The sequence below is a fragment of the Sciscionella marina DSM 45152 genome, from assembly GCF_000379465.1.
Taxonomy (GTDB): domain Bacteria; phylum Actinomycetota; class Actinomycetes; order Mycobacteriales; family Pseudonocardiaceae; genus Sciscionella; species Sciscionella marina.
This window is the reverse complement of sequence record NZ_KB905380.1, coordinates 1,075,925-1,131,186: the sequence shown is the minus strand read 5'-3', so window position 1 is coordinate 1,131,186 and position 55,262 is coordinate 1,075,925. Positions and strand designations below refer to the sequence as shown.

Below are 55,262 nucleotides of genomic sequence, written 5' to 3'. Positions count from 1 at the left end.
TTATCGCAGGAAGCTGATCGAACGCGGGATCTTCGAGCTGCCGTTGAATCTCAAGCGCAGCCACGTTTCCTACGCGCACACCGACGCCGATGTGGACGAGCTGCTCAGCGCGACCCGGGACGCGGTGCGGGCGAGCCTCGGCTCGGATCGCTCGGCGGACCTGACGGGCACCTCGACGATGGGTGGTGCGCGCTGACATGCTGACGGTGAATCGGACCAGGACCGCGGGAGCGGCCGGGCGGATCAGCAAGGTCGAGACCCTGAGCCTGGGGACGGCATGGCGGGACTTCTCCTATGTCCGGGTGCACACCGATGCGGGGCTTTGCGGGGTCGGCGAGATCACCCACCCGTTCCGTGGCAGGGAAACCTGCGCGCTCGCGGAGTCCATGGGACAGCGGCACCTGCTCGGCGCGGATCCCTTCGACGTGGAGGAGATCTGGCTGCGCATGTATCAGGGCGACTATCTGCGCGGCGGGGATGTCGGCGGGATCGTCGTGTCCGGAGTGGACCAGGCGCTCTACGACCTGATGGGCAAGGCACTCGGGGTTCCCGCCTACCGGCTCACCGGTGGCGCCTGCCGGGACACGGTTCCCGTGTACGCGAACGGTTGGTACACCGGGGACCGGACCCCGGAAGGGTTCGCCGCCAAGGCACGGGAGACGGTGGACCGCGGTTACCGGGCGCTGAAATTCGACCCCTTCGGTGCCGGACTCGGATCGCTGTCCCGCGCCGAGCGGATCACCGCGCTCGACCTGGTGGCCGCGGTCCGCGAGGCGGTCGGACCCGAGGTGGAACTGTTCGTGGAAGGGCACGCCCGGTTCGACTTTCCGACCGCGGCGCGGCTGACCGCTGAGCTGGCCGAGTTCGACCCCGGCTGGTTCGAGGAACCATTGCCGTGGACGCACATCGAGCGTTACGCCGAACTGCGCGCGCGGGCCGCGATGCCGATCTCGGGCGGCGAACACTTCCACAACCGCAACGAATACAAGCAGCTGTTCGCGAGCAACGCGGTGGACATCGTGCAACCGGACCTCTCGATGGCAGGCGGGCCGACCGAGGTGCGCAAGATCGCCGCACTGGCCGAGATGCATGCCATGCAGGTGGCCCCGCACAATTCGAATTCCCCGCTGTGCACGACCGTTTCGGTGCATGCGGTGCTCGGTATCCCGAATTTCAAGATCCTGGAAACCTTCGACGGGCTGGTGGAGGACTACGTTTTCGACGCCGTCTCGGGTGTATTGCCCGTACGGGACGGGTTCGTCGGCCTGCCGGTCGCGCCCGGTCTCGGGGTGGAACTGGTGGACGAGGTGTTCGCCGAACATCCGCCGAGCCACCGGTTCTGGAACATGTTCGCCGAGGGATGGGAGAGGCGGGACCGCTCGTGATCGTGGACGTGCATTCGCACCTGTTCGGCTGTCCCGATCATGTGGGCGATCCGTTCCGCGCCGAGTCGGCACGGGCACATCAGGGCGAGGTCGACCTCACGGTGCGGTACGCGGAGTACGCCGCGAGCGCCCCGGAGGGAACCCGGACGATCGTGTTCGGCGGTAAGGCGCGGCGCAGCGGACTGTGGGTGGATGACACGGCGGTAGCCGAGTACGTCCGGGCGCATCCGCGGACGTTGATCGGTTACCTGTCGATCGACCCCACCCAAGCCGGCTGGTCCGATGAACTCCGGTACGGACACCGGGAACTCGGGTTGCGCGGGATCAAGCTCATGCCCATGTACGCCGGATTCGATCCCGCCGACCCGGCCTACGACGAGCTGTTCGGCTATGCCGAGCGACATGGCCTGCCGGTACTGGTGCACACCGGAACCACCTTCGTCTCGACCGCCCCGCTGGAGTGGGCGCGGCCGGTGCACCTGGACGCGGTCGCGATCCGGCACCCGGAGCTGCGGATGGTGCTCGCTCACCTCGGCCATCCCTACGAGGGCGAGTGCATCGCGGTGATCCGCAAGCACCGGCATGTGTACGCCGATATCTCGGCCCTGCACTACCGGCCCTTCCAACTGTGGCACTCGCTGCGGCTCGTCCAGGAGTACGGAGTGTGGGACAAGCTGCTGTTCGGTTCGGACTACCCGTTCACCACGGTGCACGACTCGATCGAGGGCTTGCGGCGGATCGCCGCGGTACCGGGCCTTCCCGGACTCGACCCGCTCGAAGCCGCCCGCGTCGAAGACGTGATCGGCCGGGATTCCCTTACCCTGCTGGGGTTGTCATGACTGTGCCTGCCCGATGCGGCCTTTCCGGTCCTCGGGCCGCAGGCGGCTCAACGATACCCGGAAAGGACCACCTCTCATGACCGAGGCGTTCTCCATGGAAGGCAGGACCGTACTGCTGACCGGTGCGGCCCGGGGGATCGGTGCCGCGCTCGCCGTCGGGCTGGCCAGGGCGGGCGCGCGGCTCTGCCTGGTGGACTCCGCCCCGCTGGAGGAAACCCGCGAGGCCGTCGGCGAACCGTGCCGCACCTATCGATTCGACCTCGCCGACACCGGGAGGATCGCCGGGTTCGTCGACCGGGTGCGCGCCGAAGCCGGGCCATTGCACGTGCTGGTCAACAATGCGGGCATCGCCAGGATGCAGCGATTCAACGAAATTACCCCGGAAAGCTGGCGCGCGGTGTTCGCGGTGAACACCGATGCCGCGTTCTTCACCGCGCAACGCGTGGCCGAGCACATGATCGCGGACGGAATCGAAGGCCGGATCGTGCAGATCTCCTCGAAGAACGCCGCGGTCGCCGAGGCCGGGCTCGCGCACTACAACGCCTCCAAGGCCGCGGTCGAACTGATCACGAAATCACTCGCCTGCGAGCTCGGCGTACACGGGATCACCTGTAACGCCGTGGCGCCCGGCATGATCGAGACCGGAATCGCCGAGGCTTTCCCCGGGGACCTCGAAGGGCTCTTCGCGGCCTGGCGGGAGCGGATCCCGCTGCGCCAGGAGTTCGGTACTCCGGAGGATCTGCTCGGCGCAGTACTGTTTCTCTCCGGTGCGGCCAGCCGCTACGTCACCGGAACCACCATCACCGTGGACGGCGGGGCACTCGCCGACCAGCTGCCCCGCTTGCGGTATCTGCCGCCCTATCGAGCCGGCCTGCCCGAGAAACCGCGAGGTGACCGATGAAATTCCTGCGCATCGGCCCACCAGGAGCCGAACGTCCCGTCGTGGCCATACGGGGCCGGTACTTCGACCTGCGGCCGATCACCGCCGAGGTGGACGCGAGGTTTCTGGCCGCGCTCGATGTCACCCGGATCGCCGAGACGGAGCTGCCCGAGATCGACATCCGCGGTGCACGGATCGGCGCGCCGATCGCCCGCCCGGGCGCGGTGGTCTGCATCGGCATGAACTACGCCGCGCACGCCGCCGAATCGGGTGCCACTCCGCCGAGCGAACCGGTCGTGTTCTACAAGGCGCCCAACACCGTCGTCGGCCCGGACGACGAAGTGCTGCTGCCGCGCGGATCGGCCAAGACCGACTGGGAAGTCGAACTCGGCGTGATCATCGGCCGCCGGGCCCGGTACCTGGAATCCCCGGAGCAGGCACTCGAACACGTCGCGGGATACGCCGTCTCCAATGATGTCTCCGAGCGCGCGTTTCAGCTCGAGATCAGCGGCGGACAGTGGTCCAAGGGCAAGAGCTGCGAGACCTTCAACCCGCTCGGGCCCTGGCTGGTGAGCGCCGACGAGATACCCGATCCACAGGCCCTGCGGCTGCGCTCGGCGGTGAACGGCCAGCCCAGGCAGGACTCCGGTACAGCCGACATGATCTTCTCCGTGGCCACCCTGATCCATCGGCTCAGCCAGGTCATGGTGCTCGAGCCCGGCGACCTGCTCAACACCGGAACCCCCGAAGGTGTCGCACTGTCCGGGCGGTTCCCGTACCTGACCGAAGGGGACGTGATGTCTTGCACCGTCGAGGGCCTCGGCACCCAGCAGCAGCGGTTGCGGTCGGCCTGACCGCGCTGTTGCTCTGGATGGGCCGTCGGGGGCGGCCGGTTCCCCGTGGTGGGCATGCGGCGCCGGTGCTCCGCGATCGCGAGCTCACCGGCACGGTCGATGTGGTCGGCACAGGCCCCGCGCGGCCACGGGATCGCGCCGGTTCGCGGCGTTCTCGGCGATGCGGCGCGGGCCGGCGGATGAGGGCGCTCGTGGCGGCACCTTCGGTCAGCCGGAGTGCCACATCGCCTACGAGGTCAGCAAAGTCGGCCTCATCGCGCTGAGCAGAACCCTCGGCGTCGAATGGGCAGCACGCGGCATCCGGGTGCACGCCGTCGCACCCGGATACACCGGCACGCAGCTCCTGCGTGCCGTCGGCTCGACGAATCCCGAGGTCCTCGACCAGTGGTGGAGAGCCCCCCGACAGCGCCTGCTCGCCCCGGGAGAGATCGCCTCCGTGGCGAGCTACCCGCCTCTCCGGAAGCATCCGCGATCACCGGCCGGGTCGTCCTCGCCGACCGGGGATACACCGCCTCCGCCTGAAACCGTCCGTCAGCGGCGGGTTTCGATCTTCAGTCCGCCTGCGGTCGCCGCGCGGAGGTGCTCGCCGGCGAGCACGTCGTGCGGGTAGCCGAGGTCGATCGCGCTGACCTCGTCGAGGCGGGTCAGCTGATCGGCGGTGAAGTCGACCTCGAGCGCGCCCAGGTTGCCCTGGAGTTGTCCGAGGGTGCGGGCGCCGATGATCGGTGCCGTCACGCCCGGGTTCTGCAGGGTCCAGGCGAGCCCCACCTGTGCGGGGGTGTGGCCCAGCTCGGCGGCGATTTCGCTGACGGTATCGGCGATGGCGAGGGTGCGTTCGGTGACCATGCCGAGGGCGGCGTTGAAGCTCTTCCGGTTGCTCTGCCCGGAATCGGTGTTCGGCGTGGTGAGATCGGCGCGGCTGTACTTGCCGGAAAGCACCCCGCCGCCCAGTGGTGAAAACGGGGTCACACCAAGGCCCATCGTCTGCGCCATCGGGATCAGGTCCCGTTCGCCACCCCGGTTGATGAGGCTGTACTCGATCTGCAGTGCGACCAGTGGTGACCAGCCGCGCAATTCGGCGATCGCCTGCATGCGCGAGATCTCCCAGGCGGGAACGTTGGACATCGCCACGTACAGGACCTTGCCCTGGCGGACCAGATCGTCCAGTCCGCGCAGGATCTCCTCGACCGGTGTCGTGAAGTCCCACACGTGCAGGTAGAGCAGGTCGAGGTAGTCGGTGTTCAGCTGCCGCAGGCTGGCTTCCACCGAGGCGAACAGGTTCTTGCGGTGTGCGCCACCGGAATTGGGATCACCCGGACGGCGTTGCGTGGTGTATTTCGTTGCCAGCACGAGACTTTCGCGGTTGTCCCGGGCGAATTCGCCCAGCAGGCGCTCGGCGCTGCCCTCGGTGTAGGTGCCGGCGGTGTCGATGAAGTTACCGCCGCCTTCGACGTAGGTGTCGAACAGCGTGCGCGCCTCGTCCCGCTCGGCGCCCCAGCCCCACTCGGTGCCGAAGGTCGCCGTGCCCAGTGCCAGCGGCGAGACCCGTAGTCCGGAGCGGCCCAGCAGCCGGTAGCTGTCGAGGGTGAGTGACATGGGATTCCTCCTGTTGCCCGTGACCATTGCCGACAGCGAGTCTGCGCTCATGACGAGGTGTCGGTCAGGGAGAGCATTTCCTGGGAACACCGGTCCTACCCGGACTGTTGCACCGGTCATGACGACCGCCACGGTGGACAAGACCCAGGAGCTCGCCGCGTTCCTGCGGACCCGGCGCGAGCGCCTCGATCCGCGGGAGCTGGGGCTGCCGACCCGCAGACAGACAAGGCGAACCCCGGGACTGCGCCGCGAGGAGGTCGCCGAACTGGCCGGGATCAGCATCGACTACGTCGTCCGGCTGGAACAGGCGCGCGGGCTGCGTCCCTCGGCGGAGGTCGTGGAGGCGCTGGCCGGGGCACTGCGCCTGACCCCGGATGAACGAGCCTATCTTTTCGGCCTGGCCCAGCAGCGTCCCCGCGACGCCGAGAAGCTCGTCACCACCGCGACACCGGCGCTGGCTCAGCTGGTCGCCGACCTGTCACCGCTCCCGGCCATGCTGCTGAACCACCGCTACGACATCCTGGCCTGGAACACCGAAACGTCGCGACTGCTGGTGGACCTGGAGACCTTGGCGCCATCCCAGCGCAATTCGATGTGGCTGTGTCTGATGCACCCGCAGGTACGCGAGTTCTACCTCGATCGCGAACGTGTGGTGCGGGAGGGGATCGCCCACCTGCGCGCCGCCTGGGCCGCGCATCCCGGCGATCAGGCGCTCAGCGACCTGATCGCGGAGTTCACCGCGGGCAACGAGGATTTCGCGCGCCTGTGGGCCGAGCGAGACGTCAAGGTCAAGGGCCGCGGGCGCAAGACGATGCGCCATCCCGAGGTCGGTGTGCTCACCGTGCAGTTCGAAACACTGCGGCCACTGCAGGATCCGGACCAGCTACTGGTGCTCTACCGCGCCGCGGACCGGGAGAGCCAGGCGGCACTGGACCGGTTGCGCGCCGGTTGAGAGCCGGTTCAGGTCCCTGGGCTCAGTCCGGCCACGGTCAGCCGGAACAGCCGGTCCGCCGCGGCGGCGGGCTCGGGGTGGTGTTCGGTGGCCAGTGCGATGCCGACGACCAGGGTGATCAGGTCGGCGAGGGTGACCCCGGTGGCCACCGCGCCGTCCCGCACGGCGCGGCGCAGCAAGGGGCTTCCCGCTTCTTCCAGTGCCGCCGCGCAACTGTTCCCGTGCACCGGATCGGTCCCGGTGTCGTCGTAGGCCAGCGCCGCCGCCAGTCCGCGGGCGGAGACCGAGTAGGCGACGACGTCCCCCAGCCATTCCAGGAGCGCGTCGCGGCTGTCGCCCTCGCCGGTCAGTTCATGGGCGCGGGTGCACAGTGCCTCGATCCGGTTCTCGGAGACCGCCTCCAGCAGCGCGCGGCGGGTGGGGAAGTGCCTGCGCACGGTCGCCGAGCCCACTCGCGCGGTGCGGGCGATCTGCTCCAGGGAGGCGCCGGCGCCTTGGGCGGCGACCTCTTCCTCGGCCACGGCCAGGATGTGCGCGTAGTTGCGCCGGGCATCGGCGCGCTGGCATTCGGGCACGGCGGCACCTCCGAGGTTGCTAAGTGGCGGGGCCCGCCATATTATAGCGGAGCAGAAACGGCGGGNCCCGCCGTTTAAGTGGAGGACCCGAGGAGTGCTGCTATGCCCGAAGATTCCGCACCCGTCCTGGTCACCGGTGCCACCGGCAAACAGGGCGGCGCCACCGCCCGTGCCTTGCTCGCGGCGGGCATTCCCGTCCGCGCCCTGGTGCGCGATCCGGGCACTGAACGGGCCAAGGCCGTCGAAGCGCTCGGCGCCGGACTGGTCACCGGCGATCTGCAGGACCGCGATTCGGTGCGCCGGGCCGCCGAGGGCGTTCGTGCCGTGTTCTCCGTGCAGATGCCCGAGATGAGCGCCGAGGGCATCGATTTCGACGGGGAGGTGACCCAGGGCGTCAACCTCATCGAGGCCGCGAGAGCCGCGCGCGTACCGCAGTTCGTGCACACCTCTGTCAGCGGCGCCGGTCAGCACACCGAAACGCCCGGCTGGGCCGAAGGGCGCTGGGCTTCGATGGAGCCCACCATGGGTGCCAAGACCGCGATCCAGGACCGGGTCCGCGCGGCCGGTTTCCCGCACTGGACACTGCTCAAACCGGGTTTCTTCATGGAGAACTTCCTCCCGTCCATGGCGTATCTGTTCCCACGCGGCCTGGCGGGCGGTCTGGTGAGCCTGCTGCGCCCGGAAACCCGGTTGTCCTTGGTCGCGGTGGACGACATCGGCCGGGCGGCCGCCGCGGCCGTTGCCGCGCCGGAGCGGTTCGATCGGGTCGAACTGGAACTGGCGAGCGACTATCTGTCGATGACCGAGATCGCCGAAGTTCTCTCGATCGCTCTGGGTACGCGGCTGTCCGCGCCGGACATGACCGAACCGGAAGCCGTCGCCGCCGGGATGCCGCCGATGGGCGCTTCACACGAGTGGCTGAACGTGGCCGGTCAGCCCGGCCGCCCGCAGTACGCCAGGGATTTGGGTATCCCGCTCACCAGCTTCGCGGACTGGGCGGGGAAGTCCCTGCGGCGCACCGCCTGAGATCCCGGGATTCGCCCTTTCTAGCCCTGTCCGCCGTCGAACCTCTCGCGTGCCGCCTCGATCGCGGGCAGCTGTGTCTCGGCCCATTCCAGCAGGACGTCGACGGGATGGCGCAACGTCTTGCCCAGCTTGGTGATCCGGTATTCGACGGCGACCGGCCGGGTGCTGACGACCATTCGCTCGATGATGCCGTTGCGCTCCAGCCTGCGCAGGGTTGCGGTGAGCGATTTCTGTGTCACCGCAGGGATGGCGCGTCGCAGATCGTTGAATCGGCACGGCCGTTCGCAGAGCGCGTTGAGCACCTGCAGGGACCACTTGTCGAGCACCTGGTCGAGCAGTTCGCGGTGCGGCGCGCTGATCGTGAGCTCGCTGGGTTCGGTTTCCACGGGGACACCTGGTCTCGTTGAAGTTCCCTGAGACTACCAGGTATCACTGAGATACCTGAATTTCCGCACCGAGGAGGGCTTCCGTGACCGTTCACCGCTTCACTCCCGAAGGCATGCTCGCGTCCACGCCGTACCACCACGTGGCCGTCGCGACCGGCAGTCGACAGGTGCACGTCAGCGGCCAGATCGCCCGGCTCGCCGACGGTTCCCCCGTCGCGCCAGGGGACCTGGCCGGACAGGTCGGCCAGGCGTTGCGCAACACCGCGCGCGGACTCGAGGGTGCTGGTGCCGGCTTCGATGACGTGGTGCGGCTGACGTTCTATGTCACGAAGTGGGCGCCGGAGAAGATCACCGAGTTCCTGACAGGCGTGGAACGGGTCGCCGCGGAGACCGGCCTGCCGCAGCCGATGCCACCGGCCTCGCTGATCGGGGTCGAGTACCTGTTCGAGCCCGATGTGCTGGTGGAGGTCGAAGCGACGGCGGTGCTCGAGTGACGGTCCGGCCGCGCCCCGGCAGGCCACGCATGAGTGCGGGGCCACTGATCGTGGCCCCGCACCGGATCCTGTGTGCCTGGTGTCAGGCCATGCCGAGGAACGGCACCTCGTCCAGCTTCTTCTTGGCCTCCGGGGAGAGCACGGTGCCGAGCCGGTCGCGCAACTGCTGGATCGCGGCCTGGCCCTGGGTTCCCGGGATCTTGCCGTTGAACAGCTCCCACGGGGTGGGGATCCGTACCGGCAGGGGCGGGCCGTACTGGATCACCGGTGCCTGCGCTCGCACGGTGTCGAAGTTGCCGCGGTCGGCGACTGGGTCGGGCTGCGGGTAGTTGTGCGCGCCCGCGGCGACCGCGCCCTGGACGCCGTTCGCGAACTGCAGGAAGTTGGTGAACGGATTGGCGGAAAGGCAGGCGCCGTCGTTCTGGTTGCAGATCTCGTGGACCGGGATTCCGGCGAATCCGCGCGGGCCGTTCATCGTGATGCCGTTGATCGGTGTCGGGATATTGCCTTCGATTCCACCGGGTGTTCCGTTCGGGCCGACCCGTCGCGGATCGGCGTAGAGCACGCCGTCGACCTGATTCTTCGGGATTTTGTTCTCCACGCCGATGTCGTGCAGCGTGTCCCCGGCGACCCGGGCACCCATCGAGTACCCGGTGATCAGGATGTGCGAACCGCCGCAGCGCCCGTGGAAGTCGTGCACGTCCCGGCTGAGGTTCCCGATTCCCCCGGCGATCGAGTCGTCATAGCTCTTGAGTCCGGTGACCGGAAAGAACTCCGCCGAATAGTGCACCCGGTGCAGCGCGAATCCGGCGGGCAGCGGGATGTCCTTGTAGAAAGCGGCATCCGGATCCGCGCGGCCGCCGACCCCGAAGACCATGGTTCCCGGACACCCGTCGGCGATACGGGTTTCGGCGTTCGCCGTCATCACCACGGTACCGGCCGAGACGACGGCCACGGCGGCCGCGATGGCCGCTTTGATCCGAATTCTCATCGACTACGCACCTTTCATTGGCAGAGAGGAACAATTCGTGGTGGAATTGCGGCGCGGGACGCGATACGACGACAAGCTACGTCCGGGGGTACGTTCCGCAAAGGCTCTGCCACATTTGTGTCAAACACGGACGAACCGGTGCGTGGTCAGATCCATCCGCGGCGCGCGGCCTGCTGTCCGGCCTGGAAGCGGGTGCTCGCCCCGAGGCGGCGCATCAGTGCCCCGATCCCGCCGGGCGATGGTGCTGCGCGAGACCCCGAGCCGGTCGGCGATGACGCCATCGGTCGCCCCCGCGGACATCAGGGTGAGGATGCGGTGGTCGGCCTCGTCGAGCTCGGTGGCACAGCCCTGCCCGGACACCGGGACGCTCAGCGACCAGAACGCCTCGAAGGTGGCGCTCAGCATGGCGAGAAACGGTGAGGGCTCGACGTACAGGGCGACCGTCAGACCCTTGTCCTGGACGAGCAGCGGCATGATCGCACAGTTCTCGTCGCTGAGCAGCAGCATCATCGGCGGGGTGTCGAGGATCCTGCCGAGCTCACCGAGTTCGGCGGTCTCCAGGAGGTGTTTGCCGACGAACGGGTCCGCGTACACCGAGCTGTGGTAGATCGTCCGGTAGCGCACCCCGGCGAGCAGTCTGGCGGTCTTCGTCTTGTGCTGGCGCAGCCGATAGCCCCGGTCCCCGATATAGGGCGGCCGGTTGACCGCCCGGACCTGCTCGGCCGCCCGGTGCTGGGCCCACTGGATCCGTTCGAGCAGCACCGGCAGCGAATCGATGATCCGGATCCCGGCGGTGTCCCTGGCGAGCCCCGGCAGTGTCCCGTCCGTGGGGGCACCGCGCGAACAACGTGTCTCCACAGGCGGAGCGTATTGCCCCGTGGACCGGAGAACGCGTGGAAAAGGGCGCGGGATTGCCGGAACCTGCAAGCGCTATACCGGCAGCGGGCGGGGCGGAACCGGGCTGGACACCACGATCGAGGTGGTGGTCTGCCCGTGCACCAGGAAGCCGTCCAGCACCTCCTCGAGCAGTTCCACCGTCGCGGCGTGCACCTTGAGCAGGAAGCAGTCCTCGCCGGTGATCCGGTGGCATTCGCTGACCTGTGGCGAGTCGGTGGCGAGCGCGGCGACCTTGGCCAATTGCCCGGCCGCGGGCCGTACCCGGACGAAGGCGGTGACGGGCAGGCCGAGCGCGGCGGGATCGACCGCCATCCGGTAGCCGTCGATGACCCCGGCCCGTTCCAGGCGCTGCACGCGTTCGGTGACCGCGGGCGCGCTCATCCCGACCCGGCGGGCCAGCGCGGACATGCCGATGCGCGGATCGCCGTGCAGCTCGGTCAGCAGCCGCACGTTGACCTCGTCGAGATGCTCACTTCGAGGTCCATAGGTGAACTGGCGTTTCTGCCTTTGTTTAGCAACCAAGTTGATCCCGTTACCTTCGACTGTCTCTTTCTTGAACCCGTTGTACCTTGAACGATAGCGGTATGACAAAACGGTTCGGTATTTTCGCCCCGCAGGGCTGGCGGCTCGACCTCACCGAGATCGCCGATCCGGTCGAGCAGTACGAGGCCATGACCGCGGTCGCGCAGGCCGCCGACCGCGGTCCCTGGGACTCGGTCTGGCTCTTCGACCACATGCACACCGTGCCCGAGGTGACCCGCGAATCCACCTTCGAAGCCTGGATCAGCACCGCGGGCCTGCTGCGCGACACCCGGCGGGTTCGGGTGGGGCAGATGGTGACCTGCAACGGATACCGGGCTCCGGCCTTGCTGGCGAAGATGGCCTCCACCGCGCACGTCGCCGGTGGTGGCCGGCTCTATACCGGGCTGGGCGCGGGCTGGTACGAGCAGGAGTGGACCGCCTACGGCTATCCCTGGCGGGAAACTCGGGAACGGATGGCGGCCTTCGCCGAGTCCGTGGAACTGGTGCACCGCCTCTTCCGGGAGGACAAGGTGGCCTTCCGCGGTGCGCACTACCAGGTCGAAAACCCGGTCAACGAACCGAAAAGCGCCGATGGAAGCCCGGTTCCGCTGTGGATCGGCGGCGCGGGCGAACAGGTCACGCTGCGCCTGGTCGCCCGCTACGCCGACGCGTGCAATCTGGGCCGCGGCAAGCCCGAGGTGATCCGGCAGAAGCTCGAGGTCCTCCGGCGCCACTGTGACCGGATCGGCCGCGACTTCGGCACGATCACCAAATCCACCTCGATCAGCGCGTTCCCGATCGCCGGGGGCGCCGATCCGGAGCGCGCCACGCGCAAGGCTCGCGGACGCTGGGATGTCGATGAGTTCCACACCAATGCCATCGCGGGCAGTCCGCCGGACACCCCGTTCCTGATCGGTTCGAGCGCGGAGATCACCGAGTGGATCGGCGCCCTGTTCGAGGCCGGGATCGACTATCTCGTGGTCTACATCCCGGGCGTGGCCTACGATCACGAGCCGCTGCACCGGTTCGCCGAGGAGATCATTCCGCAAGCCTGGTGACCACGGTACGCACCTGCTCAGGCCGTTCCCACGGGGTCGACGGTCCCGCTGCGCGTCTATCGCCCCGGCGGCGGCGTCGTCACCTACGGATCCCCGAGGCCGCGCAGGAGCGTTCGCTGCGGTACGCCACGGACGCGGAGACCGTTGTCGTCTCCGTCGGCTACCGCTTCGCACCCGGTCACCTTTCCGTCCGCGGCCGACGACGCCTACAACGCCCTGGTCTGGATCGCCGACAGTGCCGTGCAACTCGGTGCCGCCACCGTGCTGCGCGCCCGCGATCTCGGTGGCCCGAAGGTGCTCTTCGAATCGCCGAGCTGTCCCGGCGTGGACACCAGCGTCCCGAGCGCCTCGGCGCGGGAGAGGACCGGTCCTCGACCGGGGTGCGCCGGAGCCGGCCATGCACTACTACGCCGAAGGGAAGCACGGCGAGCCGTACGCCGTACCGATCCGCGCGGCCGATCTCGGCGGGCTGCCGCCCACCTGTGTCGCGGTGGCCGAGGCCGACCCGCTGCGTGACGAAGGCCGGGACTACGCCGAGCGGCTCAGTGCGGCCCGGAGCAGCACCGAGCTGGTCCAGGTCGCGGGTGCGGTGCACGGCTTCGCCCTGCTGTTCCGAAGGCCCGGATCAGCGAGCGCAACCTGGCGGACCAGATGCGGGCCCTGCGCGAGGCCCTGCACCCGTAGCGGGCGGTCAGCGGGAGCGGCGCCCCACCGCCCGGCCGATGAAATAGCCGATGATCACCCCGGCCACCAGGCCGATCAGGATCAGGATGACCACGAGCCAGGCGGCGATCTTGCCGATCGTGCCGACGACACCCTTGGCCTCGAGATCGGCGGCGACCAGCACGGCACGGTTGGCGAGCAGGAGCGTGTTCATGGCTGCCAGCATGCCATGCCGCTGTCCTTCGCGCGGTCAGGTTCGCTCCGGGACCGATTCGAGCATGGGGACCAGGAATCGCCGCGCCAGATCGGCGAGCTGGGCTTCGTCGTCGAGGTCGACGGTGTGACTGGGGGTGGACAGGAACGAGGTGGCGATCCGGACCATCATCTCCGCGATGAGATCGACATCCAGCTCGGCGCGGATGTGCCCGGCCTGTTGCTCCCGGCGCAGCTGTCCGGCGGTGAACTGACTGACCGCAGCGAGGGTCCGCCCACTGTCGTTGATCATCGAGGGCATGATCCGGTCCGGTTCCGTGGCGATCAGCCCGCCGATCAACGGGTTCCGCCGGAAAGCGCGCAGTGAGCTGACGAAGCCGAGTACCACGCGGTCGGCCACGGTGGCCGCTTCCCGGATGTCGAGCAGGAACTGGTCGAAGTATCGGCGGAACTCCCGGCGCACCACCTGTTCGACGAGGGTCTGTTTGGTGGCGAACCGCCGGTAGGCGGTGATCCGGGACAGGCCCGCCTGCCTGGCCACGTCCTCCATCGTGCACCGCCGGATGCCCAGGCGAGAGAACAGCGTGCGGGCCGCGTCCAGCAGCCGGATGCTGACCTCGTCCGCATCGGCGGCCTGGCCAAGGGCTTCGGTATAGGCGCGATCGAGTATCGACTCCGAGTCCGCGGAATTCAGCAACGCGGACAACGCGGAATGCACGGTTTCCCTCCCGGTGTGGACGTTTCCGAAGCTTCCCGGTTATGGGTGATACACAGAAGCATATTGCGTTTCATAGTATCAGGATCTGCCGCCATGGTGAAGGGAACGGATTCATGGACGAATTCAGCAGACGGAACATGCTGCGGGTCGGCGGAGCTTTCGGGGCGATGGGCGCACTGGCCGCGGCGTCCCCGGCGCGGGCCCGGACGGTGTGGGACCGGTCGCCGCAGGGCTCGGCCGCGGCAGCCGATCCGGAAGGGGTCTGGGATCCTGAGGCCGACCCGCTGCTGGCCGATCTGCTCGAGCACGGCGAGGTGCCCAGGGTGAACGAGCTGATTCGCACCTGGACGAGAAACGGCCAGCCGCTGCCGAAGGGATTGCCCGCGCAGCTACGGGATTTCCTCGAACGGGCGCGGGAACTCCCATCGTGGGCCGATCGGCGCAAACTGTCCGCCGCCGCGGAGTTCAACCGGAAACAGGGTGACCTGCTCGGCGTCGTCTACGGGTTCGCCAGCGGCATGATCAGCACGGTGATTCCGCACGAGGCGCGCGCGGTCTACTATTCCAAGGGTGGCGCGGAACTCGAGGTGCGCATCGCCAAGACCGCGCGGCTCGGCTACGACGTCAGTCAGGGCAACGCTTTCGAGCCCGAAGGCGGGCTGATCGTCAGCTGCGTGAAGACCCGGCTGGTGCATGCGGCGGTCCGTCATCTGCTGCCGCGGTCCCCGCACTGGAAACAACACAGCGATCAGCGAATCCCGATCAGCCAACGGGATCTGCTGGTCACCTGGCACAGCCTGCCGACGACCATCATGCGGAAACTGACCGAATGGAAAGTGTCCATTCCGGGCACCGAATCGCAGGGGTACCTGCATTCCTGGCAGCTGACCGGGCATCTGCTCGGCATCCTGGACGAACACCTCCCGACAAGCTGGGACCAGGCCGACGCCCAGGCGAAGCGGATACTCGACCCGTTGCTCGCGCCCACCTCGGAGGGCACCGATCTGGCGCACCGCCTGCTCCGGCTCGGCGCCGATATCGACGGTGGCGTGCTCACCGAACCGGTCCTCGGATCGCTGACCCGGTACGTGCTTGGCGAACGGATCGCGGACTGGCTGCGGATCGACCGGCAACCGTTCTGGGACGGGGTGTTCGACACTTTCTGGGAACCGTTCGTCGCGTTCCAGCAAGGTGTCGAACAATTCCCCGGCGCTGCCTGGCTCACCGAATTCTTCACCGAACTGATCCGCAAGGCGGCCCTGTTCTATCTCGGTGAGGGAAAGCCGATCGTCATCGACATCCCGCAGCACAACCGGCCCGGATGAGTCGCGCTACACCACGGGGTTTTCGCCCTGGCCGGGGCCGAGGATCCCGCGACCCCGCCGGAGATGCTGCGCGAGATCGCGGGCACGGTGCCGGACGGGCGGCTGATCGTCGTGCCGGGGACCGCGCATCTGCTCAACGCCGAGGATCCGGATTCGGTGAACGCCGCACTGGGCAAGCACCTCGAGAACTGTGCGGTGCCGCGTGGATAAGGCGTTCGCGAGCGCGGCCGAGGTGGTCGCCGACATCCCGGACGGGGCGAGCATGGCGGTCGGCGGGTTCGGTATGTGCGGGGTGCCGGGCGTGTTGATCGCCGCGCTGCTCGACCAGGGCGCCCGGGAACTGGAGACGATCAGCAACAACCTCGGCGTCGACGGTTTCGGGCTCGGCACCCTGCTGGCCGCCGGGCGGATCCGGCGCACCATCGGCTCCTACATCGGCAACAACAAGGAGTTCACCCGCCAGTATCTGGCCGGGGAACTCGAGGTCGAGCTGACCCCGCAGGGCACGCTCGCCGAGCGGTTGCGCGCCGGGGGAGTCGGCATCCCCGCCTTCTACACCCCGGCCGGGGTGGGCACCCTGGTCGCCGAGGGCGGACTGCCGTGGCGCTACGCCGCCGACGGATCGGTCGCCCTTGCCTCACCGGCGCGCGAGGTCCGCGAGTTCGACGGCACCCAGTACCTGCTGGAGCGGGCGCTGCGCCCGGACTACGCCCTGGTGCACGCCTGGAAAGCCGACCGGCACGGCAACCTCGTCTACCGGCACGCCGCGCGCAACTTCAACCCCGACTGCGCCGCCGCGGCCCGGATCACCATCGCCGAGGTGGAACACCTTGTCGCACCGGGGGAGCTCGATCCGGACTCGATCCACACCCCAGGCATCCACGTGCAGCGCCTCGTGCACGTCCCCGATGTGGAGAAACCGATCGAATTCCGCACTACACGGGAGGAATCGTGACTTTGACGCGCGATCAGCTCGCCGCCCGGGTTGCCGCGGAACTCCCGGACGGGAGCTATGTCAACCTCGGTATCGGCCTGCCGACCCGGGTTCCCGCGCACATTCCGGCCGGGCGCACCGTGATCATCCACTCGGAGAACGGGATTCTCGGTGTCGGCGGATATCCGGGCGAGGACGCGGTGGACCCCGACCTGATCAACGCGGGCAAGGAGACGGTGACCGTGCGTCCCGGCGCCGCCTACTTCGCCTCCTCGGTCAGCTTCGGCATGATCCGCGGTGGCCACGTGGATGTGGCGGTCCTCGGCGCCATGCAGGTCAGCGCGGGTGGAGACCTGGCCAACTGGGCCGTTCCGGGCAGGATGGTCAAGGGCGTCGGCGGTGCCATGGACCTCGCGCACGGTGCCCGGTGGGTGATCGCCATGACCGAACACCGCACCAAGGACGGGGCGCCGAAAATCGTGCAGCGCTGCGATCTTCCGCTCACCGGGCGGGGCTGTGTGGACCGCATCATCACCGATCTCGCCGTGCTGGATGTGACCGCGCACGGGCTCGAGGTGATTGAATGCGCACCGGGGGTTGACCGGGCCCAGCTCGAGGCGGCAACGGCGGCCCCCGTGCGGTTCCGCACGAACGGGGACTGACTGCGCGACCGAGGACTGACAAGGAGAACCGATGCCCGATGCCGTGATCTGCGAGCCACTGCGTACCCCGGTCGGGGCGTTCGGCGGCGGCCTGCGCGAGGTACCCGTCCAGGAGCTGGGCGCGACCGTGCTGCGCGAACTCGTCGCCCGCACCGGAATCGCGGCCGAACACATCGACGACGTGATCTTCGGGCATTGCTATCCGAGCATGGACGCCCCGGCCATCGGGCGGGTGGCCGCGCTGGATGCGGGACTGGCGGTCACCGTGCCCGGTGTGCAGGTGGACCGCCGCTGCGGTTCCGGTCTGCAGGCCGTGCTCTACGCGGCCATGGCGGTGCAGACCGGCGGTGCCTCGCTGGTGCTCGCCGGGGGCGCGGAAAGCATGTCCCGTGCCGCGCACTACTCGCACCAGATCCGCTGGGGAGTCAAGGGCGGGGGAGTGCAGTTCGCGGACGCGCTCGCCGAGGGCCGGGTCACCGCAGGCGGACAGCATCACCCGGTTCCCGGCGGGATGCTCGAGACCGCGGAGAATCTGCGCCGCGAGTACGGGATCGACAGGGAGGCACAGGACCGCCTCGCCGTGCGCTCGCACACCCTGGCCGCCGAAGCACAGCAGCAGGGCCGGTTCGCCGGGGAAATCGTGCCCGTCACCGTGCGGACCAGGAAAAGCGAGACCATCGTGGACGCCGATGAACACATTCGCCCCGGCACCACCCTCGACACCCTGTCCGCGCTGCGTCCCGTCCTCGGCCGCCAGGACCCGGAGGCCACCGTCACCGCGGGCAATGCCAGCGGACAGAACGACGGGGCCGCCGCCTGCATCGTGACGAGCCCGGAACAGGCCGAGCGGCTGGGACTGCGGCCGCTGGCCCGGCTCGTCTCCTGGGGCCTTGCCGGGGTACCGCCGAAGACCATGGGAATCGGACCGGTCCCCGCGACCGAGGCCGCGCTGCAGCGCGCCGGGCTGCGGCTCGGGGACATCGACATCCTCGAACTCAACGAGGCCTTCGCCGCCCAGGCGCTCGCCGTCACCCGGGAATGGCGCATCGACCCGGAAACCGATCCACGGTTCAACCCCAACGGTTCCGGGATCTCGCTCGGGCACCCCGTCGGGGCCACCGGGGGCCGCATCCTCGCCACTCTCGTGCACGAACTGCACCGCAGGGAAGCGCGCTATGGCCTGGAAACCATGTGCATCGGCGGGGGCCAGGGACTCGCCGCCGTCTTCGAACGGCTCGCCTGAACCGGCCCACCGGAAGCCGCTCACCGCACCGGGCGCACCCGCGCCATGGCCACGGTCGGTCCTCGCGCCTGATCCGCGGGGAAGGAGTTCCGCCCCGCCGCGCGAAATCCGCCCTACTGCTGCCCGGCGAACCGGGCGGGTTCCAGCTTCGGGTGGTCGGTGCGGCCGATGAGGCGCTGCGGGCGGAATTCGGCCAGCTGTTCGCTCGGGTTCCCGGTGCACAGTTCCTCGGCGGCGAGCCTGCCCAGCAGCGGCCCGAGGGTGATCCCGCTGTGTGTGGCGATGCTGTAGAGGCGCGCGTCCTCGTCGAGGAATCCGGCGACGGTGAGGCCATCGGCGGGCATCGGGCGCTGGCCGACCCGCAGCGAGGCCAGCCGCGCGCCCTCGGTTCCGGCGAGGAGTTCGCCGAGGCGCCTGCACAGTTCGCGGGCATGCGGGCCATCGGGCGCGGGCGGATCGGCGGGATCGGCCTCGGCGTCCAGATCGAGGCCCTGCACGATCAGCCGTCCGCCACCGTCCGGGCGGGCGTTGAGCCGTGGGGTGGTCAGAATCCGGTCCAAGCGGGCCGGCACGGGTTCGGTGTAGCCGAGCAGGCCGACGGTGACACTGCCCGGGGCGTCCGGATCGGCCAGCGGAACCCGGTAGCCCGCCGCGGCGGTCAGGTCCTCGGTCCACCGGCCCACGGTGAGCACCGCGGCGTCGAACTCGGTGCGCTCCCCGGCGAGTTCGACCCGCGCCCCGCTGCTGGTCGCGGACAGCCCGGTCACGGTGGCCGGGCAGCGCAGCACCGCCCCGTTTTCCCGTGCCTCGCCCCAGAGCCGGGCCATGAGCAGCGCCGGGTAGAGGTGCCCTTCGGTCGGGTAGTACGCGATCTCGCCGACCTGAGCAGGAATCCGCAGATCGGGCACGAGTTCGCGGGCCTGCTCGCGGCCGATCCAGTGCACCGGGTAGTCGCGCTCGATCAGTTCGGCGGTGGCCCCGGCGAGCCGTTCGGCGCCCGCGGAATCCTCGGCCCACTCCAGGTTTCCGCCCCGCACCAGCCAGGGCGGTGCCACGCCCGCCCGTTGTTCGAGTGCGGCGTGCTCGGCCATCCCGGCGACGTTGAGGTCGTGGTACGGGCGCGGATTCTTGCTGTGCGCGTTGAACCAGGCGAACGAGGTGCCCGTGGTTCCCGCCAGCGGCGCGGTGCGCTCGAAGACGGTCACCTCCGCACCGGCCAGCGCCAGCGAACGAGCCACGCTCGCGCCGAGTACACCGAGGCCGATCACTGCGATCTTCATGCGTTCCTCACTTTTTCGTTCGTGTTGGTGTGCACCCGTTTCTCGGCCGTCGCCGCGACCAGTACCAGCAGTACCACGGTGGAAACCGCGATGCCGTACACCGCGTAGGGCACGGTGGTGTCGAGCAGCTGGGCGATACCGCAGCCGAGGATCCCGGCGAGCATGCTGGCGATCGCCGCGATGGGTTTGAGCCGTAGCCGGCGGTGGAACAGATAACCGAGGAAGATCGGCGCGGCGAGCGCGGCCGCCGAATACGCGTAGGTGGCCACCAGCCAGGAAAGCGCGGTGGGGAAGGCGATGGCCAGGATCCCGGCCACCACCGAGACCAGGACCGTGATCACCCGGGACAGCGTGATCGTCCGGCGTTCCCCCGAGGTCTTGCCCGCGATGTTCTGGTACACATCGCGCACCAGGTTGGCGGTGACCGACTGCAACGCCGCGCCGCCGGTGGAGACGATCGTGGACACCAGGAACGCCGCGAACAGCATCAGCATCCAGGACGGCAAACGGGTCAGCAGCCAGCCCGCGGCGTCTTCCTGGTTGGCCAGGTTCGGGGCCATCGAACGCACCGCGATCCCGATGCAGCCCGCGTAGATCCCGCTGATGAGCATGGTCACGCCGGACCAGTTCAGCCCGCGCCGCGCGTCGGCGATGTGCTTGGTGGCGAAAATCCGTTGGAAATAAAGCTGATTGGTCAGTGTCCCGGGAATGATCGCGGCGATCCAGAGCCAGATCTGCTGCCCGCCGACCGCGGTGAACCCGCTCCAGTCCCACAGGCGCCGGGGCACCGTCTCGGTGATGTGCGTCCAGCCACCGGCCAGCTGGATCGCGTAGAACGCCACCACGATCGACATGGTGATCTTGAAGAGGCCGAAGATGAAATCCGTCCACGCCACCGAGGTCATGCCGCCGGGTAACACGAAACTGAGCGAGGCGATGACGATCACCACGACCAGGATCGGCAGCGGAATCCCGGTCAACTGACCGAAAAGCCGCGCGAAGGCGACGAACTGGGTGGCGATCCAGCCGAACGGGACCGCCAGCGCGGCCAGCGCGGCGATGGCCGTGATCACCTTGTTCTTCCCGAACAACCGGGTGATCACATCGGGCACGGTGGTGAACCGCTGCTCGCGCAGCCACCGGGCGATCCAGGACAGGATCAGGAAACCGGCCAGCGTGCATCCCTCGTAGATGAACACCGACCAGCCGGCCTGGTAGCCGATCCCGACGTGCGCGATGAGCACCCCGCCGCCGGTGGCGGCGGCGAACTGGGTGATGACGACGACGAACAGCGGCAGTGATTCGTTGGCGGCGAGCCAGTCCTGCGAGGTGCTGGCGCGGCGTCCGAAGTAGACGGACAGCACCGCGCCCGCCCCGATCACCACTACGGTGGTCAGGATCAGTCCGATCAGCTGGGTAGGCGAACCTGTGGGCATCATTGCCTCCAAACAGGGTTAGGAGCACATCTGAGAACTCTGTGTCCTGCTGCGCGAGGCCATATCGGCGCCTTGCGGCGTTGTCGTCGATCACCACAGCTGCCGCTATGGCTCAATCCTCCGCCTTGCAATGCATCCGATCTGCCTCCCGCTCGCGACGGACGAGAATTCTCAGACGCACTCTTATCCGAATCGGTCGGGGTCCAGCCGGGAAATGTCGTATGCGGGCTCGGTGCCGAGGACGAGATCGGCGGCGATCTCGCCGAAGACCGGCGCGAGTTTGAAGCCGTGCCCGGAGAATCCGGTCAGCACCGTGGCATGGCGCGCACCGGGCAGCGGCCCGAGCAGCGCGTGCTCGTCCGGGGTGAATCCCTCGGCGAAGGTGCCGATCCGGATCGGGTGCGGCACCACACCGGGCAGCAGCCGGGCGGCGGCATCCGCGGCGCCGCGGGCGAACTCGGGGGTGACGCTGCGCGGTAGATCCCCGGGGCGCTCCAGCACCGGCCAGCCGAGGTGATGCGGGACGATCTTGATCGCGACCCCGTCCAGCACGGGGAAACAGGAGAACCCCGCTTCCGGGTGCCTGCGGATCGCGATGGGCAACCGGTCCGGGCGGTGCAGCGCGACATCCCGTGCGGCGAACCAGCATGCGGCGATCGTCCGGATCTCGACCGGCAGCGCGCGCAGCGGTTCCAGCGCGCGTGCCCAGGGTCCGGGGGCGAACACGATGTGGTCGGCATCGAATTCCCGGCCCGCGCTGGTGATCCGCCATCCGCCCGCGGTCTCGGCGAGTCCGGTGACCGGGTGGTGGGACAGCACCCGCGCGCCCGCTTCTCCAGCACACCGCAGTGCCGCCTGCACCGCGGGCTCGGGACGGAGCACACCCGCTTCCGGGTCGAGCACCATCACCTCCTCGTCCTCGATGCGGTGTTGCGGGAACCGCTTGCGGGCCGCATCGGCGGCCAGCACCTCGTGGTCGAGCCCGTGTTCCTCGGCGCTGCGCCGCACCGCCACGACATCCGGGTGTTCGCTGCCGCCGATGGTCAGCCCGCCGCACCGGGTCAGCAGCCGGGTTCCCGAGGCCTGTTCGAGTTCGCGCCACAGCTGCCCGGAGCGCCGCAGCAGCGGGACGTACTCCGCGCCCTCTTTGTAGGCGGTGCGGAAGATGCGGGATTCCCCCGCGGAGGCGCCGCGATCGTGACCGGGGGAGTGGCTGTCGAAGGCCAGCACCTCGAGGCCACGGCGGGCCAGTTGCCATGCGGTCATCGCGCCGATCACCCCGGTTCCGATGACGGCGACACGGGCTCGGTTCATGGGCGCACACTCCTTCGGACGTACGGTGCCGGGCGTGCGGCCGATTCGTGCGAGCCGTACGCGGGCAGGATGGATCGCCGGCCGGGACCGCGGCCGGGGCTGGGTTCGGTTCGTCAGGAGGGGAGGGTTTGCTCGAGGAAGAACTCGACGAGGTCCGGGCGCAGGATGTGCCACATCGCCTCGGCGAGCCTGCCGTCGACCAGCCAGGTCAGCCGGCGCAACCGGAGCACCGCCTGGCCGGCGGGCAGCCGCAACCGGGCCGCGTTCTCCGCATCGAGCGCGACCGGATCGAGGTAGACACGGGATTTCGCCGCCGGGATCCCGGTTCTGGCGAAGTAATCGTGGACGGTCAGATGGACGAGGTCCTCATCGGCCAACCGCGGCGCCAACGAGAACGGTATAGCGGAGAGCTCGACCGAGGTCGGATTGTCCTGCAGGTCGAACTTCAACCGCCGCAGCTGATGCACCGGCTCGTCATCAGCCACCCCGGGCAGTTCCAGATCGGCGTCGCGCGCCGGGATCACCAGCGCGGACTCCACCGCGTGCGGACCGGGGACCTCCGGTCCCCGCAACACCGGGTTCACCAGACGCAGCAGGTCCTCCTGGCGCGGGCCGTCGGCGACGAAAGTGCCCCGCCGCCGGTGCCGTTGCACCAGACCCGCCTGCGCCAGCTCGCTCAGCACCCGCTGCGCGGTCGCCCTGCCGACCGAGTACTGCTGCTGCAGTTCCGCCTCGGTCGGGAGCCGGCTTCCTGGTGGCAGCGCACCCGACTGAATCCGCTGCTCCAGCTCTGCGCGGATCCGCAAATACGCCGGCACTGCCATGGCGCTCAGCCTAGCCGGGCCATATTTGACCGGTCAATAGGTCAATTGACCGGTCAAATGACTGTTTCGGAAATGTCAGCCGACGGGCTCGGGTATCCGCTGCAGTGGGGACACGACGGGGAAGTAGGTCAGCACTTCGCCGGAATCGGGATGGAAATATCCGGCGATCTCCCTGCCCTGCCAGAACCCGGACCACACACCGGTGTCCCAGTCGCGCAGGACTTCCGGGCTCTGCCAGGCACCCTGCCCCGCCTGCTTGATCATCTCCGCGGACCAGGACGGCGGGAAGTAGGTGTAGTCCCGCAATGCGCCCTGCTCGTCCTGATTCACCAGCCGGGGAACGATCTCGGCGGGTTCGGGGCGCTGGGCACGCAGTGCGGCATCGGATTCCGCGAGCAGTCCCTGCAGCCCGGTCAGCAGGGTCCACAGCACCGTGTTCGGCACGCCGAACGGCTCGCGGTCCAGATAGGCCGAATGCAGGATCACCCCGTGCTCGTCCGGTTCCACCTGCCAGCCGTTGCCGAGGATCGGAGTCCGGGACTGTTGCGCGGCCTGCAGGCCCGGGATCAGCCGCGCCAGGATCTGCTGGTTGGCCTGCGCGTCGGTGTGCACCCACGCGGCGAGCGGGCGCAGCCGCGCGGGCACCGACAGCCGCAGCCGCAGATGCTCGTCGAGGGTGCACCGAAATGTCTCGGATTCTTCGAACATCGCTGCCTTCTGCTCAGTGGTTCGGGTAGTAGGTGCCGACGCCGCCATTGTTCACATAGCCTTCGAAGTGGAGCTGCTGGCCGGTGTAGTTCGGATAGGGCGAGCCGAGCGGCCGCTCGTATTCCGGTACCTGGGCGACGCCGTTCCACTTCGAACCGCCACCGCCCGGGGTGAACTGGTTGTTGTTGACGGCGTCGTTGAGCGACTGCTGCCCCATGCTCGGTACGTGCGAGGAGGGCACGCCGGGCGGGAGCATGGTGCTGACCCCGGGTTTCTGCAGGCTCGTCCCGTTGGGGTAGTCGATGGTGGGCTGGGGGTATTGGTAGACCCCGTTCTGCGGCAGCGGACCGTACGCCTGCGAACCCCCGGAGATTCCCTGGCCGTACGGGAGATTCCAGCGGTTGTTGCCGAGGCTCTGGTGCTGCTGCGAGATATCGCCGCTGAGCATGTGCCCGCCCGTCGCCGTGTACGGCCCCGGTGGCGCCACGCCCGGGGGCAGCGGCTTCTTCGGCTTCTTATTCGGTTTCTGGTCACCGCCGATCACGTGCGCGTGGGCGCCGTCCGAGATCGTGCCGTTGACCAGCCCGCTATTCGGCGGGTAGGGCCCGGTCACCGGGGTGGTGTTGGGTGGCCGGCCGCCCGGCGGCGGTCCGGTGTACGCCGGGGGAGCCGAGGCCGGGCGGGGCGGCCGGTTCTGCATGCCGCCCCAGCCGCCCATCTGGTTCGGTGGCTGACCGGGTGGGTGCGGTCCGCCGACCGGTGTCGAAGGGCGCCCCGGCGGGACCGGTGAGCTGGGCGGGCTGCCCACCGGAGAGTTGGGTGCCGAGGACGGGTTCGTGGCGGTGGGCCGCGGGGGCCTGCTGCCGGGGCCGGGCTGTTGTGGTCCCGGGTCGTACCGGTTGCCGCGCCCGGAGGTGCGGATGGGCGGGAGACCGCGGGAGCCGCCCCGGGAATCGAGCGAGTCGAACAGTCCCTTGTTGGTGTGTTCGTTGTGCCGCATCGATTCGGCGGTCTTGCCCACCTTGCCACCGGCACCGTGTGCGCTGTTCGCGATGTTGCCGATGCCCTTCTCCACCGAGGAGAGCACCCCGCCGAGCTTGCCGGACAGCGCTTCGCCGACGACCCCGAACGCCCCGCCTCCCGGGTGCGCCGAACCGACCGAGGAAGCGTGCCCGGTCAGTTTGTCGCCCAGGCCGCCGAGCTTGGATTTCATCGAGTCCAATGCGGACACATCGGCGCTGAACCCGTTGCCGGGCTTGCCGCTCGAACCGTGCCCACCGGAACCGTGCGAGGAACCGCCCCCCGAGGAATGTCCGGTACCTGTGGAATGTCCGGATCCCGAGGATCCGGAACCCGAGTGGCCGGAGCCGGAAGGTCCTGAGTTCGAGTGGCCGGAGCCTGAATTTCCGGTGCCCGAATGCCCGGAGGAATGGCTACCACTATGCCCGTGTTTCGCCACCAGCTGGCTCCTCTTCGCGTCGACGCCGTGGCCAGTCTAGCGCGGGCGGCCGTCGCGCGAGTGCGGTTGCTGTGTCCTGCCGTGCTCAGGTGATGGGCTTCGTCACCACGGGCCTGCACGTTGTCGGAGGTGTGTCGTACCAGCTGGCGACGGGCCGGGCGCCGGTCAGGCACTTGGTCGCGCCGAGTCGTCGAGCCGGGCCGAGGAGTCGCCGTCGCCCATCCGGTGCTGTTCAGTTCCTATCTGGTGCGTATGGGCTGCGCATCGACGCTGTGCGATCCGCCGGGCTGAAGATCGTTCTCGAGGGTGACCTGGGCGTACTGTTCGCGTGCGTTTCCGTTGAGCCAGGAGTGTTCCTCTTCTCCGCGGGCCGCCCATGGCGGACCTTTGTGTCGAAGGTGAATCCGGCCGGGCCGATCGATGTCCTGTCCGCTATTCCCCGCGAGGATTACCGGTACCCACCGGCCGGTGTCTTTTTCCGGAATTCCGAATGGATCGATGGAGAAATCGAACATCGGTTGCCGCCCGGTTCTGCTGCACGTATCACGCCGGGAATTCGGAGGTCTCGCGCAGCGCCGTTTCGATCCGGGCACTCGCGGCCCGCAGTGTGGCGACCAGCTCCGGCACCGGCCCGGTGTGGAACAGCGCGGTCGGCACCGCCAGGGCCGGTCCCGTGCAGCGGGTATCGGGCCGCACGGTGACGGCGACCCCGATCGCGGTCAGTCCGGTCTCGGTCGGCTGGTGGTCGAGCGCGAAGCCGTTCTCCCGCACCGCGTTCAGCTCCTGCCGCAGTGCGGCCGTGTCGATGCTCCGGTCGGTCGGGTACAGCTCGGTCACCCGCTCCGGCTCCATCGCGGCGAGCATGGCCTTGCCCGCGGAGGTCAGGTGCAGTGGTTTGGCCCGGTCGGCCCGGTCGGGCGGTGTTGCTGGCCGTCGTCCCGCGCACCCCGGCGCTGCGCGAACGGCAGGCGGCGCGCCGCTGATCCGCCGTAGCCCGGTCACTCCTTCTCGGCGGCCGGGGCACCCGTTCGCTGCCGGGTGTCGTGGATGGGCCGGATCCGGTTGGTGTGGGCGAGGATGGTGGTGGTGAGGGCTTCCACCGGTTCGGCAGGGGCGTGCGGGTTGGTGAGCAGGACGAGGTCGAGTTCGGGAAGCTCGGGCAGGCCGGTGCTCGCGGGCACCTCGACGAGGTCGGTGGGCAGCAGGCTGCGCGGGAAGATCGAGACACCGAGGCCGGCCCGGGAGGCGGCGAGTACCGCGTTGTGCCCGCGCGCGGTGCACGCCAAGCGGTACCTGATCCCGGCCTGTTCCAGTTTCTGCACGGCCAGCTCGCGGCTCGGGCTGGGGGCCGGGTAGACGATCAGCGGCACCGGGCGCTCGTCGTGCCAGCCGAGGTTGCTGCCCTCGACGGCCGCCCAGACCTGGCGGTCCCGGCGCACCACCCGGCCCCGGCCGTCTCCGGGTGGGGTTTTGAGGAAGGCCACGTCCACGTGGCCGGATTCCACCCGCCGCTGGAGCTGAATCCCTTGGGACACCGTGAGATCCAGCGTGAGTCCCGGGTTGAGGTGGCGGAAATCCCGCAGGATCCGCGGTACCTGGGTCAGGGCGAGATCGTCGGTCACCCCGAACCGCAACCTGCCCCGTACCCCGGCGCCGGTGAAATAGTCGGCCGCCTGGGCGTGTGCGGCGAGAATGGAGCGCGCGAATCCGATCATCGCCTCACCATCGACGGTGAGCGTCACGCTCCGGGTATCGCGGACCAGCAAGGGACGCCCGACCGTCTGCTCCAGTTTGCGGATGTGCTGGCTGACCGTCGGCTGCCGGAGCCCGAGCGTCGTCGCGGCCTGGGTGAAGCTCAGCGACTGGGCCACCGCGAGAAACGTACGCACCTGATCCGGAGGGAACATCGCAGCCAGCCTAGAGCGATCCATTGCGATTCACAATAAGAATTATTGCACCGATTCCGGTTGAAAATCAGTGCCCGCGCCCGATGATTGGGGAGTACGCCTGGCCCATGAAGGAGGCGCATCGCGGTGACCGCCGCGCGCGAAAGACGCGAGCATGCCCGAATCCGATCGACCATTTCCGTCCCGCGGTGCGCCCGGTTCACGGCGGCACGGCGCAGCGGAGCCGAAGTCCGGGACCGCTTCCTCGCCTCCGATCCCGGGCTGATCCGGTTGTTCAGCGCGGTTTCCACCGTCGGCGGGGTGCTGCTCACCCTGCTCGTTCTCGGCCTTGCCGGTGCGCCCGCGCGGGTGGTGCTGGTCGGCGCGATGGGTGCCATGGCCGCCGGGGCGACGGTCAGCGATCCCCGCCCGAGCGGCAAGGCGATCACGCTCGCGGCCGCGGTACCGGTCGGTGTGCTGGCCCTGGCGCTGGGCACGGTACTGGCGCCGCACCGGGTCATCGCGGATGTCGCCTTGCTGCTGCTGATTTTCACCGTGGTATTCGTCCGGCGTTACGGGCGGCGCTGCGATGCGCTCGGCGGTATCGCGTTCCAGTTCTTTTTCACCGCGCAGTTCGCGCACGCGAGCCCGGACCAGTTGCCGGTGCTCTGTTTCGTGGTGGCCCTGGCGATCGGCTCGTCCGCGGTGGTGCTGCTGTGCCTGATCCGGGACACACCGGAGCGCGCGCTGCGCCGGCTCCGGCACTCCTTCCGGGCGCGGCTGGCCGCGGTCGTGGATGCCATGATCGCGGTGGCCGAGGCGGAACCCGGCGCCACCGCGACGACCGCGCTGCACCGGAACAACGCCCGGCTGCACCAGTGCGCCCTGATGATCCAGTCCAGATCGGACACCGCGAGCGTGCACCGGCTGGTGCAGCGGCGGATCGCCGAAGCGGAGACCGCGGCCGGGCGACTGGGAATCCTGTTGTCCCGCAACGGTTCCACGCCTGATCCCGGACTCGCCGCGGAGCTGCGTGCACTGCGCCTGCTGATCGCCCGCCCCCGCAGGCCTGCTCCGGGAACCCCGCTCGCGCGGATTCGCGAGCGGCTGCTCGGTTACCGCGTGGAGGGCCCGGTCACCGGGGAGCTCCGGGAGAGTTACCGCGCCCTCGGCGAGCTGACCCGGGCCGGTATGGAGCTGCGGCACGCCTTCGACACCGAAGCGCGGGATCCCGATGGTTCGCCCGCCTGGGAGGAGGCGGTTGTCGAGACGCCGGGCGGCCTGCGCCACCCCGGCACCCGGGCTGCCGTGCAGGTCACGATCGGCTCGGCGGTGGCCATTCTGGGGGGCGAGCTGCTGTCCACGCAGCGCTGGTACTGGGCGATGCTCGCGTGCTGGGTGGTCTACATCAACACCTCCTCGGTGGGCGAGGTGCTGCTGAAGGGATACCGGCGGCTGGCCGGGACCTTCGCCGGGGCTTTCGCCGGGATCGGCTTGGCCGCGCTGGTCGCCGGGCACGTGTGGATGACTTTCGTGCTGGTGCTACTCGGCCTTTTCGGGGCTTTCTACCTCGCCGCGGTGTCGTACCTGCTGATGTCGCTGTTGATCACCACGATGGTCGGCCTGCTGTACACCCTGCTCGGCACCTACAGCGATGCCGTGCTGGTGCTGCGGATCGAGGAGACCGCACTCGGCGCGGCCAGCGGACTGCTCGCCGCCCTGCTGGTGCTGCCACATCGCACGCGGCGCCGCACCGACGAGCAACTGGCCCAGGTGCTGCACCGGATGCGGGCCTTCCTCGGCCAGGCCTGCGCCCGGCCCGCCGAAACATCACCGGGGCAGCTGCTGGACGCGGCACGGGCGGTGGACACCGAGCTGGACGCCTTCCGTGCCTCGGCCCAGCCGCTGATCCATCCGGCCAGCCCACTGCGCGGCAGACGCAGCCGCGCCCGATATCTGCTGGACCTACTGGAAACCAGCGCGTATCACGCACGCAGTCTCGCCACCACCGCCGCTGAGGATCCGCGGCTCGCGGAGACCGGGAAGTCCTTGGCGCACAATCTGAGCACGGTGGCCGACTTCGTCCAGGGTGACCGCGCGAGCCACGCCGAGGATGCCGCTTCGGTGGCACGGCACGCGCGAAAGCTCGAGGAGAGCGTGCTGTGCCGTGGCGGGAGTCCGCGGCCGGTGGAAGTGGCGGTCTCCCATCGGCCGCGGCCCGTCACACCGGGGCGGCCGCCGGATTCCGCAGCATCTCGAGTGCTTCCAGCAGGTGCACCCGGAACCGCGCGTGGTTCTCGCTCATCGGGAAGTGCCCGATCTCGGGCATCTCGATGAACTTGCCGTTCTTGATCCGGCCCGCGGTGCGGGCGCTGTCCTCCGGAGTGGTGAGGTAGTCGTACTCGCCGGTGAGCATCACGACCGGGCAGCGGTCGGTGTCGATCTCGTCCAGCCGATCGCGCAGGTCGTGGTCCACCGAGTAGAAGTGCAGATCGCCTTTGAACGCCTCGGAACCCTGGGAGTAGTAGAACCAGGTCTTCCACCGGTCGGATTCGGGCGACTGCGGGGCCATCAGGTCCCAGGTCCCGCTGGCGCAGACCTGGGCCGCGTTGGCGTGCGGGTGCTGCCACCAGTCGAGGTAGAAACCGGGGGAGTAGTCCGCGCCCTCGACGGCGAGCACCCCCGCGAATCGGTCCGGGTGGCGCAGGGCCAGTTGCAACGCGGCGTTTCCGCCGAACGAGGAACCCATGAACAGTGGGTCCTTCAGTTCCAGGGCATCGCAGAGCGCGAGGATGAAATTGACGTAGTGCTCGGCGGTGAGTTTGTACTCCTGCTTCCACCACTCGGTGTTCTCCGGCGGATCGGACTTACCGTGCCGGGGCAGATCGTAGGCGATGACCCGATAGTTCGCGGTGATCTCCTCGTCCTCGAGCAGGTCACGCCACTGGTGGTTGTGGCAGCCCGCGGTGTGCTGGCAGACCAGCGGCTGGCCGGTGCCGTTCTCCAGGTAGAAGACCTTGTATTCGAGGCCGTCGACCTCGATCGTGATGTAGTGCCCGGTGACCGGGGAAATCTTGCTCATGATGGTCCTTTCTTCGTCAGGGCCTCAGACCGGGGAACCGACGATGCGCAGCAGTTCGATCTGCCGGGTGATGCAGCGCAGGTTCTGCATGAGGACGAGTACCTCGCCCTCCAGGCGCATATCGCGCCGGAAGGTCGCGGACCAGATGCCGTGGAACATGGGCGCCGGGACCGGGGTGCCGAATTCGCGCCAGGTCTGCGCGCTCGCCCGGATCGCGAACTGGTAGGGAACATCGAGTGGCCCCGGATCGACGGCTATCCCGGTGACCCTGCCGGATTCGACCTGGATCACGTAGCTGCGTTCGGCGGCGTCGAGCAGATAGGAACACGTGAAGTATTTGCCGTGCGCCTGAATTTCCGCGTCGGTGTTGCTGGCCTCGGCGAATGCCTCGGCCCACGCCCGGGCCGAGGGGGCGCGAGTAGCCGTTGTCATCAACTGCTCCTCTCTGAGCGGATGAATGGGGATGTCACGAACCGCCGATTCGCGGTGCGACGCAGGTCATCCAATCCCGCACGCTCGGCGAGCGTCCAATACCTGCGAGCAACGGATCGATAGCCCAGAACAATTGGTCCCGCGGGCTCCGCGCGCTTACCATGACCGCGTGGCCGAACCGCCAGAGCTGCGCCTGATGCGCTACTTCGTGGCCGTCGCCGACGAGCTCCACCTCGGGCGTGCGGCGGCCCGGTTGCACATCAGCCAGCCGTCACTGAGCGTGCAGATCCGTAAGCTCGAACACCAGCTCGGTGCGCGGCTGCTCGAGCGGGACAGCCGCCATGTGACCCTGACCAGGGCGGGAATGGTGTTCCGTGAGGAGGCCGAGCGCCTGCTCACCGGTGCCGAACGGCTCGCCGCACGCACCAGGGAGGCCGCGTTCAACGGCGGGAACGGCAGCCTGATCGTCGGTTTCCAGGCGAACGCGGCCGCCGAACTGACCCCGAAGATCCTCGCCGCCTTCCAGACCCGGTTCCCGCGGGTACAGGTCGAGATGCGGTCCTACGATTTCGCGGATCCCTATGTCGGACTGGCCAACGGCAGCACCGATGTAGCCTTCGTCCGACCACCGGTGCTGGTCCAGGACTGGCTGTCCATCGAAACGCTGTTCGTCGAACCGCGAGTGCTCGTCATGTCCGAGTATTGCCACCTGGCCGGGCGCTCCCGGGTATCGGTGCAAGACGTGGTCGGCGAACCGTTCGTGGGGCGCAGGGCACCCGAGTACTGGCGGGATTTCTGGCTCGCGGCCGAGTCCCGCGGCCCGTACACCGTCCGGCTCGGCGCCGAGGTCGGCAGCGTGGACGAATGCTTCGAGGCGATCCTGGCCGACCGCGGGGTCGCGTTCACCCAGGCCTCCACCCAGCGGTTCTACGACCGTCCCGGGCTGGCTTTCGTCCCGGTCGAGGATCTGCCACCGTCCCCCTTGGCGATCGCCTGGCGCAATGACTTGGACGCCGGTCCGGTGCACCAGTTCGTGGAGACCGCGCGCATGCTCGCCGCGCTCGACCTGGTCCCCTCGGCGACCCCGGCCACGGCGGATCCGGCCGCGATCGCGCGCTGATCGCGTCCGTTCGGACCGGTTCAGTGTTCGGACCACAGCGCGGTGCCGTCCAGGGGGGTTCCGGTGATCTCCGAGCGGAGCGTGTTGAGGTCCTCGTGGTGGTGCACGGCGGTATCCGAATCCCGGGCGGCGAGTTCGAGCGCGAGCCCGTGCAGCAGGGCGAGCGGGACGAGGAGTTCGTTCGCCGCGCCCGCGGTGGATTCGGGCAACCGCAGGATCTGGTCGGCGCGGTCGGGCTCGAGGATCTGGAATGCCTCGGTGAGCAGCACGGTGTAGGCGCCCGCGGTGTGCGCGTGTCCGAGCACGATCTCGGTCTCCCGAAACACCCGCAGCGGGGCGATGACCACGACGGCGTGCTCGGCGCGCACCCGCAGCAGGTCGTCGGCGAGCCGGAAACCGGTCGCGGTCCAGGAATCCGCGTCGATCCCGGCCCTGCGCAGTGCCAGGGCGAAGTTCTCCGCGATGGTGCCGCTCGGTCCGATGCCGAACACCCAGATCCGGCTCGCCGTGGACAGCCGCCGCACGCTCTCCGCCCACTGCTGCTGCGGGATCAGCGAATGGGCCTGTTCGAGCAGGTTTCCCCCGGCACCGAGCACCGCGTCCAGCACGGTCGCCCCTTCGCTGGGCAGCCGCTTCACTCGCTCACCGAGCACCTTGGCCGGATCACGGCGCCGGGCCACGTGTTCCACGAGCGCGCGTTTGAGTTCACCGAGCCCGTCGAAGCCGAGCTTGCGCGCGGTGCGGATGACGGTGGCATCGCTGGTCCCGGTGACCGCACCGAGCTGGGCGGCGGAGGACACGGCGGCCTCCTCCGGGTGCTCGGTCAGGTAGTCGGCGACCGCGCGTTCTCCCGCGGCGAGCTGGCCCGCGCGGGCGATGCGCCGACCGAGCGATGGTGAAGTGTTCACGTCGCCTACTTTCTTCTATGCGAAGTAAATGCTACGTTCAGCCTCATGGCACCAGTTCAGCAGATCCGGGTGGGCGTCGTCGGTGTGGGCACCATGGGCAGTCAGGTGTTGCGTCAGCTCGCGATGCGCGGGATCGAGGCTACGGGATTCGAGCGGTTCGAGCTCGGGCACGATCGCGGCGCCGCGGGCGGGCAGACCAGGATCTTCCGGATCGCCTACAAGGAGGGCGGGCGCTATGTCCCGCTGTTGCGCGCGGCCCGGCGTGCCTGGCTGGAGCTCGAGGAGCGGACCGGACAGCGGCTGTTCGAACCGCACGGTGCGCTGACCGTCGGCTCGGCCGAGGACTCGGATGTGCGCACGGTGCTGGAGGTCGCGCGGCAGTGGTCGATCGACGGCGAGCTGGTCGAGGAATCCGCGTATCCGCAGCACCGGCTCTTCGAGGGCGATCTCGCTTTCCTGGACCGCGAAGGCGGGCTGCTGCATCCGGCGCGCGCGGTCCGGGCGGCGAGCTCCTGCGCGCTCGAAGCGGGCGCGAGTGTGCACACCGGGACCTATGTCGAGGAGGTCAGCGAATCCCGCACCGGGGTCGCGGTGCACTACCGGCGCGAAGGGCGGCGGCACACCGAACACTTCGACCAGGTCATCGTGTGCACCGGGCCGTGGATCGGCGAGGCGTTCCCGATGTTGCGCCGCGCGGTGGAAGTGCGCAGGGCGGTGCTGTGCTGGTTCGCCGGTACCGACCCCGGATACTGGGCGCCGCAACGGTTTCCGGTCGGCATGCGGCGCAGTGACGGGGAGAACCGGTTCTCCTTCTTCCCGGATGTCGGTGACGGGGTGAAGATCAATCTGCATGTCGAGAAATCCACCGTGCCGGACCCGGAACGGCTCGATCCGGTGGTGGACACCGGTTACCTCCGGCGGGTGACCAGTGCGGTGACCCGCTGCCTCCCCGGCCTGCGCGCCGAACCGCTGAGTGTGCGGACTTATATGGAGGGCTACACCGAGGACAATCACGGCATCATCGGCCGGGTGCCGGGCAGCCCGAACATTCTTGCCATGGGCGGATTCTCCGGGCACGGCTTCAAACTCTCCCCGGTGTTCGCCGAGGCCGTCGCCGATCTGGTCTGCGAGGGCCGCACCGAATGGTCCGTGGAACACCTGGGGATCGAGCGGATCGCCGCCTGACCGAGAGACGATCGAGAGGAGAAGGGCATGCTGCGGATCGGTATCGACGTCGGCGGGACGTTCACCGATGTGACCGCGCTCGACACGGAGACGGGCGCGTTCGAGGTGTACAAACTGGCGTCCACGACCCAGGATCAGTCGATCGCGGTCGCCGAGGGAGTGCGGGCCATCCTGGAGCGCACCGGGAAACCCGCCGCTGAGATCGGGTATCTGGGGCACGGCACCACGGTGGCGACGAACGTGGTGCTGGAGCAGAACGGTGCGCGCACCGCGTTGCTCACCACCGGCGGGATGCGCGACATCCTGGAGATCGGCCGTCAGCAGCGGCCGGCGCTCTACGACCTGGACGCGGACAAGCCGGCCACCCTGGTCCCACGGGAGCAGGTGTACCCGGTCGCCGAGCGGGTGGACGCGGACGGGAAGGTGCTCGTCCCGCTCACCGAGGACGCGCTGAGCGGTCCCGCACGAGGCATCGCCGAGTACGCGCCGGAGGCGATCGCGGTCTGTTTCCTGCACAGCTACCGTAATCCCGAGCACGAGGCGGCGGCGGTGCGGCGACTGTGCGAGCTGTTCCCCGAGGCCTATGTGTGCTCCTCGGCGGCCATCGCCCCGGTGTTCCGCGAATTCGAGCGGTTCTCCACCACGGTGGTCAACGCCTATGTCGGGCCGCGGATCGAGCGCTATCTGTCCCGGCTCGCCGGGCGTATCGCCGAGCTCGGGGTTCCGGTCGAGCCACGGGTGATCGGCTCCGGCGGCGGTCTGTCCACATTGGACGCAGTGCGGAACTATCCGGTCGGTACCCTGCTCTCCGGCCCCTCGGCCGGGGTGGTCGGCGCGGTGCACCTGGCGCGCACGGCCGGATACACCGACCTGATCACCTTCGATATGGGTGGCACCAGTACCGATGTGTGCCTCGTCGCGGGCGGGGAGGCCACCCCGAGCGCACAGCGGAGCATCAACGGGCGCCCGGTGCGCACCCCCTCGCTGGACATTCACACGGTCGGCGCGGGCGGAGGCAGTATCGCCTCGGTGGACGGTGGCGGGGCGCTCGAGGTCGGCCCCGCGAGCGCTGGATCCCAGCCGGGGCCCGCGGCCTATGGGCGCGGCGGGCAGCGGCCGACGGTCACCGACGCGAACGTGCTGCGCGGGCGGCTCAATCCCCGGTTCATCCTCGGCGGGGCACTGGCGGTCGACTACCCCGCGGCCGAACGCGCGATGGCCGAGATCGCGCAGGGGATGCACATGGACAACGCCACCGCGGCCCGTGGAATCGGGCGCATCGCGGCGGTGAACATGGCCGGTGCGGTGCGCAAGGTCTCGGTCGAGGCCGGGGAGGACCCGCGCGGATACGTGCTCGTGACTTTCGGCGGGGCGGGCCCGCTGCACGCCGTGGAAGTGGCGCGCGAGGTCGGGATGTCCACCGTGCTCGTACCGCCGAATCCGGGAACCCTGTGCGCGCTCGGCCTGCTGGCCACCGATATCCGCGGCGAGTTCACCCATGCCGTGCTCGCCGATGCGCGGGACCGGGAACTGGGCGCGGTGAACGAGGTACTGGCCGGATTGCGGGCCACGGCGGTGAACTGGCTGGACGAGCAGGCTCCCGAAGGTGCCACGCGCACGATCAGTGGGGTGGCCCGGATGCGGTACGCGCGGCAGAACTTCGAACTCACCGTCCCACTCGAACAGTCCATCGTGGACTCGGCGACCCTCGGCGGTCCGGAACTGGCACACCTCACCGCCGCCTTCCATGCCGCGCACACCAAGGCCTACGGCTACGCGCACGAACAGGCCACGGTGCAGCTGGTGGAGCTCGCGCTCACCGCGACCGCCGAGGTACCCCGGCCGGTCATCCCGCGGCTGCCCGGCAAATCCGGTGCCACCGAACCGATCGAGCACCGCATGGTCGACTTCGACGCCGGGGATCCGGTGCGCACCCCGGTGTACCGGCGCGCGGATCTGGGCGCGGGAGAACGGTTCGACGGTCCGGCGATCGTCGAGCAGATGGACACCACCACCGTGATCACACCCGGTGCGCACGCCCGGGTGGACGAGTACGGCAACATCCTCATCGAACTGGAGGGGCACTCATGGACCTGATCACCGTGCAGGTCATCGGCGCGTCCCTGGTGAGCATCGCCGAGGAGATGGGCGCGGCGCTGCGCAGGGCAAGCTATTCCACCAACATCAAGGAACGCAGCGACTGCTCGACCGCGCTGTTCGACCGGGAGGGAAAGCTGGTCGCGCAGGCGGAGAACATGCCCATCCACATGGGTTCGATGACCGGACTGATCGATGCCCTGCTCGCCGCGGATCTGACCGTGCGCGAAGGGGATGTGTTCATCACCAACGATCCCTACTACGGCGGCGGCACCCATCTGCCGGACATCACCATGGTCAAACCGGTGTTCTCCGGCGGACGGCTGGTGGGCTACAGCGCCAACATCGCGCACCACTCGGACATCGGCGGCCGAGTGCCGGGCAGCAACGCCGGGGACTCCACCTCGCTGTACGCGGAGGGACTGCGCATCCCGCTGGTCCGGTTCGCCACCGCCGCGGGAACCGAACACGCCCCGCTGGCCTTCATCGCGCTCAACTCGCGGCTGCCCGCCGAGCGACGCGGGGACATGCTCGCCCAGCTGGCCTCGGTGGAGCTCGGCGAGCGCGGGCTGCTCGAACTGCATTCCCGCTATGGCACCGAAACCGTGGCCGAGGCCACCGACTATCTGCTGGAGCACGCGCGCAACCGGCTCGCCGCGGCGGTGGCCGAGGTGCCCGACGGCAGCTATACGTTCACCGATGTGCTCGATCCCGACGACGGCGGCGAACCGACCGAGATCCGGGTGCGGGTCACCGTGGACGGGCAGTCGATCGCCCTGGACTTCGCCGGAACCGGGCCACAGTCCCCGGTCGGGATCAACGTGGTGCGCCCGGCGCTGGAGGCGACGGTGTTCTACGCGCTCAAGGCCGTGCTGGATCCGGGAATCCCGCCGAACGGCGGATTCTACGGCGCGGTGCGGATCAGCGCGCCGAAGGGCAGCATCGTGAACCCGGCCGAGCCCGCCCCGGTCACCGCGCGCACCGACACCTGCCAGCGGGTGGCCGACACCGTGCTCGGGGCGCTCGCCAAGGCCGTCCCGGACCGGGTGCCCTCCGCCAGCCACAGCACCGTCACCTATGTGACCTTCTCCGGGGAACACGAAGGGGAATTCTTCGTCTACCCCGAGGTCGTGGCCGGTGGCGGTGGCGCCCGGCAGCACAAGGACGGGATGGACGCGGTCCAGGTGCACATCACCAACTCCTCCAACCTGCCGATCGAGGCACTGGAACAGGAGTACCCGCTGCTGGTGGACACCTACGAGCTGATCACCGATTCCGGTGGCGCGGGCGAATACCGGGGAGGGCTCGGGGTGCGCCGCGACATCCGGGTGCGCGCCGAACGGGCCGAGTTCTCCGCGCACGCCGACCGGCAGCACAGCAGGCCGTGGGGCACCCACGGCGGCGCGGACGGCACGAGCGGACGGTTCGTGCTCAATCCCGGGCGTCCCGACGAACGGGTACTGGCCTCGGGACGCATCTCCGGGGTGGAACTGCGCGAAGGCGATGTACTCCGGGTGGAGAGCCCGGGCTCCGGTGGTGCCGGCGATCCGCGTGAGCGCGATCCGGAATGCCTCGCCGAGGACGTGCGCGCGGGCCGGGTCTCGGAATCGGCTGCGCGCCGGACCTATCGCGGAACCGACTGAACATTCCCGAAAAACCAAGGAGGACAAGGATGTCGACTCCGGTGACCACCGCACCCGCGAGGCGATCACTGGCCCGCAGGGCGCTGTGGGCGACCTGGTCGGGCTGGGGGCTCGACGGGTTCAACAAACAGATCCTGCCGCTGGCCATGGCCGGGATCCTGGTCGCGCTCGGGCTGACCAAGGCCGATGCGGGGGTGGTCACCGGTACCGTCGCGGTGGTCACCGCGGTCGGCGGGATCATCGGCGGGCGGGTGGCCGACAAGTTCGGCCGGGTGCGCGTGCTGGTGGCGATCATGATCGGCTACAGCATCGCCACCGCTCTGGTGGCCACCGCGCAGGATCTGCCCCAGCTGATGCTGTGGGTCTCGCTCGCCGGGCTGTTCCTCGGCGCGGAATGGCCGGTGGGCGCGGCGCTGATGGCCGAGTACGCGGATCAGCAGCGCCGCGGCCGGACCCTGGCCTGGGTGCAGTCGGCCTGGTCGGTCGGCTGGGCGCTGGCGAATCTGTCCTTTCTCATCACGAACCTGGTGTTCGCCCCGGCGACCGCCTGGCGGGTGATGTTCCTCGTCGGCCTGCTTCCGGCCATCGTCGCGCTGATCGTGCGGCGGGCGCTGCGCGAGGCACCCGACACCACCGCTTCGGCGGGGACACAACCCCGGGAACGCGGGGTCTACCGAGAACTGTTCGGCGCGGGGCTGCGCAGGCGCACCATCATCGGCGCCCTGTTCGGTGCCGCCGGGCTGGGCAGCACCCAGGCGATCCAGACCTGGATCCCGTTGTATCTGGCGCAGGAACGCGGGCTGAGCATCAGCGGAGCCGCCATCTACCTGTGGTTCATGATCGCCGGAAACTGGCTCGGCTATGTGCTCGGCGGGCAGCTGCACGACGCGATCGGCAGGCGGTGGGCGTTCACCGCGTTCTATCTCGGCACCGCGGTGTTCGGGCTGCTGTTCCTCGGTGTCGCCGTGGATGCCTTGTGGTTCAACCTGTTGCTGGCCGCGCTCGTCGGATTCTTCATGGCCGCGCAGGCTTCCGGAAAGGGCGCGCTGTTCACCGAACTGTTCCCGGCCCGGGTGCGTGCCTCCGGTGCGGGCATCTGTTACGAGTTCGGTGCGCTGTTCACCGGCCTGATCTCCGCGGTCATCGGCTGGACCTCCGGGCAGCTCGGCCTCGGCAACGCCATCGCGATGGCGCTCGGCCTGTGCACCGTGCTGACCGTGGTGCTCATCTGGCTGCTGCCGGAAACCCGGGACTGGGAACTCGACTAGAAGGAGTGCCTCGCATGGCCGTACTCGTGGCCTGTGAACGACACGCGGCCGAGGTCGGCGGGCAGCTGCTGCGCGCCGGGGGCTCGGCGGTGGACGCCGCGATCGGCGCCGCCTTCGCGCAGTCGGTGGTGAACCCGCTGCTGTGCGGGCTCGGTGGTTCCGCGCTGGTGCTGCACGCCGATCTGCGCACCGGAACGGTCACCGCGATCAACGGCGAGGCCGCGACCGGTAGCGGGCCGGTGCCCGAATCCTGGGCGCGGCGGCTGCTCGGCAGGGTGGAGACCTTCGGCCGCTACGCGGTGCGCGGGGAACCCAACCAGATCGGTCCGGGTGCGGTGATGGTGCCCGGATTCGTGGACGCCATGGACGCCCTGCTGGCCGGGCACGGATCCGGGCGGATCGGGCTCGCCGATATCCTGTCCGGTGCCACCCGGCTGGCCCGCGAGGGATTCACCCTGACCCCGTATCTGGGCCGCTGGTGGGATGCCGGATCCGCGGGGGACTCGCACGCGAGCAGGCCGGGATACCCGACACTGGCGGACAAGATGGCCGCCCAGCCCGAGAGCGCGGCCCGGTATCTGCGTGCCGACGGATCCGGTTACCGGGCCGGGGACCGGTTCGCGCAGCCGTGGATCGCCGACATCCTCGATCACCTGGCCACGGCGGGGCTTCCGGATTTCCTGCACGGCAGCCTCGGCGGAATCCTCGCTGCCGCGCTGGACCGGGACGGTTCGCTGATCACCGCCGCGGATGTGGCCGGATATCGCGCCGAACCGGCACCGGCCACCACCCATCGGATCGCCGGAACGCTGGTGCACACCGCGCCACCGCCCAGTCCCGGCCTGCAGGTGCTGCAGATGCTCGGCCTCGCGCACGGATTGCGGCTGGCCGGGGAACCGCGGGGACCGCAACGGTGGGACCGGCTGGCCGCGGTGATGCGGGCGAGCTTCGCGGACAATCGGTACATCAAGGCGACCCGGCAGGAGGACGTCGCGGACACCGTGCGCGCGGCACTGGACGCGGACGCGCTCGGCGCCTGGGTGGAGCGCATCCGCGGCGGCGATCCGGTACGGGTGCGCGGCATGCAGCCGGGCGACGGGACCACTCACGTCACCGCCGTAGACGAGGAACACGCCGTGTGCATCACCCACTCGGCGGGTTCGGTCGGCGGCAGCGGCTATCTGGTGCCGGAACTCGGCTACCTGCTGAACAATTTCCTCGGACACTACGATCCGCGCCCGGATAACCCCGACTCCATCCGTCCCGGTGCCCGGATCGGCACCGGAGCGCCGCTGATCGCCTTCGACGGCAACGGTTTCCGGTTCGCCGCCGGTGCACCCGGTGGCAGCCGCCTCGTCACCTCCGTGTTCCAGGTCGCCCACGAGGTGCTGTTCGGCGGCACTGCCACGGACGCCGCGGTGACCCTGCCGCGGCTGCACAGCGAGCAGGACCGCACCGTGTTCGTGGAACCCGCACTGGACGGTGCCGAGCAGTTGCGCGCCCTGGGCAACGATGTCCGGGTGTCCGCCTACATGTCCCGGGTGCAGGCGATCGGCCGGGACCGGTCCGGGCGGCTCGTGCCCGGTGCCGACCCGCGCGGCGATCCGGGACTGGCGCACACCGGTAGATCCGGCGTCAGGGGTTCCGGGTGATCACCGCGTAGGGCCCGACGTCGCGGCGGTGGAAGGCGGGGGAGTCGAACAGTTTCGGGTCGAAATCGACCTTCTCCACGGTGATGTTCGGGTTCGCGGGGAAGGCATCGTTCTTCATCGAATAGGTCAGCCCCTTGGCGCCGCGTTCGAGCACGAACACATCGGGCGATTCCTTGTCGTTGCCCCGGAGTTCACTGTCCAGCTGCGCCGAATCGCGGGCCTGCGCCCAGTGCCGGATCTGGTCGTTGCGTTCACCGAACCGGCCGAGCGGATCCGCGTACTGCGGACTGGAGGCCTGATAGGACCAGTACGGCGAGGTGGTGATCAGGATGGGCTGGTTGGCGAGCAGGATGTTCTGCTGCGGTTCCCGCCCGGTCATCTCGCGGACGGCCGTATTGAGCCGGGGCACCCAGTAGTCCTTGTCGGCGGGATCCGAACGCCCGACCGGAGTGGCACCGTCCGGGTAGTAGTTGCCGAAGGCCTGCTTGTCGCCGGAGGCGATCGCGGGCACCCCCTGCAATATCCCGATCAGCGAGCCGAGGCCGAGAACCGCGGCCAGCAACCGGATCCGCGTGCGGTGCGCGCTCAGCCGGTCACCGAGGAACCGGGCAAGTGCCACCGCACCGAACACTCCGGCGCACACCAGCACGACGGTGAGCACGTTGTAGATCCGGAAGGCCAGCAAGGTGGTGCCGAAGACCAGGGCCAGCATGGAGAGCAGGTACCAGGCGTAGCAGCTGAGGGTGACCACGGACAGGGCGCTGGCCACCGAACTGTGCCGGAACCGCCACACCAGCCAGCCGAGGCCGAGCAGGCAGGCCAGGCCCACGAGGGAGAACTGCAGCATCAGGGTCGGCACCTCGGCGCCACCCGGCGGCAGGTACCGCAGCGCGATGTTCGAGCCGTGGCCGCCGCCCAGGATCGCGGACAGGTACGGCCACCAGACCGGCAGCAGCACGAGCACCGCGACCACGGCCAGCAGCACGCCGTGGCGCACCAGCGCCGCGATGGCACTGGAGAGCGGAATCGGGTCCTCGGCGGTCCTCCTGGACTGCCAGCAGCCGAGTACCGCGAGCACGATCAGGGTGAAGGCGAAGAAAACCATGTGCAGGGTGTAGAAATCCCCGAAGACACCGAGCGCGATCCCGAGCACGATCGCGGTGGACAGGCCGCCGGTGACCTGTGCCGAGCGGTGCCGGGCCAGCGCGAAGACCCAGTTCCAGGCGAGCACCGAAAGCGGCGCGATGGTCGCGGTGGCGAGCCAGGAATAGGGTTCTTCTGCGCCCTGCAGGATGCCGATGATCGCGGTGGACAGGCTCAGCACGAACGCCAGCCGCTTGCTCGCGACCAGCGCCCACAGTTCGTAGACGATGACCGTGATGAGCGCGAGGGTGAGAATCGACCACGGCTTGAAGGCTGCCCACCCGGGTAGCCCGAGCAGATTCGCGAACCGCCCGCCCAGCCAGAACCAGCCGCTCGGGTAGTACGGCGCGAGGCCGTGATAAGTGAAATCGGCCAGCGCCGGGGAAGACGTCATCCGGGTCAGGTACGCGGTGCGGAAGTTCTGGTCCACCGCGAGACCGCCGAGGTAGTACCGGCTGCCCATCAGGGCAAGCGAAAGCGGCAGGGTCACGGCCGCGGAGAGCAGTATCCAGGACGCGGTGCGCGTCCACCGGTTCCACCACAGCAGCCCGAGGCAGCCGAGCATGACCACGGCCATGGTCAGCCCGACGTAGTTCTTCCGGACCGAGGAGGGCCACGGCGCGTTGCCCTTGTTCGCGATCCACTGGATCACCAGGCTCACCACGGCCGCGAGCACCAGCCCGAGCACCATGGAGGCGCAGGCACGGCCCCAGCGGCGGGCATCGGGCAGGTCAGGCCGCACGGACATGGCTCGGCTCCAAGTACGGGGTAGGTCAGGGGAGGTTCGGGCGCACGGATCTCCTGCGGGGAACGGGAAGCCCGTGCCGGTGCATGATCAGGCGGATCTGGTCAGTCTGCTGCACAGGTGGAACACGTTATACGGTCTCCATTGCGAGATCAGATAGTGCAGATCCGGCCCGCCGAGCGAGCCCGGGTGCAGATATCCACCATACAGCGCCGGATAGTCCGCGCCGCTGACCAGGACGGTGCCCGCCGACCACGGTCCGTCCAGTTCCGGCGCGGTGCGCAGCACGATCGCCGCGCGGTGCTCGTCGAGGTGCAGCGCCACCCAGGCGCCGAGATACTCGTTGTAGCCCACGGAGAGTTCGCCGATGGGACCGGGAATCACGCCGACCGCGGCGGTGTCCTCGCCGGACCAGCCGTTCGCGGTGCGGTACTCGTAGGCCCTGGCGTCCAGGATCTCCGCTTCCGGTACCCGGGCGAGGAAGGCATCGGAGAACCGGCCGTTGGTGGTGCCGAACAGATAGACGTATCCGGCCGCGTGCGCGAACGCGCCGATCTGGAACTTCTGGCCGAAGTCGGCGGTGTTCGGCCAGATCGCGGTATCGGGCCTGGTCCAGGTCCGGGCGCCGTCGGCGGAGACCGCGATCCCGGCGTGATTGGTCTGCCAGGTGCCGGGTTCGCCCCACTGCCGGATCGACATGTAGTGCACGAAATCCCGGTCGCCGAGCGCGATTCCGGAGTTCGGGATCACCGTGAGCTCGCCGGGTGCGCTGGGCAGTACCTGGGTGGCGCTGCCGTCCTTCCGGGTGACCGCCTCCGCGAGCCGCAGCCCGTCCTCGAGTGCACCGGGTCCGGCGAACGCGAGGACGTTGCTGCGCCATTCGGCGTGTTCCGGGCCCGCGCCGTCACCACACCAGCCGGCGCCGTAGGTGTCGCCGAACAGCACCCGCAGCCGCCCGTCACCGCCTGCCCAGAGGATGCCCAGATCCGTGGCATGGATACCGAATCGGGTATCGGTGCGGTTGATCGAATCGGCACCGGTGACCTTCGCGACCTGTTTCGTCGACTCGAGTCCCACCATTGCGCGCGAGGGTATCGTTCGCGAGGTCAGGCCGAGGTAAACGACCCCCGGTGACGGTCCTCAGTCGCGCTCGGCCCAGGCGCCCAGCAGTCTGCGCAGGGCCGCCGTGGTCGCCCCGATAGCCGCTACCGAGCAGGTTTCGTCGGTGACGTGGGCCTGTTCGGGTTCGCCCGGACCGTAGACGAGCACCGCGGGATCACCCAGCGTGGCCGAGAGCCGGGCCGCGTCGGTGAAGTAGGTGGCGTACTGCGGGGTCCAGTCCGGGCACAGTGTCCCGGTGAGTTCGGCCACCAGCGGATCGGCGGGATCGGTGTCGATGCTCGGCAGATCCAGCAGTGTCTCGATCCCGGTTTCCGCCCCGGCGAGTTCCGCGATCCCGGCGCGCGCGGTGTCCGCGGAGAACCCCGGCACGGTACGGATATCCAACTGTGCTTCCGCGTGATCCGGGACCAGGTTCGGCTGACTGCCCGCGTGGAAGGTGCCGATGTTGACCGTCGCCGCGCCGTGGGTAGGGCTGCTCGGCCAATCCGGATGGTGGTGGATCCGTTCGCACGCCCGCGCGAGCGCGAAAACCGCGTTCTCGCCCAGTTCCGGGCGCGAACCGTGCGCGCTGCGCCCCCGCGCGGAAAGCCGCAGCCACAGCGCGCCCTTATGGCCGAGCACGATCCGGTTCGCGGTGGGTTCGGCGACCAGCAGCAGCGGGCTCGGCTCCAGTTCGGTGATTTGGGCCGCGCCCTCGCAGCCGGTCTCCTCGCCGAAGGTGAACACGAGCTGAACGGGCGCCGGGGTGGCGATCGCGGCCGCCACGATCGCGGCAACCCCGGCCTTCATATCGCTGCTTCCCCTGCCGCGCAACCGATCCCCGTCGATCTCGCCGCTGTGCGGATCGAACGACCAGCCTGCGGGATCCGCGGGAACGGTGTCCAGGTGCCCGGTGAGCGTGATCGGTGTTCCGTGACCGAGGCGGGCGACCAGGTTGGCCCTACCCGGTTCGGGTTCGCCCAGGCGCACCGTGAAACCGGCCGCACGCAACGGTTCGGCGAGCAACTCGGCGGCGGCGAGTTCCCCGCCACCGCGGGTGTCCAGCCGGACGAGCTGCTGGGTCAGTTCGATCGGATCGGGCAAGGCGAACCTCCTCATTCCGGGGCGTCCGGGGGGACCGCTGAGCCGCGGATCACCAGCTGCAGCGGAAAAGTGCGGGTCTGCGGGGCCCTGGCGGGATCCTCGATGCGCGCCCGGATGAGTTCGAGCGCGGCGCGGGCGAGTTCGGTCATCGGCTGCTGCAGGGTGGTCAGCTTGGGGCGCAGCCATTCGCCGACCCGGATCCCGTCGCAGCCGACGATGGAGAGGTCCTCCGGGATGCGCAGGCCGTGCAGTTCGGCGGCGGCGAGCATGCCGACCGCGGCGATGTCGCTGCCGCAGAACACCGCGGTGGGCCGGTGTTCTGCCCCGGCGAGATAGGGAAAGGTGCTCGCGCCGAACTGTTCGGTGTACGGGCCGTGCAACACCAGGTCCTCGTCCACGGGCAGTCCGGCGCCGCGCATCGCGTCCCGGTAGCCACGGCAGCGGTCGCGGGTGGTGGACAGCTCGTCGGGGCCCGCGATGTGCGCGATCCGCCGGTGCCCGAGCTGGGCGAGATAGGAGGTCGCCTGGTAGGCGCCGCCGTAGTTGTCCACGGCGACCGTGTCCACCTCCGGGGTGCTGGCGATCTCCTCGTCCAGCACCACGACCGGAAGGCCCTCGGCGATGGCACTGGTCAGCCGCGGGTTCTCGCGGTGCATGCCGACATAGATCAGCCCGTCGATCGCCGGGGTGGAGGCGACGAGATCGCTCACGCTGGATTCCCGCCGCGCCTGCTGCCCGGTGATCCCGACCACGAGCGAGGCGCCGTCCATCGCCGCGGCCTCGGCGAGTTCGTCGGCGAGGCCCGCGAAGAAGGGGTTGACCATCTCCGGGACGACCAGGGCGAGTACCGGCTGCTCACGGGCGGGCGCAGGCGCGGCCGGGGCCTCGTAGTCGAGTTCACGGACCGCCGCGTCGATCCGCGCCGCCGTCTCCGGGTTCACCTTGAGCTGGCCGCGCAGGTAACGGGAGGCCGTGGAGGCGGACACTTGCGCAATTTGCGCAACTCGCGTCAGCGTCATCCGCCTGCTCCTCTCTGTGGTGCCAGTGGGCCGCTGCTGGACGTGGGCACAGTCTATCCGCACACCATCCGTTGACGTCCAGAGCGCGGAGGCATAGCGTTGCGCAAAAGAACACAAAATTGCGCAACAACGGGAGGGTCGGATGAGCCGGGTACTGCTGGCAGGGGAGTCCTGGGTCGCCAGGACCGCGGACGTCAAAGGGTTCGACGCCATCGAGCGCGCCCAGATCGAGATCGGGGCCGGCGCACTGATCGAGGCACTGCGGGCGGAGGGACACGAGGTCACCCACCTGCTCTCGCACGATGTGGCCGCGGAGTTCCCCTCGACACTCGAGGAGCTCGGCTCCTACGACGTGGTGCTGCTCTCCGATATCGGGGCGAACTCGCTGCTGCTGCATCCGGATGTGTTCGCCAAGGGGAAGCGGTTCCCGAACCGGCTGAAGCTGCTCGCCGAATGGGTGCGGGCCGGTGGCGGGCTCGCGATGGCCGGCGGATACCTGAGCTTCCAGGGATTCGGTGCCAAGGCCAACTACCACGCGACGCCCGTCGAGGAGATCCTTCCGGTGGATATCCTGCCCTACGACGACCGGGTGGAGTGCCCGGAAGGCATCGAGGGGGAGCTCACCGATCAGCAGCACGAGATCACCGAGGGTCTCGACCGGCACTGGCCCGCGCTGCTCGGCTACCAGCGGCTGACCGCGAAGCGGGACGCCACCGTGCTCGCGGAGATCGAATCGTGCCCACTGCTCGCGGTGCGCACCGTGGGACAGGGCCGGACCCTCGCCTTCGCCTCGGACATCTCCCCGCACTGGGCGCCGGAGGAGTTCCTGGCCTGGAAGGGTTACCGTCAGCTGTTCGGCAGGGCCATCGGCTGGCTGGCCGGCGGACGCGGTTAGGGAGCGCGACATGACCAAGGCAACGTCAACGGCTGCCGTGCCTGCCCCCGCTCCGCGCAAGCTCGCCCGCGGGGCGACCACCGCGTTGCTCGTGGTGGCCACCGTGCTCGCCGGCATGCTCAGCCCCATGCAGTCGGCCGTCAACGGCGCGCTCGGCAAGGCCGTCGGGGACGGGAACAGCGCCGCCGTGATCTCCTTCGGCAGCGGACTGGTGCTGATGATCGTGGTGATCTTCGCCCGGCCGGGCACCCGCCGCCAGGCACTGCGCATCCCCTCGCTGATCCGCAGCGGCGGAATCGGCTGGTGGAACTATCTCGCCGGGCTCTGCGGGGCCGCCGTGGTGCTCTCCGAGGGCGTCTCGGTCGGCGCGCTCGGGGTCGCCGTGTTCCAGATCGCGCTGATCTCCGGGATGATCATCTCGGGCGTGGTCTGCGACCGGATCGGGGTCACCGCGACCGTGCAGCAGCCGATCTCGTTGGCCCGCGCCTGCGGTGCCGTGCTCGCGATCATCGCGACCGCCGTGGCGATCTCGCCGAGTTTCCACGTTCCGGGCGCGATCGCGCTCGCCGTGCTGCCGTTCGCCGCGGGCCTGCTCGCGGGCTGGCAACCGGCGGGCAATGCCGCGGTCGCGCGCGGAACGGGTTCGGTGCTGGTCTCGATCGGGGTGAACTTCCTCGTCGGATTCATCGTGCTCGGCATCGGGCTGCTGATCCGGATCGGTACCGGATCGGCCACGTTCTCGCTGCCGGGAACCTGGTGGATGTACCTCGGCGGGGTGCTCGGGCTCGCCTCGATCGCGCTCATGGCCCTGCTGGTACGCGGGCTCGGGCTGTTGTTGCTCGGCCTCGCCTCGGTGGCCGGTCAACTCGTCGGTTCGCTGCTGCTCGACCTCGCCGTTCCCTCGGTGGGCCAGCCGGTGCACCTGGTGACCGTGCTCGGCACCGTGCTCGCGCTCGTCGCCGCCGGGATCGGCATGCTTCCCTCGCGGAGAAAGGAGTCGTCATGAGCGAGGTGCGAACCGTCACCGGAACGGTGCCCGCGAGCGAACTCGGGATCGTGTTGCCGCACGAGCACCTGTTCAACGACCTCTCCGGGGTGCTCGACGCGCCGAGTTATCCGTTCTCCGCGCCGCTGGCCGAGGCACCGGTCACCGCGGCACGGGCCTGGGCGCTGCGCCACGATCCCTACTGCTGCGCGGACAATCTCGCGGCCAAACCGGTCGGGGAAGTGCTCGGCGAGGTCGGCGCGTTCGCCGCACTGGGCGGGCGCACCATCGTGGATGTCACCTGCAGCGCGGCCATCGGGCGCGATCCCGGACGGCTGGTGGAGGTCTCCCGCCGCTCCGGGATGCACGTGGTCATGGGCTGCGGCGCCTACCTGGAGAAGTTCGAAGGGGCCAGGATCGGTGCCACGGCCGAGAACCAGGCCACGGCGATCAGCGCCGAACTCGACGAGGGCGTGGCCGGGGTGCTGCCCGGGATCATCGGCGAGATCGGGGTTTCTCCGGAGTTCACCGCCGCCGAGGCGGCCTCGCTGCGCGCGGCGGGGCTCGCTCAGCTCGACCATCCGCGCATCCCGCTGATGGTGCATCTGCCCGGCTGGCAACGCCGCGGGCACGAGGTGCTGGATCTGCTCATCGACCAGGTCGGGGTGGCGCCGGACCGGGTCGTGCTCGCGCACATGGACCCGTCCGGGCAGGACCGCGCCTATCAGCGGGCGATCGCCGATCGCGGGGTGTGGCTCGAATTCGACATGCTCGGGATGGACATCACCTTCCCGCACGAGGGAACCGCGCCCGGCCCGCGGGCGAGCGCCGAGGCCATCGCCGAGCTCGTCCGCGCCGGGCACGGCGACCGGATCCTGCTCAGCCACGACCTGTTCCTCAAGCAGATGTGGACCGGCAACGGCGGCAACGGCTTCCTCTTCGTTCCCTCGGTGTTCGCCGAAATGCTTGCCGCACAAGGCATCGAGCACGTGGAGCGGTTCCTGCGGGAGAACCCGGCGCGAATGCTGGCCGGTTAACCGCCCGTACCGGCGGGCCTGCCCAGCCTGCGCAGCACCAGCAGCCCGCCGACCGCGGGCAGCAGCACGATCCCGTTGTCCGTGCTGCTCGCCCGCGGGTGCCGCCAGCAGACCCCGATCGCGAACAGATAGCAGCAGCCGTGCACCGGGCCGGTCAGCGAGGAGATCGCGGGCAGGTGGATCGTCACGAGGTTGGCCAGCAGCAGGATCAGCGAGATCAACTCGGCGAGCGCGGCGATGCGCAACAGGCGCAGATCGTCCACCTCACACTCCCGTCGTCGAGCCGGGGCGCACGATCATCAGCACGGTGACCGCGGCCCACAGCAGGTTGAACAGTCCGGTCGTCATCGCCAGTGGTTTCCTGGCCCCGGCCCCGGCGAGCAGTCTCTGTTGCCCCGGTAGGATCACGAAGGCGAGCAGGCCAGCGGCCACCACGGTCAGCACGATGGAGATGATCAGCCAGGTGTCGCCGAGCACGCCGAGACTGCTCGCCGTGGCCAGGCCGAACAACGGCACCGCGACACCGGCCACCGCGTAGATCCGGCAGATGCGGTGCAACAGCCGCACCGTGCCGAGTTCGCCATCGGCCTTGCGCACCGCGGCGGGGAACATGCTCGCCGCGACGGCGACCGGGCCGATCGCCAGTACGGCGGCGAGCACGTGCAGGGAAAGCAGTACCTTCGACACGTCAGGCGCCCCGCCGTCGTCCGGTCACCGTGCTCGCGGGTAGCCGCCCGGCTTTCGAGGTGCCGGTCATGAGATCGCCGTCCACGGTCATGTCGAAGAACAGGTTGAGCCGAAGCGGTTTGCTGATCGACTGCCGCCAGGTCAGCCGGTTCCCCGTGAAGCTGAGTTCCCGCAACGGAATCTCCTCTCCGGTCCCGCTCGCGGTGCCCACCACGGTGCCCTGTTCCTCGCGCAGTTCCAGTACGGGTTCGAGCTTGCCGATCGGGGTAGCGATCGACAGATCCCAGATGCCGGTGGGATTCATGGGTTCTTCTTCCTCCAATCGGTCAGAAGGCGGCCGGAACAGGACCGCTGGCGCGCCAGACGACGCCCCGGCGCTCATGGGCGAACAGCTGCTCCACCGCGTGCGCCACCCGCGGGCCGAGCTCGCGCTCCAGCAGGTGCAGCCCGAGATCGAGCCCGGAGGTGAGCCCCGCGGCGCTGACCACGTCCCCGTCATCGACCACCCGGGCGTGCACCGCCTCGGCACCGGTGGCGTCCAGGAAATCCATGCCCAGGTGGTGGGTGGTGGCATGCCTGCCCCCGAGCAGCCCGGCCATGGCGAGCAACAGCGAACCACCGCAGACCGTGGCCACGGTCAGCTCCGGATCCGCCATCGCCGCGCCGAGCAGCCCGGGCAATGCGGTGTTCAGGGTTCGCCCGAGCAGCACGGGAATCGTGTCCTCGGTTTCCTCGGCGGTGTCATTCCCGATCCGGCCCGCGGCCCCGGGCACCACGAGCAGACCGGCGCGGTGTGGATCGAGTGCGGCGCTCGCCCGCAGCGATACCGCGCCGACCCCGCTGACCACATCCCGTGGTCCTTCGGCGGAGACCAGTTCCACGGTGAGCAGTCCGCCGGATGCCGTGGCACCGGCGGACAACACCTCGAACGGGGCGAGGGCATCGAGTGGGTCGAAGCCGTCGAACAAGATGACCTGACTGTGCATGCCCGGAACGCTAGGACGGGCGGCCCGGCCCGGCCAGTGGCGTGATCGCCATCCTTCAACGGAAAATCGCCAGCCAATAAAATCCCAGCTCAATACGGGTATCGGGCCGTTCTCCCGCTGTGCGATGCGCTACATTCCGGACATGCACACCGTCGCCGTTCTCGCCATCGATCAGGTGATCCCGTTCGATCTTGCGACCCCGATCGAGACCTTCGGGCGCACCCTGCTTCCCGATGGGCGGCCTGGTTACCAGGTGCGCATCTGCGCCGAACGGCCCGAGGTGGACGCCGGAACATTCGCCCTGCGCGTGCCGTGGGGACTCGACGGGTTCGAGGACGCCGACACGGTGATCGTGCCCGGGGTTGCCAAGCCCGGACCGCTCTCGCCCGCTGTTTCCGGGGCACTGCGCGCGGCCGCGGCACACGGCACCCGGATCGCCTCGATCTGCACCGGTGCCTTCCCGCTCGCCGCGACCGGGCTGCTCGACGGGCTGCGCGCCACCACGCACTGGGCCGCGGCCGAAGCGTTCGCGGCGACCTATCCCGAGGTCCACCTCGACCCGGATGTGCTCTATGTGGACAACGGCCAGATCCTCGCTTCCGCGGGCGCCGCGGCCGGGCTCGACCTGTGCCTGCACCTGATCCGGCGGGACTACGGATCCGCGGTGGCGGCGAACGCGGCCCGGCTCGCCGTCATGCCGCTCGAACGCGAGGGCGGGCAAGCCCAGTTCATCGTGCACGACCACACCCTGGTGCCCACTCCCAAGGGGGCCAGCACCGAACCACTGCTCGACTGGTTGCGGGACAACCTGCATCGCCCGCTCACCCTCGAGGACATCGCCGAACACGCCGGGCTCAGCAGCCGCACGCTCATCCGCCGGTTCCGCGAGCAGACCGGGACCAGTCCGCTGCGGTGGCTGCACCGCGCCCGCGTCCGGCGCGCCCAGCACCTGCTCGAAACCACCGAGCACGGCATCGAGCGCATCGGCGCGCAGGTCGGATTCAGTTCCCCGACCGCGTTCCGGGACCGGTTCAAGCGCACCACGGGAGTCAGCCCGCAGAGCTACCGGCGCAGTTTTCAGTAGTGGTTGCTTCGCAGTGCGGTAGCCCATAGTGGATGCACGAACGCGCCGCGGGGAACGTCTGACGGGGTGAAATCAGGTTCGGTGAATGACCCACCAACCTCATTACGTACCGGTTCGGGGCCGGTGCGCGACTGAGAGGGAAAGACACGATGACCGGAAACGCCGTTCGCAAGACCATCGCCGCTGCCGCCGTGCTCGCCGCTGTCGGCGGAGTGACCGGAGTCGCCGCGACCGCGGCGAGCGCGAGCACCGAACCGCAACTGTGCAAGGACATGGATGTGCGGGTCACCGCGACCCCGGCCCAGGACTCGCCGTCCGGGCACCGCGCCGTGACCTTGCACTACACCGCGGCGGACGCGAACACTCACTGCACGCTCAGCGGCGCTCCCTACGGCGCGACCTTCTACAACCGGTTCGGTTCCCCGGTCGGCGTGCAGAGCTCCGTGGCCAACGGTGGAACGCCAGGACAGGTCACCATCGACGCGAACCACTCGGCGAGCTCCGCCGTGCTCATTCCGAACAGCCCCGAGCCGGGCCCTGCCGAGGTGACCGGACTGCGGTTCCACCTGCCCTCGGACGCCTCGAACACCCCGGTAGGCGTCGCCTGGCCGGGTACCGCGCTGAGCGGTTCCCCGCAGTTCACCGCCATCTCCCAGGACTGAACTCCCGCCCGTGGCCGGTCTCGTACGCCGAGGCCGGTCACGGCTTTTTGACCCGGACCGCACCGGGGGTGGATTAGCTTGGCGCACATGGCATATCCCGGAATCGTGCCGCGGCGGCGGGAGCTGTGCGGTTGGGGGCGGGCCGGTGGCACGGTCGCCCACGTACTGTCCACATCGGATCCCGAAACGCTCGCGAACGCGGTGCGCGGCGCGGGTCCGCGCGGGATGATCGCCCGCGGTCTCGGGCGCTCGTACGGGGATCCGGCGCAGAATTCCGGCGGTCTTGTGGTGGACATGACCGCGCTGAACCGGATCCACCGCATCGACGAGGACGAGGCGTTGGCCGAGGTGGACGCCGGGGTGAGCCTGGACCGCCTGATGCGCGCGGCATTGGCGCACCGGCTGTGGGTACCCGTGCTCCCCGGCACCCGGCAGGTCACGGTCGGCGGCGCGATCGCCAATGACATTCACGGCAAGAACCACCACAGCGTGGGAAGTTTCGGCAATCACGTGCTGTCCCTGGATCTGCTCATCGCGGACGGGCGCGTGCGCACGCTCACCCCGGAGAGACCGGACGGCGAACTGTTCTGGGCCACCGTGGGCGGGATCGGGCTGACCGGCATCATCGTGAGCGCGCGGCTGCGGTTGAAGCGCACGGAGACCGCGTACTTCCTCGCCGATTACGACCGGACCAGTGACCTCGACGCGACCATGGAGTTGCTGACCGACGGCTCCGACGAGGCCTACGAGTACTCCGCTGCGGTGCCGGACACGATCTCCACGGGAGCCCGGCTCGGCCGTGCCACGTTCTCCCGCGGATCGCCGGCCCGGCTGGACGACCTGCCGCCGAAACTGCGCCGGGAACCGTTGCGGCTCAACGCACCGCAGCTGGCCACGCTGCCGGACATCTTCCCGAACGGGATGGTCAACCGGCTCACCTCGCGGGTGGCGGGTGCGGCGGCCCACCGGATGTTCCCCGAGCGCGCGCGGCAAGATCGCCAGTATATCTCAGTTCCTGCATCCCTTGGACGCCCTCGGCGAGTGGAACCGGGCCTATGGGCGCGCGGGTTTTCTCCAGTACCAGTTCTCCGTGCCCTACGGGGCCGAGCAGCGGATGGCCGATCTGGTGCGCACCATCGCGCGTTCCGGGCACCTGTCCTTCCTGAACGTGTTCAAGCGCATGGGAACGGCGAGCCCGGCTCCGCTTTCCTGGCCGCATCCCGGCTATATGCTCAGCCTCGATTTCCCGATGAAAAGCGGGCTCGGCCGATTCTGCGCGCAGCTCGACGAACAGGTGCTCGATGCGGGAGGGCGGCTGTATTTCGCGAAGGACTCCCGGACGACGCCCGCGATGGTCGCCCGGATGTATCCGCGATTGGCGCAGTGGCGCCGTATTCGCGATGCCGCCGATCCGGACGGGGTGTTCAGCTCCGATATGTCCCGCCGCCTCGGGATCGCCTCCGGCTGAGTCCGGTCACGCTGGGCCCGGCAGGCGCAGGCCCTCGATCAAGAGCCCGACCAGTCGGCGGGCGTCGTAGTGCGGGTCGTTCTCCGCGCCGACACAGAGGTTCCCGATGCCGCGCATGAGTTCGTAGGGCTCGAGATCGGACCGGACCCGACCGGCGGCGGCCGCGGCTTCGAGCAACCGGCCGCACACCGGGATGAGGCGGTCCAGGAAATAGGCATGCAGGGTGTCGAAGCCCGCGTCGCCGGACTGCAGCACGGCGGCGAGCCCATGTTTGGTGACCAGGAAATCGACGAAGAGATCGATCCACTGCGCGAGTGCGGCGTGCGGGTCCGCCATGTCGGCCAGCAGTTTCGGGCCCGCCTCGGCGCAGGCCTCGACCTGGTGCCGGTAGACCGCGATGATCAGGTCCGCCCGGCTCGGGAAGTGGGGTAGATCGTGCCCACCCCGACACCGGCCTTGGCCGCGATATCGCGCACCGGGGCCTCCACGCCGGAGGCGACGAAGACCGTGGCCGCCGCGTCGAGCAGGGTCTCCTTGTTGCGCCGGGCATCCGCCCGCTTGGCCTGCGTGCCCCCGTCCGGCATGGCGCCGTTCCCTTCCTCGTTGCTAAGCGGAACAATGTTCCGTATTGTTGACGGAATCATGTTCCGTTTCGTCGATGATGCCAGATCGGCGAACCCAGACAGGGGAAGGACGGCCCTCGATGCCGCACACATCCGGTGCCCGGTTCGGGATCCTCACCGCACCCATGCAGGTCGGCTACCAGGACGTGCTGCGGGTCTGGCGGGAAGCCGACGCGATCCCGGAGATCGAGCACGCCTGGCTGTTCGATCACCTCATGCCCATCGGGGGAGACCCGGACGGGCCGATCCTGGAGGGCTGGACGCTGCTCTCCGCGCTCGCCGCGCAGACCCGGCGGCTACGCCTGGGTTTGCTCGTGACCAGCAATCGTTTTCGCCCGCCCGCCATGCTGGCCAAGATCGCCACGACCGTGGACATCGTCTCCGGCGGGCGGCTCGATTTCGGTATCGGCGCGGGTTCGCGCCCCAGCCATCCTTTGGCCCGGCGGGAGTACGACGGACACGGCCTGCCCTATCACGGCGCCGCGGCGGCCGTCGCCGGTCTCGCCGAGGCGTGCACGATCATCCGGCGGTTGTGGACCTCCGTGGAACCGTTCGACTTCCACGGCGAACACCACGAACTGACCGGGGCGTTCGGCAATCCCAAACCCGTGCAACGGCCTCATCCGCCGTTGCTGATCGGCGGTCGGGCGGCCGCGACGCTGCGGGTGACCGCCGAGCACGCCGACCTGTGGAACGTTCCCGGCGGCGACATCGCGGATGTTCGCGCCCGCAGCGCCCTGCTCGACCGCTACTGCACCGAGATCGGCCGGGATCCCGCCTCGATCACCCGCTCGATCCATCTGCCGGTCTCCTACGAAGACCCCGGCCGCACCCGGGACGCGATCGGCGCGGCGATCGAGGCCGGATTCGGGCACATCGTCCTCGGGCTGGACGCGCCCTATCCCGAAGGGGTCGCCGGCTGGGTCGCCGAGCAGCTCATCACCGCCGGATGATCGATCCACCCGCATTCGTCGAATACCATGGGTGGATGACGACCAAGCCCGCATCGCTGTTCATCGCCGAGGTTCTCATCGTGGCGGTGGCGTTCCTGGGACTCATGTCCGCACGGGAACCCTGGCAGACGCTCCTGGCCGCCGCGGTGTTCCTGCTCGGCACGGTCGCTGTCATCGCGGTCTCCATCCGGTCCCGCGGGAATCGCTCCGTATAGCGCTGCCGAGCTGCTACGGCAGGGGTGCGAGCACCGTGTGCGGATCGA

At 69.2% G+C, this 55,262-nt stretch carries 57 protein-coding genes and 3 pseudogenes (2 of these 60 running past the window's edge); 31 read left to right on the top strand and 29 right to left on the bottom strand.

The features are described from left to right. The 6 genes from A37U_RS0105520 to A37U_RS54780 form a co-directional block, all read left to right on the top strand. Positions 1 to 196: the end of an aspartate aminotransferase family protein gene (locus tag A37U_RS0105520; RefSeq protein WP_020495620.1), read on the top strand. Its footprint begins 1,148 nt before the window's first position; the window shows 196 of its 1,344 coding nt (coding positions 1,149–1,344); the start codon falls outside the window, past its left edge; its stop codon occupies positions 194 to 196. A gap of 1 nt (position 197) precedes the next feature. Then, the gene (locus tag A37U_RS0105515; protein ID WP_026196901.1) at positions 198 to 1,385 is read left to right on the top strand and encodes a mandelate racemase/muconate lactonizing enzyme family protein; all 1,188 of its coding nucleotides are present in this window, start codon (positions 198 to 200) and stop codon (positions 1,383 to 1,385) included. Further along, the gene (locus A37U_RS0105510) at positions 1,361 to 2,224 is read left to right on the top strand and encodes an amidohydrolase family protein (protein WP_020495618.1); all 864 of its coding nucleotides are present in this window, start codon (positions 1,361 to 1,363) and stop codon (positions 2,222 to 2,224) included. The genes A37U_RS0105515 and A37U_RS0105510 overlap by 25 nt, the downstream gene beginning before the upstream one ends. Before the next feature lie 76 nt (positions 2,225 to 2,300). After that, the gene (locus A37U_RS0105505) at positions 2,301 to 3,125 is read left to right on the top strand and encodes an SDR family NAD(P)-dependent oxidoreductase (protein ID WP_020495617.1); all 825 of its coding nucleotides are present in this window, start codon (positions 2,301 to 2,303) and stop codon (positions 3,123 to 3,125) included. Next, positions 3,122 to 3,958 carry a fumarylacetoacetate hydrolase family protein gene (locus A37U_RS0105500; protein ID WP_020495616.1) on the top strand — a complete coding sequence of 279 codons (837 nt, stop codon included), beginning with the start codon at positions 3,122 to 3,124 and terminating at the stop codon, positions 3,956 to 3,958. Before A37U_RS0105505 ends, A37U_RS0105500 begins: the two co-directional genes overlap by 4 nt. 160 nt (positions 3,959 to 4,118) lie before the next feature. Further along, complete coding sequence (locus A37U_RS54780) at positions 4,119 to 4,568, top strand: SDR family oxidoreductase (protein WP_083933191.1); 450 nt, start codon at positions 4,119 to 4,121, stop codon at positions 4,566 to 4,568. Here A37U_RS54780 and A37U_RS0105495 read toward each other — a convergent pair. Next, positions 4,490 to 5,554 carry an aldo/keto reductase gene (locus A37U_RS0105495; RefSeq protein ID WP_020495615.1) on the bottom strand — a complete coding sequence of 355 codons (1,065 nt, stop codon included), beginning with the start codon at positions 5,552 to 5,554 and terminating at the stop codon, positions 4,490 to 4,492. The two genes, A37U_RS54780 and A37U_RS0105495, sit on opposite strands and share 79 nt — an antisense overlap. A 118-nt stretch (positions 5,555 to 5,672) precedes the next feature. Here A37U_RS0105495 and A37U_RS0105490 point away from each other — a divergent pair, with 118 nt between their 5' ends. Next, positions 5,673 to 6,506 (top strand): helix-turn-helix transcriptional regulator, encoded by an 834-nt coding sequence (locus A37U_RS0105490; RefSeq protein WP_020495614.1) that lies wholly within the window; start codon positions 5,673 to 5,675, stop codon positions 6,504 to 6,506. Between the two features lie 8 nt (positions 6,507 to 6,514). Here A37U_RS0105490 and A37U_RS0105485 read toward each other — a convergent pair whose 3' ends face one another. Then, the gene (locus tag A37U_RS0105485; protein WP_020495613.1) at positions 6,515 to 7,081 is read right to left on the bottom strand and encodes a TetR/AcrR family transcriptional regulator; all 567 of its coding nucleotides are present in this window, start codon (positions 7,079 to 7,081) and stop codon (positions 6,515 to 6,517) included. Between the two features lie 102 nt (positions 7,082 to 7,183). Here A37U_RS0105485 and A37U_RS0105480 point away from each other — a divergent pair, with 102 nt between their 5' ends. Further along, positions 7,184 to 8,107, top strand: a complete 924-nt coding sequence (locus A37U_RS0105480; protein ID WP_020495612.1) for an NmrA family NAD(P)-binding protein — start codon at positions 7,184 to 7,186, stop codon at positions 8,105 to 8,107. Between the two features lie 20 nt (positions 8,108 to 8,127). Here A37U_RS0105480 and A37U_RS0105475 read toward each other — a convergent pair whose 3' ends face one another. After that, positions 8,128 to 8,493, bottom strand: a complete 366-nt coding sequence (locus A37U_RS0105475) for a winged helix-turn-helix transcriptional regulator (protein WP_020495611.1) — start codon at positions 8,491 to 8,493, stop codon at positions 8,128 to 8,130. An 83-nt stretch (positions 8,494 to 8,576) separates the two neighbouring features. Between A37U_RS0105475 and A37U_RS0105470 the strand changes: the two genes are divergently transcribed. Beyond that, positions 8,577 to 8,987: a RidA family protein gene (locus tag A37U_RS0105470; protein ID WP_020495610.1), complete on the top strand. Its 411-nt coding sequence runs from the start codon at positions 8,577 to 8,579 to the stop codon at positions 8,985 to 8,987. A gap of 82 nt (positions 8,988 to 9,069) precedes the next feature. On the opposite strand, the gene A37U_RS42335 is transcribed toward A37U_RS0105470, so the two are convergent. From A37U_RS42335 to A37U_RS0105455, 3 genes are all read right to left on the bottom strand, one after another. Next, positions 9,070 to 9,978, bottom strand: a complete 909-nt coding sequence (locus A37U_RS42335) for a cutinase family protein (protein WP_020495609.1) — start codon at positions 9,976 to 9,978, stop codon at positions 9,070 to 9,072. A 120-nt stretch (positions 9,979 to 10,098) separates the two neighbouring features. Then, the gene (locus A37U_RS42330) at positions 10,099 to 10,836 is read right to left on the bottom strand and encodes a hypothetical protein (protein ID WP_051111544.1); all 738 of its coding nucleotides are present in this window, start codon (positions 10,834 to 10,836) and stop codon (positions 10,099 to 10,101) included. A 72-nt stretch (positions 10,837 to 10,908) separates the two neighbouring features. Then, positions 10,909 to 11,397, bottom strand: coding sequence for an Lrp/AsnC family transcriptional regulator (locus A37U_RS0105455; RefSeq protein ID WP_157182614.1), 489 nt, complete (start codon positions 11,395 to 11,397; stop codon positions 10,909 to 10,911). 62 nt (positions 11,398 to 11,459) lie between these two features. Between A37U_RS0105455 and A37U_RS0105450 the strand changes: the two genes are divergently transcribed. Then, positions 11,460 to 12,455 carry a TIGR03560 family F420-dependent LLM class oxidoreductase gene (locus A37U_RS0105450; RefSeq protein ID WP_020495607.1) on the top strand — a complete coding sequence of 332 codons (996 nt, stop codon included), beginning with the start codon at positions 11,460 to 11,462 and terminating at the stop codon, positions 12,453 to 12,455. A gap of 235 nt (positions 12,456 to 12,690) precedes the next feature. Continuing rightward, positions 12,691 to 13,047, top strand: a pseudogene (locus A37U_RS54340) (alpha/beta hydrolase fold domain-containing protein); the annotation flags it as partial. Between the two features lie 99 nt (positions 13,048 to 13,146). Here A37U_RS54340 and A37U_RS0105445 read toward each other — a convergent pair. Then, on the bottom strand, positions 13,147 to 13,332 hold the full coding sequence (locus A37U_RS0105445) for a hypothetical protein (RefSeq protein WP_040586741.1): 186 nt from the start codon (positions 13,330 to 13,332) through the stop codon (positions 13,147 to 13,149). A gap of 36 nt (positions 13,333 to 13,368) precedes the next feature. Continuing rightward, positions 13,369 to 14,049, bottom strand: coding sequence for a TetR/AcrR family transcriptional regulator (locus A37U_RS0105440; protein ID WP_020495605.1), 681 nt, complete (start codon positions 14,047 to 14,049; stop codon positions 13,369 to 13,371). Between the two features lie 113 nt (positions 14,050 to 14,162). Here A37U_RS0105440 and A37U_RS0105435 point away from each other — a divergent pair, with 113 nt between their 5' ends. The 5 genes from A37U_RS0105435 (at position 14,163) to A37U_RS0105415 (ending at position 18,213) form a co-directional block, all read left to right on the top strand. Continuing rightward, entirely contained in the window at positions 14,163 to 15,374 is a 1,212-nt protein-coding gene (locus A37U_RS0105435; RefSeq protein ID WP_020495604.1) for an oxygenase MpaB family protein, read from the top strand. A gap of 63 nt (positions 15,375 to 15,437) precedes the next feature. After that, positions 15,438 to 15,584 carry an alpha/beta fold hydrolase gene (locus tag A37U_RS49335; RefSeq protein ID WP_020495603.1) on the top strand — a complete coding sequence of 49 codons (147 nt, stop codon included), beginning with the start codon at positions 15,438 to 15,440 and terminating at the stop codon, positions 15,582 to 15,584. Then, positions 15,577 to 16,329: a CoA transferase subunit A gene (locus A37U_RS0105425; RefSeq protein ID WP_020495602.1), complete on the top strand. Its 753-nt coding sequence runs from the start codon at positions 15,577 to 15,579 to the stop codon at positions 16,327 to 16,329. The genes A37U_RS49335 and A37U_RS0105425 overlap by 8 nt, the downstream gene beginning before the upstream one ends. Then, positions 16,326 to 16,970, top strand: coding sequence for a 3-oxoacid CoA-transferase subunit B (locus A37U_RS0105420; protein ID WP_020495601.1), 645 nt, complete (start codon positions 16,326 to 16,328; stop codon positions 16,968 to 16,970). Before A37U_RS0105425 ends, A37U_RS0105420 begins: the two co-directional genes overlap by 4 nt. A gap of 31 nt (positions 16,971 to 17,001) precedes the next feature. Then, positions 17,002 to 18,213, top strand: a complete 1,212-nt coding sequence (locus tag A37U_RS0105415) for an acetyl-CoA C-acetyltransferase (RefSeq protein ID WP_020495600.1) — start codon at positions 17,002 to 17,004, stop codon at positions 18,211 to 18,213. A 113-nt stretch (positions 18,214 to 18,326) separates the two neighbouring features. Here the strand turns inward: A37U_RS0105415 and A37U_RS0105410 are convergent, their stop codons facing one another. The 8 genes from A37U_RS0105410 to A37U_RS0105370 all read right to left on the bottom strand — a co-directional run bounded on the left by A37U_RS0105410 (position 18,327) and on the right by A37U_RS0105370 (position 27,141). After that, positions 18,327 to 19,493, bottom strand: a complete 1,167-nt coding sequence (locus A37U_RS0105410; RefSeq protein WP_020495599.1) for an NAD(P)/FAD-dependent oxidoreductase — start codon at positions 19,491 to 19,493, stop codon at positions 18,327 to 18,329. After that, positions 19,490 to 20,929, bottom strand: coding sequence for a sodium:solute symporter family protein (locus A37U_RS0105405; protein ID WP_040586740.1), 1,440 nt, complete (start codon positions 20,927 to 20,929; stop codon positions 19,490 to 19,492). Before A37U_RS0105405 ends, A37U_RS0105410 begins: the two co-directional genes overlap by 4 nt. 183 nt (positions 20,930 to 21,112) lie before the next feature. Further along, the gene (gene solA / locus A37U_RS0105400; RefSeq protein ID WP_020495597.1) at positions 21,113 to 22,243 is read right to left on the bottom strand and encodes an N-methyl-L-tryptophan oxidase; all 1,131 of its coding nucleotides are present in this window, start codon (positions 22,241 to 22,243) and stop codon (positions 21,113 to 21,115) included. Positions 22,244 to 22,356: 113 nt separating this feature from the next. Further along, positions 22,357 to 23,067 (bottom strand): GntR family transcriptional regulator, encoded by a 711-nt coding sequence (locus A37U_RS0105395; protein WP_020495596.1) that lies wholly within the window; start codon positions 23,065 to 23,067, stop codon positions 22,357 to 22,359. A 75-nt stretch (positions 23,068 to 23,142) separates the two neighbouring features. Further along, entirely contained in the window at positions 23,143 to 23,775 is a 633-nt protein-coding gene (locus tag A37U_RS0105390; RefSeq protein ID WP_020495595.1) for an EndoU domain-containing protein, read from the bottom strand. Between the two features lie 13 nt (positions 23,776 to 23,788). Beyond that, positions 23,789 to 24,988, bottom strand: coding sequence for a hypothetical protein (locus A37U_RS0105385; protein WP_026196899.1), 1,200 nt, complete (start codon positions 24,986 to 24,988; stop codon positions 23,789 to 23,791). 789 nt (positions 24,989 to 25,777) lie between these two features. Beyond that, positions 25,778 to 26,236 carry an IclR family transcriptional regulator domain-containing protein gene (locus A37U_RS42325; RefSeq protein WP_157182613.1) on the bottom strand — a complete coding sequence of 153 codons (459 nt, stop codon included), beginning with the start codon at positions 26,234 to 26,236 and terminating at the stop codon, positions 25,778 to 25,780. Continuing rightward, positions 26,233 to 27,141 (bottom strand): LysR substrate-binding domain-containing protein, encoded by a 909-nt coding sequence (locus A37U_RS0105370; RefSeq protein WP_020495592.1) that lies wholly within the window; start codon positions 27,139 to 27,141, stop codon positions 26,233 to 26,235. Before A37U_RS0105370 ends, A37U_RS42325 begins: the two co-directional genes overlap by 4 nt. A 126-nt stretch (positions 27,142 to 27,267) precedes the next feature. On the opposite strand from A37U_RS0105370, the gene A37U_RS49330 reads away from it, so the two are divergent. After that, on the top strand, positions 27,268 to 29,457 hold the full coding sequence (locus tag A37U_RS49330) for an FUSC family protein (RefSeq protein ID WP_020495591.1): 2,190 nt from the start codon (positions 27,268 to 27,270) through the stop codon (positions 29,455 to 29,457). Here A37U_RS49330 and A37U_RS0105360 read toward each other — a convergent pair. Together A37U_RS0105360 and A37U_RS0105355 are read right to left on the bottom strand one after the other, a co-directional pair. Further along, complete coding sequence (locus tag A37U_RS0105360; protein ID WP_020495590.1) at positions 29,342 to 30,202, bottom strand: alpha/beta fold hydrolase; 861 nt, start codon at positions 30,200 to 30,202, stop codon at positions 29,342 to 29,344. The genes A37U_RS49330 and A37U_RS0105360 overlap by 116 nt on opposite strands. Positions 30,203 to 30,226: 24 nt before the next feature. Beyond that, entirely contained in the window at positions 30,227 to 30,634 is a 408-nt protein-coding gene (locus A37U_RS0105355; protein ID WP_020495589.1) for a hypothetical protein, read from the bottom strand. A 169-nt stretch (positions 30,635 to 30,803) separates the two neighbouring features. Between A37U_RS0105355 and A37U_RS0105350 the strand changes: the two genes are divergently transcribed. Beyond that, complete coding sequence (locus A37U_RS0105350; protein WP_026196898.1) at positions 30,804 to 31,754, top strand: LysR family transcriptional regulator; 951 nt, start codon at positions 30,804 to 30,806, stop codon at positions 31,752 to 31,754. Between the two features lie 20 nt (positions 31,755 to 31,774). Here the strand turns inward: A37U_RS0105350 and A37U_RS0105345 are convergent, their stop codons facing one another. After that, the gene (locus A37U_RS0105345; protein ID WP_020495587.1) at positions 31,775 to 32,662 is read right to left on the bottom strand and encodes a MurR/RpiR family transcriptional regulator; all 888 of its coding nucleotides are present in this window, start codon (positions 32,660 to 32,662) and stop codon (positions 31,775 to 31,777) included. A 45-nt stretch (positions 32,663 to 32,707) separates the two neighbouring features. Here A37U_RS0105345 and solA (A37U_RS0105340) point away from each other — a divergent pair, with 45 nt between their 5' ends. Genes solA (A37U_RS0105340) through A37U_RS0105320 form a run of 5 tightly spaced genes read left to right on the top strand, consistent with a single transcriptional unit; the run spans position 32,708 to position 40,507 of the window. Beyond that, the gene (solA, locus tag A37U_RS0105340) at positions 32,708 to 33,847 is read left to right on the top strand and encodes an N-methyl-L-tryptophan oxidase (protein WP_020495586.1); all 1,140 of its coding nucleotides are present in this window, start codon (positions 32,708 to 32,710) and stop codon (positions 33,845 to 33,847) included. Positions 33,848 to 33,874: 27 nt separating this feature from the next. Then, positions 33,875 to 35,944: a hydantoinase/oxoprolinase family protein gene (locus tag A37U_RS0105335; RefSeq protein ID WP_020495585.1), complete on the top strand. Its 2,070-nt coding sequence runs from the start codon at positions 33,875 to 33,877 to the stop codon at positions 35,942 to 35,944. After that, positions 35,935 to 37,587 carry a hydantoinase B/oxoprolinase family protein gene (locus tag A37U_RS0105330; protein WP_020495584.1) on the top strand — a complete coding sequence of 551 codons (1,653 nt, stop codon included), beginning with the start codon at positions 35,935 to 35,937 and terminating at the stop codon, positions 37,585 to 37,587. The genes A37U_RS0105335 and A37U_RS0105330 overlap by 10 nt, the downstream gene beginning before the upstream one ends. A gap of 29 nt (positions 37,588 to 37,616) precedes the next feature. Next, positions 37,617 to 38,855 (top strand): MFS transporter, encoded by a 1,239-nt coding sequence (locus A37U_RS0105325; protein ID WP_020495583.1) that lies wholly within the window; start codon positions 37,617 to 37,619, stop codon positions 38,853 to 38,855. 14 nt (positions 38,856 to 38,869) lie between these two features. Beyond that, positions 38,870 to 40,507, top strand: a complete 1,638-nt coding sequence (locus A37U_RS0105320; protein ID WP_020495582.1) for a gamma-glutamyltransferase — start codon at positions 38,870 to 38,872, stop codon at positions 40,505 to 40,507. On the opposite strand, the gene A37U_RS42315 is transcribed toward A37U_RS0105320, so the two are convergent. From A37U_RS42315 to A37U_RS0105300, 4 genes are all read right to left on the bottom strand, one after another. After that, positions 40,491 to 42,398 (bottom strand): arabinofuranosyltransferase, encoded by a 1,908-nt coding sequence (locus A37U_RS42315; protein ID WP_083933187.1) that lies wholly within the window; start codon positions 42,396 to 42,398, stop codon positions 40,491 to 40,493. The genes A37U_RS0105320 and A37U_RS42315 overlap by 17 nt on opposite strands. Before the next feature lie 87 nt (positions 42,399 to 42,485). Beyond that, positions 42,486 to 43,475 (bottom strand): DUF4185 domain-containing protein, encoded by a 990-nt coding sequence (locus tag A37U_RS0105310; protein WP_020495580.1) that lies wholly within the window; start codon positions 43,473 to 43,475, stop codon positions 42,486 to 42,488. A gap of 60 nt (positions 43,476 to 43,535) precedes the next feature. Next, a complete protein-coding gene (locus tag A37U_RS0105305) occupies positions 43,536 to 44,600 on the bottom strand; it encodes a M20/M25/M40 family metallo-hydrolase (RefSeq protein WP_020495579.1) in 1,065 nt (354 codons plus the stop codon). An 11-nt stretch (positions 44,601 to 44,611) separates the two neighbouring features. Beyond that, positions 44,612 to 45,619, bottom strand: coding sequence for a LacI family DNA-binding transcriptional regulator (locus tag A37U_RS0105300; protein WP_026196897.1), 1,008 nt, complete (start codon positions 45,617 to 45,619; stop codon positions 44,612 to 44,614). Between the two features lie 142 nt (positions 45,620 to 45,761). On the opposite strand from A37U_RS0105300, the gene A37U_RS0105295 reads away from it, so the two are divergent. From A37U_RS0105295 to A37U_RS0105285, 3 genes are read left to right on the top strand one after another with little or no spacing between them, the layout of a single operon-like run. Next, positions 45,762 to 46,514 carry a glutamine amidotransferase gene (locus tag A37U_RS0105295; protein ID WP_020495577.1) on the top strand — a complete coding sequence of 251 codons (753 nt, stop codon included), beginning with the start codon at positions 45,762 to 45,764 and terminating at the stop codon, positions 46,512 to 46,514. A gap of 10 nt (positions 46,515 to 46,524) precedes the next feature. Beyond that, complete coding sequence (locus A37U_RS0105290) at positions 46,525 to 47,520, top strand: DMT family transporter (RefSeq protein WP_083933185.1); 996 nt, start codon at positions 46,525 to 46,527, stop codon at positions 47,518 to 47,520. Continuing rightward, positions 47,517 to 48,536 carry a phosphotriesterase family protein gene (locus A37U_RS0105285; RefSeq protein ID WP_020495575.1) on the top strand — a complete coding sequence of 340 codons (1,020 nt, stop codon included), beginning with the start codon at positions 47,517 to 47,519 and terminating at the stop codon, positions 48,534 to 48,536. The genes A37U_RS0105290 and A37U_RS0105285 overlap by 4 nt, the downstream gene beginning before the upstream one ends. On the opposite strand, the gene A37U_RS0105280 is transcribed toward A37U_RS0105285, so the two are convergent. From A37U_RS0105280 to A37U_RS0105265, 4 genes are read right to left on the bottom strand one after another with little or no spacing between them, the layout of a single operon-like run. Continuing rightward, entirely contained in the window at positions 48,533 to 48,799 is a 267-nt protein-coding gene (locus A37U_RS0105280) for a hypothetical protein (protein WP_020495574.1), read from the bottom strand. The two genes, A37U_RS0105285 and A37U_RS0105280, sit on opposite strands and share 4 nt — an antisense overlap. A gap of 1 nt (position 48,800) precedes the next feature. Next, positions 48,801 to 49,223, bottom strand: coding sequence for a hypothetical protein (locus tag A37U_RS0105275; protein ID WP_020495573.1), 423 nt, complete (start codon positions 49,221 to 49,223; stop codon positions 48,801 to 48,803). A gap of 1 nt (position 49,224) precedes the next feature. Next, entirely contained in the window at positions 49,225 to 49,527 is a 303-nt protein-coding gene (locus A37U_RS0105270; RefSeq protein ID WP_020495572.1) for a hypothetical protein, read from the bottom strand. Between the two features lie 22 nt (positions 49,528 to 49,549). Next, entirely contained in the window at positions 49,550 to 50,209 is a 660-nt protein-coding gene (locus A37U_RS0105265) for a DJ-1/PfpI family protein (RefSeq protein WP_020495571.1), read from the bottom strand. Positions 50,210 to 50,351: 142 nt separating this feature from the next. Between A37U_RS0105265 and A37U_RS0105260 the strand changes: the two genes are divergently transcribed. From A37U_RS0105260 to A37U_RS42310, 3 genes and pseudogenes are all read left to right on the top strand, one after another. Beyond that, complete coding sequence (locus A37U_RS0105260) at positions 50,352 to 51,293, top strand: GlxA family transcriptional regulator (protein ID WP_026196895.1); 942 nt, start codon at positions 50,352 to 50,354, stop codon at positions 51,291 to 51,293. Between the two features lie 149 nt (positions 51,294 to 51,442). Continuing rightward, positions 51,443 to 51,955 (top strand): hypothetical protein, encoded by a 513-nt coding sequence (locus A37U_RS0105255; RefSeq protein ID WP_020495569.1) that lies wholly within the window; start codon positions 51,443 to 51,445, stop codon positions 51,953 to 51,955. Positions 51,956 to 52,042: 87 nt separating this feature from the next. Next, positions 52,043 to 53,423 (top strand): annotated as a pseudogene (locus A37U_RS42310) (FAD-binding protein). A gap of 6 nt (positions 53,424 to 53,429) precedes the next feature. Here the strand turns inward: A37U_RS42310 and A37U_RS42305 are convergent. Further along, a pseudogene (locus tag A37U_RS42305) lies at positions 53,430 to 54,007 on the bottom strand (TetR/AcrR family transcriptional regulator). Positions 54,008 to 54,126: 119 nt separating this feature from the next. Here A37U_RS42305 and A37U_RS0105240 point away from each other — a divergent pair. Then, positions 54,127 to 54,999, top strand: coding sequence for an LLM class flavin-dependent oxidoreductase (locus A37U_RS0105240; protein ID WP_020495566.1), 873 nt, complete (start codon positions 54,127 to 54,129; stop codon positions 54,997 to 54,999). A 35-nt stretch (positions 55,000 to 55,034) separates the two neighbouring features. Then, positions 55,035 to 55,214, top strand: coding sequence for a hypothetical protein (locus A37U_RS0105235; protein WP_157182612.1), 180 nt, complete (start codon positions 55,035 to 55,037; stop codon positions 55,212 to 55,214). Between the two features lie 13 nt (positions 55,215 to 55,227). On the opposite strand, the gene A37U_RS0105230 is transcribed toward A37U_RS0105235, so the two are convergent. Continuing rightward, positions 55,228 to 55,262, bottom strand: partial view of an FAD-binding oxidoreductase gene (locus tag A37U_RS0105230; protein WP_020495564.1) — the end only. 1,336 nt of this gene lie beyond the right edge of the window; the window shows 35 of its 1,371 coding nt (coding positions 1,337–1,371); its start codon lies beyond the right edge, outside the window — the gene reads right to left on this strand; its stop codon occupies positions 55,228 to 55,230.

Coding starts and splice junctions, on each gene's coding strand:
- A37U_RS0105515 (WP_026196901.1), top strand. CDS start 198: ATGCTGACGGTGAATCGGACCAGGACCGCGGGAGCGGCCGGGCGGATC.
- A37U_RS0105510 (WP_020495618.1), top strand. CDS start 1,361: ATGGGAGAGGCGGGACCGCTCGTGATCGTGGACGTGCATTCGCACCTG.
- A37U_RS0105505 (WP_020495617.1), top strand. CDS start 2,301: ATGACCGAGGCGTTCTCCATGGAAGGCAGGACCGTACTGCTGACCGGT.
- A37U_RS0105500 (WP_020495616.1), top strand. CDS start 3,122: ATGAAATTCCTGCGCATCGGCCCACCAGGAGCCGAACGTCCCGTCGTG.
- A37U_RS54780 (WP_083933191.1), top strand. CDS start 4,119: ATGCGGCGCGGGCCGGCGGATGAGGGCGCTCGTGGCGGCACCTTCGGT.
- A37U_RS0105495 (WP_020495615.1), bottom strand. CDS start 5,554: ATGTCACTCACCCTCGACAGCTACCGGCTGCTGGGCCGCTCCGGACTA.
- A37U_RS0105490 (WP_020495614.1), top strand. CDS start 5,673: ATGACGACCGCCACGGTGGACAAGACCCAGGAGCTCGCCGCGTTCCTG.
- A37U_RS0105480 (WP_020495612.1), top strand. CDS start 7,184: ATGCCCGAAGATTCCGCACCCGTCCTGGTCACCGGTGCCACCGGCAAA.
- A37U_RS42335 (WP_020495609.1), bottom strand. CDS start 9,978: ATGAGAATTCGGATCAAAGCGGCCATCGCGGCCGCCGTGGCCGTCGTC.
- A37U_RS0105450 (WP_020495607.1), top strand. CDS start 11,460: ATGACAAAACGGTTCGGTATTTTCGCCCCGCAGGGCTGGCGGCTCGAC.
- A37U_RS0105445 (WP_040586741.1), bottom strand. CDS start 13,332: ATGAACACGCTCCTGCTCGCCAACCGTGCCGTGCTGGTCGCCGCCGAT.
- A37U_RS0105435 (WP_020495604.1), top strand. CDS start 14,163: ATGGACGAATTCAGCAGACGGAACATGCTGCGGGTCGGCGGAGCTTTC.
- A37U_RS49335 (WP_020495603.1), top strand. CDS start 15,438: ATGCTGCGCGAGATCGCGGGCACGGTGCCGGACGGGCGGCTGATCGTC.
- A37U_RS0105415 (WP_020495600.1), top strand. CDS start 17,002: ATGCCCGATGCCGTGATCTGCGAGCCACTGCGTACCCCGGTCGGGGCG.
- A37U_RS0105410 (WP_020495599.1), bottom strand. CDS start 19,493: ATGAAGATCGCAGTGATCGGCCTCGGTGTACTCGGCGCGAGCGTGGCT.
- A37U_RS0105405 (WP_040586740.1), bottom strand. CDS start 20,929: ATGCCCACAGGTTCGCCTACCCAGCTGATCGGACTGATCCTGACCACC.
- solA (WP_020495597.1), bottom strand. CDS start 22,243: ATGAACCGAGCCCGTGTCGCCGTCATCGGAACCGGGGTGATCGGCGCG.
- A37U_RS0105395 (WP_020495596.1), bottom strand. CDS start 23,067: ATGGCAGTGCCGGCGTATTTGCGGATCCGCGCAGAGCTGGAGCAGCGG.
- A37U_RS0105390 (WP_020495595.1), bottom strand. CDS start 23,775: ATGTTCGAAGAATCCGAGACATTTCGGTGCACCCTCGACGAGCATCTG.
- A37U_RS0105385 (WP_026196899.1), bottom strand. CDS start 24,988: ATGAAATCCAAGCTCGGCGGCCTGGGCGACAAACTGACCGGGCACGCT.
- A37U_RS0105370 (WP_020495592.1), bottom strand. CDS start 27,141: ATGTTCCCTCCGGATCAGGTGCGTACGTTTCTCGCGGTGGCCCAGTCG.
- A37U_RS0105360 (WP_020495590.1), bottom strand. CDS start 30,202: ATGAGCAAGATTTCCCCGGTCACCGGGCACTACATCACGATCGAGGTC.
- A37U_RS0105355 (WP_020495589.1), bottom strand. CDS start 30,634: ATGACAACGGCTACTCGCGCCCCCTCGGCCCGGGCGTGGGCCGAGGCA.
- solA (WP_020495586.1), top strand. CDS start 32,708: ATGGCACCAGTTCAGCAGATCCGGGTGGGCGTCGTCGGTGTGGGCACC.
- A37U_RS0105335 (WP_020495585.1), top strand. CDS start 33,875: ATGCTGCGGATCGGTATCGACGTCGGCGGGACGTTCACCGATGTGACC.
- A37U_RS0105330 (WP_020495584.1), top strand. CDS start 35,935: ATGGACCTGATCACCGTGCAGGTCATCGGCGCGTCCCTGGTGAGCATC.
- A37U_RS0105325 (WP_020495583.1), top strand. CDS start 37,617: ATGTCGACTCCGGTGACCACCGCACCCGCGAGGCGATCACTGGCCCGC.
- A37U_RS0105320 (WP_020495582.1), top strand. CDS start 38,870: ATGGCCGTACTCGTGGCCTGTGAACGACACGCGGCCGAGGTCGGCGGG.
- A37U_RS42315 (WP_083933187.1), bottom strand. CDS start 42,398: ATGTCCGTGCGGCCTGACCTGCCCGATGCCCGCCGCTGGGGCCGTGCC.
- A37U_RS0105310 (WP_020495580.1), bottom strand. CDS start 43,475: ATGGTGGGACTCGAGTCGACGAAACAGGTCGCGAAGGTCACCGGTGCC.
- A37U_RS0105300 (WP_026196897.1), bottom strand. CDS start 45,619: ATGACGCTGACGCGAGTTGCGCAAATTGCGCAAGTGTCCGCCTCCACG.
- A37U_RS0105295 (WP_020495577.1), top strand. CDS start 45,762: ATGAGCCGGGTACTGCTGGCAGGGGAGTCCTGGGTCGCCAGGACCGCG.
- A37U_RS0105290 (WP_083933185.1), top strand. CDS start 46,525: ATGACCAAGGCAACGTCAACGGCTGCCGTGCCTGCCCCCGCTCCGCGC.
- A37U_RS0105285 (WP_020495575.1), top strand. CDS start 47,517: ATGAGCGAGGTGCGAACCGTCACCGGAACGGTGCCCGCGAGCGAACTC.
- A37U_RS0105270 (WP_020495572.1), bottom strand. CDS start 49,527: ATGAATCCCACCGGCATCTGGGATCTGTCGATCGCTACCCCGATCGGC.
- A37U_RS0105265 (WP_020495571.1), bottom strand. CDS start 50,209: ATGCACAGTCAGGTCATCTTGTTCGACGGCTTCGACCCACTCGATGCC.
- A37U_RS0105260 (WP_026196895.1), top strand. CDS start 50,352: ATGCACACCGTCGCCGTTCTCGCCATCGATCAGGTGATCCCGTTCGAT.
- A37U_RS0105255 (WP_020495569.1), top strand. CDS start 51,443: ATGACCGGAAACGCCGTTCGCAAGACCATCGCCGCTGCCGCCGTGCTC.
- A37U_RS0105240 (WP_020495566.1), top strand. CDS start 54,127: ATGCCGCACACATCCGGTGCCCGGTTCGGGATCCTCACCGCACCCATG.
- A37U_RS0105235 (WP_157182612.1), top strand. CDS start 55,035: ATGACGACCAAGCCCGCATCGCTGTTCATCGCCGAGGTTCTCATCGTG.